Genomic DNA, 55,433 nt, shown 5'->3' on the forward strand with positions numbered 1-55,433 from the left:
CCCGCCCCCGGGAGGCTGGCGGGGGCGCCCACCGGGGGCGGGGCCCCGCCGGCCGCCCCGGGGCCGACTTTATATTGGGCGGGGCCCGCCGCGCCCTGGGCGGCCACCTCCTGCCGGCCAAGCGCCAGGAAAACGCGGCGTGGCGCAGCGGCCAGGGCCGTCACCGCGCTGCCAACGCTGTCGACCAGCGTCCAGCGGTCGCCTTCGGCAGGCTCCCAGCCCGGGCGCCTGAGCGCAACGATCGGCACGCCGGCCTCTCGCGCCGCTGCCGCGGCATTGGCCGAGATCTGCGCCGCATAGGTATGCGTGGCGTCGACCAGCAGCTCGATGCGGGTCTCGCGGAGGTAGGCAGCCAGCCCGTCGGCGCCGCCGAAACCGCCTACCCTCGTCGGCACGCCTTGCGCGACAGGATTTTCAGTGCGGCCGGCCAGCGACAATGTGATCGCAAGATCGGCACGCGCGGCCAGCTTTCCCGCCAGTTGCCGGGCTTCGGTGGTTCCGCCGAGGATCAGAATGCGCTTCATTGGCACCACGTCAGGCCACGCCGAGCTGCCCCTCACCCTTACCCTCTCCCCGTGGAGGACGGGGAGAGGGGGACGCCAGCGTTGCGGCCAGTTCCCTTCTCCCCGTCACTATACGGGGAGAAGGTGCCGGCAGGCGGATGAGGGGCGGCGCGGCATGGCAAACAATAAACAGCCAACACCAAAATGGCTCACAATCGTCGGCATCGGCGAGGACGGTGTAGCGGGTCTCGGTGACGAGGCCAAGCGGCTGATCGCCGAGGCCGAATTCGTCTTCGGCGGCACGCGCCACCTTGCGCTCGTCGTGTCGCTCGCCAAAGGCGAAGCCCGTGCCTGGCCGACCCCTTTCGATGCCGAGATGCGCGACGTGCTGGCGCTTTCCGGCAGGCGAGTCTGCGTGCTGGCGTCGGGCGATCCGTTCTTCCATGGCGTCGGCGTCACTCTTGCTCGCAAAATTCCTTCCCAGGAGATGCAGGTGATTCCTGCGCCTTCGGCCATGTCGCTGGCCGCCGCCCGCCTCGGCTGGGCGCTGCAGGATATCGAGACCATTTCGCTGCACGGCCGCTCGCTCGACCTGATCCGGCCGTTGCTGCATCCGGGCACCCGCATCCTTGCGCTGACCTCGGACGGCGATGCACCAGCAACGATTGCGCGCCTGCTGGCCGAACTCGGCTTCGGCGTCTCGCAGATGACGGCACTTGAGGCGCTGGGCGGCCCGAACGAAAGGCTGCGCTCGGTGCGCGCAGACGCCTTCGATCTGGAAAAGATCAATCCGCTCAACGTTCTGGCGGTCGAAGTTGACTCAACATCGGGAGCACGCATCCTGCCGCTGACATCGGGCCTTGCCGATCACTTGTTCGAGCATGACGGCCAGATCACCAAGCGCGAGGTGCGCGCCATCACCCTGTCGGCCCTCGCCCCCAGGCGCGGCGAGTTGCTGTGGGACATCGGCGCCGGCTCCGGCTCGATCGGCATCGAATGGATGCTCGCCCATCCGACGATGCGCGCTACTGCCATCGAGGCCGATCCAACCCGCGCCGCCCGCATCCGCCGCAACGGTTCCGCCTGCGGCGTGCCCGGACTTGCCGTGATAGAGGGTTCGGCGCCGCAGGCGCTCGCCGGATTGGAGACGCCGGACGCGATCTTCATCGGCGGTGGCGGCAGCGATACCGGCGTGCTGGAAACGGCCCTCGAGGCCCTGCGTGCTGGCGGCCGGCTGGTCGCCAATGCGGTGACGCTGGAGATGGAGGCGCTGCTGCTCGCCCGTCACGCGTCGCTCGGCGGCGATCTCACCCGCATCGCACTATCCCGCGCTTCGCCGGTTGGCTCGATGCAGGCCTGGCGGCCGGCCATGCCGGTCAGCCAATGGAGCTGGGTCAAGCCATGATGGTCGCGGGCATCGGCAGTCGCAAGGGCGTCAGCGCAAGGGATGTGCTTGCCGCCATAGAAACCGTTCTGGAAGCACATGGGCTGGCGATGACGGCGCTTTCGGCGCTCGCCACCGCTTCTCAGAAGCAGGACGAGCAGGCAATCTTCTCTGCGGGCCGCGAACTCGCTCTTCCAGTGATCGTTGTCGAGGACGCTGCGCTCGAGGCCGCGTCGCCGCGCGCAATCAGCCGTTCCGACCTGTCGCAGGCGCGTGCCGGCACGCCGTCGGTTTCCGAAGCCTCGGCGCTTGCTGCCGCGGGCAAAGGCGCAAAACTGCTCGGGCCGCGCACCGTGCTTGGCCCGGTCACCTGCGCCATCGCCATCAGCGGAGACGCCGCATGACCGTCCACTTCATCGGCGCCGGACCGGGCGCGGCCGACCTCATCACCTTGCGCGGCAGCCGGCTGCTGGCAAGCTGCCCGGTCTGCCTCTATGCCGGCTCGATCGTCGCCCCGGAACTGTTGCAGCACTGCGCGCCCGGCACGAAGCTGATCGACACCGCGCCGATGTCGCTCGACGAGATCGAAGCGGAGTACCTGGCGGCCCACCAGGCCGGCCACGATGTCTCCCGCCTGCATTCCGGCGACCTGTCGGTGTGGAGCGCTGTCGCCGAGCAGATCCGCCGGCTGGAGAAGCACGGCATCGCCTATACGCTGACGCCGGGCGTGCCCTCCTTCGCGGCTGCCGCGGCAGTGCTTCGCCGCGAGCTGACCATTCCCGAAGTCGCGCAAAGCCTGGTGCTGACCCGCATCTCCGGCCGCGCGTCCAAAATGCCGCCTGGCGAAACCCTGGCCGGCTTCGGCCGCACCGGCGCGACGCTCGCCATTCATCTTGCCATCCACGTCATCGACCGCATCGTCGCCGAGCTGACGCCGTTCTATGGCGCCGATTGCCCGGTAGCGGTCGTCTTCCGTGCCTCCTGGCCGGACGAGCGCGTGCTGACCGGCACGCTGGCGACGATCGAGGCGCAACTGGCCGCCGATCCGATGGAGCGCACGGCAATCATCTTTGTCGGCCGCTCGCTGGCAGCGGAAAACTTTGGCGAGAGTTCACTTTACGACGCCCACTACCAGCGGCGTTTTCGCGGACGGGACGGATTGTGAACGACGGCACCAGAAACAACAGAGGAAACACCACGATCGAACAGGCTTTGGCCCGGCTCAACTTCAAGCCGCGCCAGCTTGAGCCCGGCCATGTCTGGCTGGCCGGCGCCGGCCCTGGCGATCCCGGCTGCCTGACGCTGGAAGTGCTGGCCGCACTTGGGCAGTGCGATGCCCTCGTCTATGACGCACTGGTCTCTCCCGATATCGTGGCAGTGGCGTCGGGCGCCGTGCTTTTTTACGCCGGCAAGCGTGGCGGCCAACCGTCGATGAAGCAGGACGACATCACCGCTTTGCTGGTGCGGCTGGCGCGAGAAGGCCGCCGCGTCGTCAGGCTGAAAGGCGGCGACCCCTATATTTTCGGCCGCGGCGGCGAAGAGGCGCTGGCGCTGGCGCGCCAAAACATCCCGTTCCGCGTGCTGTCCGGCCTGACCTCGGGCCTCAGCGCGCTTGCCGGAGCCGGCATCCCGGCCACCATGCGCGGCATCAACAAGGCGGTGATCCTGGCCACCGGCCACGCCGCCGGCACCGACGACGACCTCGACTGGAAAGCAATCGCCCGCACCGGCCAGCCGGTCGTCGTCTATATGGGCATGGCCAATCTGCCGTTGATATCAGCCTCGCTGCTTGGCGGCGGCCTGCCGCCTTCGACGCCTGCTGCAGTGATCGTCGCCGCGACGACGCCGCAGGAGCGCATCGTCGTCGCCACCCTCGCCACCATTGCCGAGGAGGCGGCCGCCGCCGGGTTGACCGCGCCGGCGCTGATCGTCGTCGGCGGCATCGTCGCGATGCGCGCGGCATTGGCGGGCGAGCCATGACCCGCGCGATCATCATCGGCGCGCCGCGCTCAGGCTCGGGCAAGACCAGCGTCACCATCGGTATCTTGCGCGCGCTTTCCCGGCGCGGCCTCAAGGTGCGCGGCGCCAAATCCGGCCCCGATTATATCGACCCAGGTTTCCACACCGCCGCGACAGGCCTTTCCGGCGTCAATCTCGACAGCTGGGCGATGCCGCCTGCTTTGCTCAACGCGCTGGCCGGCGACGCAACTGAAGATGCCGATTTCATCTTCCTGGAAAGCGCCATGGGCCTGTTCGACGGGATTCCGGTTGCTCCGGGCCGCACCGGCTCGGCGGCCGATCTCGCACGGCTCTACGGCCTGCCGGTGCTGCTGGTGCTCGACGTTTCCGGACAGTCGACCACGGCGGCAGCCGTCGCCAAGGGGTTTGCCAGCTATGACCCCGATGTGCGCATGGCCGGCGTCGTGCTCAACCGGCTGGGCAGCGAGCGCCACCGACGTCTCTGCAGCGACGCGATCGAGGCGATCGGCCTGCCGGTGGTCGGCGCGATCCTGCGCGATCCCTCGATCGACCTGCCGGAGCGGCATCTCGGCCTCGTCCAGGCCGGCGAATACGAGAATCTGATGGCGCATCTCGACCGGCTGGCCGACATGGTCGAACGCTCGCTCGATCTCGACGCCATCATGGCGCTGGCGGCGCCCTTCGCACCCGCTACCGGCAGTTACGGCGACGCGCTGCCACCGCCCGGCCAGCGCATCGCACTGGCAGAGGATGCCGCCTTCACCTTCCTCTATCCGCATGTCGCCGCGCATTGGCGCAAGGCAGGGGCTGAAATCATCCGCTTCTCGCCGCTTGCCGACGAAGCGCCCGGCGAAAATTGCGATGTCTGCTGGCTGCCCGGCGGCTATCCCGAGCTTCACGCCGGCCGGCTTGCGGCGGCTGCGAATTTCAGGGCCGGCATCGAGGCGTTTGCGGCAACACGGCCGGTGCATGGCGAGTGCGGCGGCTTCATGGTGCTCGGCAAAGCGCTGGAGGACGCATCGGGCGAGACGCACGCCATGCTCGGCCTGCTCGGTCACTCGACCAGCTTTGCCAAGCGAAAGATGAACCTCGGCTACCGCGAGGCGCGGCTGCGCGCCGATTGTCCGCTGGGAGACCAAGGCGCGCTGATCCGCGGCCACGAATTCCACTATGCGCAGATGATTGCCACCGGCAGTGACGAACCCTTGGCCGACCTCGCTGATGGCCAAGGCAATCCGCTCGGCACCTCCGGCTACCGCCGCGGCCATGTCAGCGGCACGTTCTTCCATGCCATTGCGAGAGGCTAGAGCATGATCCCGAAAAGTGGGCCCGGTTTTCGGAATAGATCATGCTCAAACTCCAGAACATGACACTCTCCACTCGGCAAATCCTCGATGACATCGCGCTCTGCGTCGTCTTCTTCACCCGGCTGCCGCTGCCGGTCGTCGATTTTCGGGACCGCAGCCTTGCTGCCGCGATCTGGGCGGCGCCGGTCGCCGGCCTTGCCGTCGCGCTGATCGGCGGCTTGGTCTACGCGGTCGGGACCTGGCTCGGTCTTGCCGCCGGCCCGGCAGCAGCACTGACCTTGGCCGCAACCTTGCTCGCCACCGGCTGCATGCATGAGGACGGGCTTTCGGATGTCGCCGACGGCTTTGGCGGCGGCAGGACACGCGAGAAAAAACTGGAGATCATGCGCGACAGCCGCATCGGCGCCTATGGCGCCTGCGCGCTCGCCCTGTCGCTGCTTATCCGCTGGAGCGTGCTTTCGGAATTCGCCGGCCCGGCGTACGTGTTCTGGGCTCTGATTGCCGCGCATGCCGCCTCGCGCGGCTTGTTCGGCGCTTTCATGCATCTGTTGCCGGCGGCGCGCAGCGACGGCCTCTCGGCCGATGCAGGCCCCGTCTCGGCCGAAACCGCCATTGCCGGCGCCGTGCTCGGCGCCGTCGCGCTGCTGCTGCTAGGGTTCGGTGGCGCGGTCGCCGCATTCATCCTGCTCGGTCTTTTGTTTGCCGCCTTCCGCGAGCTGTGCCGCAACCAGATCGGCGGCCAGTCCGGCGACACGGTCGGCGCGCTGCAGCAGTCTGGCGAGATCGCAATCCTGCTCGTCGCTTCCGTTTGCCTTTCCTGACTCTGTTTCGGAGATTTTTCCCCCATGCCTTTCAAATCGCTTGATGAATTGCGCGCGGCCTGCCTCGATCTGCCTGCCGGCAGCGACGCCGCGGCAAATGCGGTCGCCCGCCGCCAGGACACGCTGACCAAGCCGCAAGGCAGCCTTGGCCGATTGGAATCCATAGCCGCATGGCTGGCCCGCTGGCAGGGCCGCGACATACCGCGGCTCGATCGCGTAAAAGTCCTGGTCTTTGCCGGCAACCACGGCGTCACCGCACAGGGCGTGTCGGCCTTCCCGTCGGAAGTCACCGTGCAGATGGTGGCGAATTTCGCCGGCGGCGGCGCCGCCATCAACCAGCTTGCCCGCATTGCCGGTGCCGAGCTCGATGTCATTCCGCTCAACCTCGATTATCCGACCGGCGATTTCACGCAAGTGCCGGCAATGGACGGCGAAGCCTTCCTCGCCGCCGTCTCGGCCGGCTACGGCGCGGTGACCAAAGACCTCGACCTCGTCTGTTTCGGCGAAATGGGTATCGGCAACACCACGCCGGCGGCAGCCATCTCGGCCGCCCTTTTTGGCGGCGGCGCGGAAAAATGGGCCGGGCGCGGCACCGGCGTCGACGATGCCGGCCTGGTGCGCAAGATCACTGCCATCGAAGCCGGCCTCAAGCGCCACGCCGAGGCCCTTGCCGACCCGCTGGGGATCGCGGCAGCCCTTGGCGGGCGCGAACTCGCCGCCATTTTCGGTGCGACGCTGGCCGCGCGCCATTCAGGCGTGCCGGTGCTGCTCGACGGCTTCGTCTGCACCGCCGCCGCCGCGCCCTTGGCAAGGTTGCACCCCGCCGGCCTCGCCCACACGCTTGCCGCCCATGTCTCGGCCGAATCCGGCCATCGCCGGCTGCTCGAGGCGCTCGGCCTGCCGCCGCTGCTCGACCTCGGCATGCGGCTCGGCGAAGGCTCCGGCGCCTGCCTCGCCGTCAACATCGTCCGCTCCGCGCTCGAATGCCATGCCCGCATGGCAAGCTTTGCCGAGGCCAGTGTTTCAGAGAAGTAATCTCGTCAACTTGGAATCAAGTCTTGCCCTGGGGAACCTGGCCGGCCCGAGCACGTTGTGGCCGGTCAGCCCGGGTTACGCATGCAACAGCTTCTCCAGGAATTCGGCCATCCGACATACGTCCCGTTTCCCGTTATTGCGGCGAGGCTTCTCTTGGCGTCGATCTTCGGTGCGGCGATCGGCTTCGAACGCGAATGGCGAAATCGGCCTGCCGGGCTTCGCACCCATATCCTGGTCTGCGTGGCGGCGGCTACCTTCGGTATTCTGACGATTGAAATTATTCACGCGCCGATGTTTCAGCAGGATTCCGTAAGGGTCGATCCGATTCGCGTTGTCGAAGCGGTCACCGCCGGCGTCGCGTTCCTTGCTGCCGGAACGATTTTGTTTTCGAAGGGCGAGGTTCACGGGCTGACGACCGGGGCTGGCATGTGGCTCTCCGGGGCAATCGGCGTGGCCTGCGGGCTCGGTCTGTGGCAAGTGGCGGCACTCGGCACGCTTTTGGTGCTGGTCGCGGCAGGCCTTCTCTATAGTTTTGCCCACAAGTCCGGTATTGGCGAGAACGCCGGACCAGAAAGGCCCATGTCGGAAGAAGACGTGTCCAAGCCGCCCAAAGGCTGAGGCTGCAACTGGAACCGAACGCGAATTGGAAACTAACCGTCAGATTTGGAACCGCTATGTTCGCGACACTCTTTCAGGCAGCGAGAAAGCGAGTAATATCAACGGATTAAATGGTGGGTGCGACAGGGATCGAACCTGTGACCCGCTGATTAAGAGTCAGCTGCTCTACCAACTGAGCTACGCACCCACTCGCCGGTAAAACCAGCGTCGGCGGGCATATAGCCGCCGCCATCCGCCATGTCCAGCCCTGCCGGATTCATTTCCCGACAAATCGGCTCGAGCCGATCGCGATCAGACGAACATCCGGCCTTCCGCCACCTTGACGGCATGGCCGCCGATGCGGGCGGCGGCCAGTTTGCCGCCTTCGACATTCAGTTCGAGGCGGATGCGCGAAGGCCGCCCCATCTCCAGCCCTTGTTCGATCCAACGCTGGGAAACACCCTCTCTCGGACCGTCGAAATGCATGATAGCGCCGGCGAAGGCGGCCGCCGCCGAACCGGTCGCCGGATCTTCATAGGATGGATTGCCCGGCACGATCATGCGGACATGAAAGGCGCTGTCGTGGTTCACCGTCTCGCGGCAATAGACATACGGGCTGGCGAGGGCCCAATCGCTCTTGCGGGGGGCCAGTTCCGACCACGCCTGGTTATCCAGCCTTATCCGGGCCGCCGCCTCCAGATCGGCGACCGGAATGGTCACGTAGGGCACGCCGGCCGACCAGAACGAGACGCGGTGGTTTTCGAAGCCGATTTCGTGCGGCCCCAGGCCAAGTGCCGCCCCGATCGCCTCCGGGTCGGCGGACAATTCCAGCTGCTCCGGCAGTTTGGCCAGGTCGAACTCGGCAAAGCTGGCGCCAGCGTGCTTGCTGACGGCGCAGCGCACCGGGCCGATGTTTTCTTCCAGGACGAAGATGCCGGCGGTGTCGCCATCGCCAGCCATTTCGGCAAGTGCAATCGCAGCGCCCACCGTCGGATGGCCGGCGAACGGCATCTCATGGTCGGGCGTGAAGATGCGGATGCGGGCGCGGTGCTTGGGATTGTCGGGCGGCAGCACGAAAACGGTTTCCGACAGGTTGAACTCGCCCGCGATAGCCTGCATCGCGGCTGTGTCCAGTCCCTTGCTGTCAAGCACGACGGCCAGCGGATTGCCGCCCAGCCGCTCGGTGGTGAACACGTCGTAAAGTAAGTAATTCCGGGTCAGCATTGTAGAAAGCCTTCTGCCTCAATCCCAACAGGGGCCCAAACATGGGCGAAATTTAATTTGATATTTGAACCATTCGGCCTGATCAGTGCACCGGTTGGGACATCACTGGTATTATAGGGGTCCGGCGTGGACCAGATTGTCAATCTGCCAAAGACGGAATCCACTTCCGACATAAAGACGGCACTCGGGCTCGACCGCCTGGGTCTGAAGAAGAAACGGCGTCGCGGCTGGCTTTATGGCCTGCTTGTGCTGGTCGTCGTCGCCGCAAGCCTGGCGGGGTACCAATGGTATGCCGCGTCTCCCGCCAAGATCGACTATACCACTGTGCCGGCCGCTGTCGCCGACCTCACGGTCGAAGTATCGGCGACCGGCACGCTGCAGCCGCTCACCCAAGTCGACATTTCGAGCGAACTGTCCGGCGTCGTCCGCTCGGTCGCGGTCAACGAGAACCAGCAGGTGAAGAAGGGCGATGTGCTGGCGGCGCTCGACACCACCAAGCTGGAGGTGCAGATCGAGCGCGCCGAGGCTTCCGCCAAGGCGGCGGCCGCCAATGTCGAGACCGCCACCGTAACCCTCACCGAAAACGAAAGGGCGGTTGCGCGCGCGGCGGCGCTCACCAAGCGCGGCATGGCGACTGACCAGTCGCTTGAAGCGGCGACAGCGACGCGCGACCGCTCAAAGGCAGCGCTCGACAGCGCCAAAGCCAATCTGGCCATCGCCAATGCCGATCTCAAGGCGCAGCAGACGGACTTCGCCAAAAGCACCATCTATGCGCCCATCGACGGCATCGTTCTCACGCGCTCGGTCGATCCCGGCCAGACGGTTGCCTCCTCGCTGCAAGCGCCGGTGCTGTTCGTCATCGCCGCCGACCTGAGGAACATGGAGTTGAAGGCAGCGGTCGACGAGGCCGACATCGGCGCGGTCAAGCCCGGCCAGCATGCCCGCTTCACCGTCGACGCCTTTCCCGAGCGGCCGTTCGATGCCGAGATCCGCGACATCTCTTATGCCTCGGTCACCACCGACGGCGTCGTCACCTACGACGCGCGGTTCGAGGTCGACAACAACGAGCTGCTGTTGCGGCCCGGGATGACTGCCACCGTTTCGGTCGTCACCAGGCAGGCCAAGGGCGTGCTCACCGTGCCGTCGACAGCTTTCCGTTACCGGCCGGCGGCATCCACTGCCCGAGCGTGGAGCCTGAGCGACCTGTTCACGGGCCGTATGGGCCGTCCACGCGGCAACCGCCAGCGCCAGGCGACGGCGCAGCCCACCGACGGCTCGCGCACGCTCTACGTGCTGGAGAATGGCCGGCCCCGGCCGGTCAACGTCAAAGTCGGCTCCACCGATGGCGAGCTGACCGAGATCACCTCCGGTCTCGCAGAAGGTGCGCAAGTCATCATCGCAGCGCAGCAGCGGAGCTGAAATCATGTCAGGCTCGCTGCTCATCACCTTCGACAAGGTCTGGAAGAGCTATGGCCAGGGCGAGGCCACGGTGCATGCGCTGGCTGGCGTCGATCTTGCCATCCGCAGCGGCGAATCCGTCGCCATCATGGGTCCGTCCGGCTCGGGCAAATCGACGGCGATGAACATCATCGGCTGCCTCGACACGCCGACGGCCGGAACCTACAGCTTCATGGGCATCGATGCTGGCCGCCTCGACCGCAACCGCCGCGCCATGCTGCGCAATCTCTATGTCGGCTTCGTCTTCCAGGGCTACAATCTCCTGCCGCGCACCACCGCGGTGGAGAATGTCGAACTGCCGCTGATCTATCGCGGCGTCGCCGCCCGCGAGCGTCACGACCTCGCGATGAAGGCGCTGGCCGAGGTCGGCCTTGTCGGCCGCGAGCACCACACGCCGGCCGAGCTCTCCGGCGGCCAGCAGCAGCGCGTGGCGATCGCGCGCGCCATCGTCACCAGGCCGACCCTGCTCGTCGCCGACGAACCGACCGGCAATCTCGACACCGCACGCACGCACGAGATCATGGAGCTGCTGACGCGGCTGAACACCGAGCTTGGCCTGACCATCGCCATGGTCACCCACGAGGCCGATGTCGCTGCTTATGCCGAGCGCACAATTCGCTTCCTCGACGGCCACGTCGCCTCCGATGCCATGAACCTTGAGGTGGTGTAACCATGATCTGGGAAACCGTCCGCCTCTCGCTGCTTTCAGTGCGCCGCAACGTGCTGCGCTCGTTTCTGACGCTGCTCGGCATCGTCATCGGCGTTGCGGCCGTCATCGCCATGCTCACCATCGGCTCGGGCACCACTGAAAAGGTAAAGGCCGACATTTCCAAGCTCGGCAGCAATTTGCTGGTTGTCCGCCCCGGCCGTCCGGCCGGACCCGGCGGACCGGGAGGGCTCGACCAGGCCACACGTCCGCTCGGCAGCAAGGAACTTGCCGCGCTCGTCACCCATCTGAGCGGCGCCCGCGCCATCTCGCCTGCCTCGCAAAAGCAGGTCCGTGTCATCTTCGGCACCGAAAGCCTTACGTCGGGTGTCACCGGCACCGACAGCGCCTATCTCGATGCGCGCGACTGGAAGCTGGTCTCGGGCCGACCGTTCAGCGATTCTGAAATCCGCTCGGGCACCGGCGTCTGCCTGATCGGCGAAACCGTGCGCCAGCAGTTCTTCGGCGCCGGCGACCCCGAAGGCGAGATCATTCGCGTCAACCGCACCTCGTGCAAGATCATCGGCCTGCTCGAGCCGAAGGGCTATACCGGCTTCGGCCAGGATCAGGACAATGTCGTGCTGATGCCGCTCGCCGCCTACCAGCGTCGGATCGCCGGCAACCGCGACATCGATTCGATCTACGTCGCCGCCGACGACAGGACGCCGACCACCGAGCTGCTGCCGCGCGTCGAGGACATCTTGCGCGATGCACGCCGCATCCCGCCGGACCGCGAAGACGACTTCTCGATACGCGACATGACCCAGATTGCCGACGCCATGGCGAGCGCCACCACTACGATGACCGGCATGCTGGGAGCGGTCGCCGGCGTCAGCCTGTTGGTCGGCGGCATCGGCATCATGAACATCATGCTGGTGTCGGTCACCGAGCGCACCCGCGAGATCGGCATAAGGCTGGCCATCGGCGCGCATGAAAAGCACATCCTCATCCAGTTCCTCGTCGAGGCGACCGTGCTGTCGCTGCTCGGCGGCATCATCGGCATCCTGATCGGCCTGGCGCTGGCCGGCGTCGCCTCGCTGACGCTGGCCATCCCGTTTGCGCCAAGCCCGGCGGTGATCCTGCTCGCCGTCGGCTTCTCGGCGCTGATCGGCATGGTATTCGGTTTCTTCCCGGCGCTGCGCGGCGCGCGGCTCGATCCGATCGACGCGCTGAGGCATGAATAGCGCGGCGCGGCGTGCGTCGCCTTCAGATGTCCCCAAAATATTGACGCGGCCGTCGCCCTGCCCCTGTCGCGGAACAGCCCGCGGTGCTAGCAATCGCCTTGGGGATAGGGGGATAGTGGGATGAGCAAGAAAGAGCGAGTGGCTTTGGTGACGGTGATCATCGAGGCCGCATTGGCGGGGCTTTGGTGGTACTTGGCCAGCTATGGCATGGCCAACCCCGATCATGTCACCGCCGACTTCCAGCAGGTTGTCGGTCAGACGATGGGAACGGCGATGGGTGCGGTGCTGGGTATCGGCGTCATGCTGTTTTTCGTCGCCGCCCGCTACGACCGCAAAACCATCGAAAACAAAATGCGTCATTAGAGCGACGTGCGTCCACTTGGACGCACAAGTACGCTCTAACACTTTGAATCTGCGCATCGTGCTTTCCGAAAATCGATTCCGATTTTCGGCCCGATGCGTTAGTCCTTGTCGGCAAAATGCCACTCGATCAGTGGCTTCATGTGCGGCATCAGCCCGTCCGGCAGGTCATCGGCACTGCGGATGATGACAGGCCCGTCGATCTCCGGCTCTGCCTCGGTGGCGACAAAGGCGCTGATGCGCTGCGCGATCTCGTCGGCGGATGCCGCTTCGCGATAGCGGCGAAAGATCACCGTGCCGGTTGCCGTCGACAGGGCATAGTAGCGCCTGCCGCGCGCCGCGCCGGCAAGGTCGAGGCCGGTTTCTTCCTGCACCTCGCGGATCATGTTGAAGTCGACATCGACAAGGCCGTCGCGGAAATCGGTTGGCTCGAACGAGCCGGCGGCGAAGTAGACGCGACCGGCATTGACGGTGTGCGACGCCATGCGGATCGCCACCAGCGCATTGTCGCCGGCGACCAGCATGGCATGGGCATAGGCGTGCTCGGCCCCCGCCACCTGGCGATTGCCGCGCCAAAGCATGAAGGTCGAGTAGCGCACCGCATGGCAGCGACCGACGAGGCTGTTGTCGCGATAGCGGAGCGCCGAAAGCAGCACCACTGTGCCGTCGAACAACGCCGGGTTGGCTCCGGTCTCGCGCCGCCAATTCTCGGCGATCGCTTGCGCATTATCGCGTTCGAACGGATGCGGGCCGGGGTCGAGCCTGACATCGACGGCGTCGACCGGAAGGATGATGTTGCGCGGCAGGTCGAAGCTCAACGAAAACGATCCTCAGGTCATTTCAAGGGTGATCGCCACAGGACAGTGGTCCGACGCCTTCGGCCGGTCCCAGCCGCAACGCGGAAACCGGTCCACCTCCTGGCCTGCCGGAAAGATCGTGCGCCAGGGCTGGCCGTTGCGGATGATGTCGGGAACGGCGGTCGCGTTCCTGGCTGCCAGTGCCTTCGACAACAGGATGTAGTCGAGCTGGCACAGATGCCGCTCTTGCGGCCCGCGCGTATGGTACAAGGTCCAACGGTCCATTTCCGGGCGCCGCTCGACCGCATTCTCGCAAAAGCCGCCGGCGGTGAGCACGTTGAGGCAGGACTGGCTCTCATCGATCACCTCGAAGCGGTAGCCGTCAAAGGCGTCGCCGGAGATCTTCACGCGCTGCCGATAGTCGTTCATGTCGCCGCAGATCGCCCAATATTTGTCGGCGGCGTGATCCCCACCGAAACGCTCCTCGATGATCCGGCGCACCGCTTGCGCCTCGGCGATGCGCAGCGGCATCGTCGCCTGGCGGCCGTCGAGGCCGTTGCGGGGCGTGCCCATCGACTTGAAATGCACCAGATAGAGCGTCAGCGGCACGCCACCGACGGTCAGGTCGATTTCCAGGCAGTCGCGCCTGAAGATGCGCTGGTTGGCCTGATGCCCGAACGCTGCCAGCTCCGGCGTGTGCAGGCCGAACTGCTCGAACGTGACATAGGCGTGGCTTGTCATGCGCACGAATTCGATCGGCTGGCCCTGCGCGGTCTCGTTGCGCATCATCACGGCGACGTCGATGCCGCGCGAATCATTGCCGGCGGTGGTGTATTTCTGGCGGTAGCCATGCCCGACCATCCTGAACAGATAGCCGTGTTCGAAAGCCTTCAGCGCCTCGATATTGTCGACCTCCTGCATGCAGATGATGTCGGCGCGGGTGGCGGCGATGGCCAATGCCGTCAGCTGCCGCGTATCGTCGGATTGCGCGATCGCCCGCGCCTGCTCCAGCATCTTGTATTCGGCCTCGCTCTGGATGTCGAAGAGCGCCAGCGTGCGATCCTCGTTGAGCTGGTTGCGGTATCCGGAAAAATCGAACCTGTTCATCAGGTTTTCGACATTGAAGGTGGCGAGGCGCAGCGACATGGCGGTGACCTTTGCCCACAAGCGCGGCCGAAAACAAGGCTGGGCGATGCCCATTCATGGTTGATGGAACGTTTCCGTTCATCTTCCGTTCAGACGCCAAGGTCCATGATTAAGGATTAGTCTGAGTGGGGCCTGAATCTTCGGAGAGTGAAATGAAACCGCTCTTTTTGACTACCATTCGATCGGGCATGTTGACCTTGGGTCTTGTTTCCGGCCTCTCGGCGCCTTCCATGGCCGGGCCCATTCAGCCTGACGTCCCGCTCCCAACTGCTGCCGCGGCACGCGAAATCGTGCCCGTGCGCGAGAGCTGGGCTGGCGGCAATAATAACGTCTGGATGCGTGGCCGTAATTTCTCCCGGAACTGGAACCGTGGCAATTGGAACCGTGGCAACTGGAACGGTGGGCGGCACTGGCGCCGCAACTGGAACGGTGGGCGGCACTGGCGCCATAATCGTGGCCGGTACTACGGTGGCGGCCATTACGGCCGGTACTACGGTGGCGGCTATTACGGCCGTTATTACGACGACGACGACAACGGCGCCGCCGCGCTTCTCGGTTTGGGCCTTGGGTTCGGCCTTGGCAGCCTGTACCAGGGCTACTACAACCAGGGTTACTACAACCGGGGCTACTACAACAACGGTTCGAGCGCCCATGTCCGCTGGTGCTACAATCGATACCGGTCGTATCGCACCTGGGACAACACGTTCCAACCCTATAACGGCCCGCGCCGGCAATGCTGGTCGCCCTATAGGTGATCGACTGATGCATTCCAGACGGCGCCGCCCCTCGCGGCGCCGTTTCCGCCTGGCGCAGCCTTCTTCTGAACTGTTCTTTGTCCGGCCAGGGCACCGCGAAATCGTTTCGCCACCGACGATAACGCTATGTTTATCAGGCGGGCCTAATTATCCTGCCGATCGCACCAGGGATTATGCGCGATGGCTGAAGACGAAAACAGGGACAAACGCAGGCAGCGCGTCTTCAAGGGCGCGACGATCCTGACCGGCATCACCAGGTCCGAGGTCACGTGCACGGTGCGCAACATGCATGACTCCGGCGCCGAATTGATGGTCTCGATCGACGCTCGCGTGCCCGACGAGTTCCTGCTCTATGTGCCGACTGACGGCATCGCCTACAAGGCAGTGGTCCGCTGGCGCCGCGAGGACCGCATCGGCGTGATGTTCACCGGCACCGAGCCAAAGCCCCACTGGCACTACGGCTAGATCCCCTGAACCGCATTCTCCAACCACCCAACCACACGGCCTTCATGTAAAAGCCGGCGGAGCGCTCCGCCGGCTTTTCCTGTGCAACGATAAAATTGCGGATTTCGGTCAGTTCTTGGCCTTGTCGACCAATTTGTTCTTCGAAATCTCCGCGCGCCCGCAGGGCGAAGCCCGAGGACGCGCAAGGAAACGAACGGGATTTCGGTCAGTTCTTGGCCTTGTCGACCAGCTTGTTCTTCGAAATCCACGGCATCATCGCGCGCAGCTTGGCGCCGACTTCCTCGATCTGATGGCTGTCGTTGTTGCGGCGGATGCCCTTGAAGCGCGACATGCCGGCGCGATACTCCTGCATCCATTCCGAGGTGAACTTGCCGGTCTGGATATCCTTCAGCACGCGCTTCATCTCGGCCTTGGTCTCGGCGGTGATGATGCGCGGGCCCGAAACATATTCGCCCCATTCGGCGGTGTTCGAGATCGAGTAGTTCATGTTGGCGATGCCGCCTTCATAGATCAGGTCGACGATCAGCTTGACCTCGTGCAGGCACTCGAAATAGGCCATTTCCGGTGCGTAGCCGGCTTCCACCAGCGTCTCGAAGCCAGCGCGGATCAGCTCGACCAGACCGCCGCACAGCACCACCTGCTCGCCAAACAGGTCGGTCTCGCATTCCTCGCGGAAATTGGTCTCGATGATGCCCGAACGGCCGCCGCCGACGCCGCAGGCATAGGACAGAGCGAGATCAAGCGCATTGCCCGAAGCATCCTGGTTGACCGCGACCAGGCACGGCACGCCGCCGCCCTTCTGGTATTCGCCGCGCACCGTGTGGCCGGGTCCCTTCGGCGCGATCATGACGACATCGACCGAGGCCTTCGGCTCGATCAGGCCAAAGTGCACGTTGAGGCCGTGGGCAAAGGCGATCGCCGCACCATCGCGGATGTTCGGCGCGATTTCGGACTTGTAGATGTCGGCCTGCAGCTCGTCCGGCGTCGCCATCATCATCAGGTCGGCCCATTTGGCGGCGTCCGCCACGCTCATCACCTTGAGCCCGTCGGCCTCGACTTTTTGGGCGGTCGCCGAGCCGGCCTTGAGGCCGATGGCGATTTCCCCAACGCCAGAATCCTTGAGATTGAGCGCATGCGCCCGGCCCTGGCTGCCATAGCCGATGATGGCGACCTTCTTGCCCTTGATCAGGTTGAGATCGGCGTCGCGATCGTAATAGACACGCATTTTTCTTCCTTCCCGTTTTTGAATTCAGAGCATAATGCCGAAAAGTGTGAAGCGGTTTTCGGACGACATCATGCTCTATCTCTTTGGTTTAGAGCCGGATTCAGATTTCAGGTCGACTTGACCTGAAATCATCCGGCTCTAGGGGCCTTGCGGCCCGGTTTTTGCTCCGTAAAGAGCGAGAAACTGCTGCGTCGCCCGGACGGCATCGCCGCCAATCGCCGCATCAGTCAATTTTAGCCGGTCGCCGAGCAGCAGGCGGATCTGCACGTCGCGGGCGACCAGCCCGAAAAAGGTGCGGAATGCCTCTTCGGCATCCGAGAACTCGAGAAGCCCGGCCTGCCGGCCGGCCTCCAGCACCGGCTTCAGGCGCCGGGCCATCGCGAAGCGCCCGTTCTCCAGCACGATGGCGCCAAGATCGTCGTTCCCCGACCCGGCACGGCCAATGGCGACGCGGTTCAGCGCGATCGATGTGTCGCTCGAAATCACCTTGAGCCAGTCCGAAGCGAAACGTGCGAGGCTCACCGTCAGCGAAGCAAGGTTAAGCCCCTTGCCGTCGACCGGCACCACCCGCACCTTGGAGGCCTGCCATTGAACAATTGCCGTCAACAGCCCGTCGCGATCGCCGAACCATTTGTAGAGCGTTTCCTTGGAACAGCTTGCCCGCCGCGCCACCGCGGTCATGGTCAACTGATCGCCCTCCTCGACCAGCAGGCGAAGTGCGGCGTCGAGCACGGCTTTCTGCCGCTCGGTCAGCGCTTCGCTGGTGTCGATGTCGACGCTTGCCTGCAACAAACTCTTTTCCTGCTCGATAACGGCGGCGGCCAGGACCGTACCGTACGTTACGGTTCGGCATCTCTATGACGTATTGTCGGACCCGGGGCAAGCCCTATCTCCGCTTTTTGACACTTCCAGGCCGGAACGGCCACCGCTCGAAACGGCGACCGCTCGTACGGCTTATCGCGGAGAGAAAAATGCTCGTCGGCCTGCTTGCATTGACTGTTGCCGCCGCTTTCGCGGGCGCCGCCATCTATATCAGCGTTGCCGAGCAACCGGCGCGGCTTCGCCTCGACGACCGTGCACTGCTGCAGGAATGGCAGCCTTCCTACAAGCGCGGCGCCGCTATGCAGGCGTCGATTGCCGTCGTCGCCTGTGTTCTTGGTGTCGTTGCCTGGTGGCAGACCGGCAGTCTCGCCTATCTCACGGGGGCGGTGCTGATCATCCTGCCATGGCCATGGACGCTGATCGTAATGATGCCGACAAACCGGTTGCTGGAGGCGATGGACGCGGCCGCCGTCAATCTGCAAGCGAGGGCGCTGATCGTCAAATGGGGCAATCGCCATCTGGGTCGCGTCATGCTTGGCGTGCTGGCGGCACTGGCATTCCTCCGGGGAAGTGTCTGACGTCGCTGCAAGCGACCTTCAGCGCCAGCCGGACCACATCACTCCGGCATCGCCGGATGACGCAGCCGCCCGAGCAGAGCCGACAAGGTTTCCAGGTCATCATTGGAGAGCCTGGCGCCGACCAGCTCGGCAATCGATCGCCCGTAGACGGCCCACATCCGGCGGCGCGTCTCGCGCCCCTTCCGCGTAATGCGGACAGTCTGTCCGCGACCGTCATCGGCAACCCTGAGCTTCTCGACCAGCCCGTCCGCTTCGAGCCGCGCCAGCAGCCGCGAGACGTTGTACTGCGCAAACAGCGTGCGCTCGATCAGCTGGAACGGCCGCAAGCCGCCCTCGCCGGCTTCGGCAAGCTCATGCAGCACGTCGTACCAGGCAAGCGGCGGCAAGCCGGCGTCCTTCAGCGCGTCTTCGGCTCTTTCCAGCAGCTGGCGCGAAACGCGCATCAGGCGCGCCCAGGCTTTGATGGCCGCCGGCGAAGGATTCTCCGTCATGATGCAGCATAGGCGATAGATGCAATTGCATCAAGCTTGCCAGTGGATGCAAATGCATCTATATAGATGCAACTGCATTTATATCGGAAGGCCCTGTCATGAAGCATGAAACTTCGGAGATCGCCGACATCCCGGAGACGGGCGGCCTGGTGACCGACAAGCTCGTTCTCGTCAGCCACCACCTTTGTCCCTATGTGCAGCGCGCGGCGATCTCGCTCGCCGAAAAGGACGTGCCGTTCGAACGCCTCACCATCGATCTCGCCAACAAACCGGCCTGGTTCAAGGCGATATCGCCGCTCGGCAAGGTACCGCTGCTGCGTGTGCCGCAGAATGGCGAGGAAGCCGTGATCTTCGAATCGGCGGTCATCCTCGAATTTCTCGAGGAAACGCTGGCCAACCCACTGCATCCTGCCGACCCGCTGGCCCGCGCCCGGCATCGCGCCTGGATCGAGTTCGGCTCGGCCATCCTCAACGCCATTGGTCGGTTCTATTCCGCTCCGACCGAGGCCGCCTTCCTTGCCGAAAGCGAAGCTCTGTCGGCAATGTTCGATCGTCTCGAAGCGGAACTGGCGGCTGGCCGGGCTGGGCCATGGTTTGCTGGCGAGCGCTTTTCACTGGTCGATGCAGTCTATGGGCCAGTCTTCCGCTATTTCGACGCCTTCGATCGGATCGGCGCGTTCGGCATCCTGAGCGGAAAGCCGCGTGTCGAGGCCTGGCGAAAGCGATTGCACGAACGCAAGTCGGTGATGGACGCCGTCACCCCGGACTATCCACAGCGCCTTCATGCATTTCTGCAAGCGAAGGGTTCGCACCTTTCGAAACTCATCCGCCGCAACCAGGCGGCCACCGCGCTTCCTTGATACCGATCCGCCTGAACGGATCGACCACGGTTCCAGCCACCATCGAGGCAAGGATGTTTGGCGCCGGCGGGATTTTTGCCACCGACGCCACCAGCCTGTCGCGGACGAACGGCATCACGGTCGAATCCGACTGGTAGAACGGCGTCAGCATCAGCGACAGCGCCTGAAACACCCGGACATGCCATCGCCGCGCCTGGACATAGACCTCCAGCGCAGTATCGACACGATCCGTTCCTATGAGCGCATAGTTGAGCGCTGCCGCGTCGAGCAGCGCCATGTTCGCCCCTTGCCCGAGCTGCGGGCTGGTCGAATGCGCCGCGTCGCCGATGATCGCCCATCGCCGTCCGGCCGGCACCTTGAGCGTGTGATGGCCGTAACGCGCCAGCGAAAGCTGATCGAAACTGTCGATCTGGCGCGTGAACGCGTCGCATTCGGGCCACAGCCGAACCAGCCTCGCCTTCCAGGTGTCGAGGCCTGTCGCCCTGACCTGCTCTGCATCCGCCGGCTTCAGGCTCCAGAAGAATGCCGCCATCTTCTCGACGCCCGGTTCCGGCCTGCCGATCGGCAGCACGCCGATCATCACGCTCGCTCTGTCGTAGCGCTGCAGCAGCGCGTGCTCGTCGAAACCGTCGCCGCGCCAGCCGAGTGACGCCCAGAACGCGCCATAGGCGAGCGGCCGCGGCTCCCCCGAATTCCCTACGCGCTGCCGCAATTTGGAGCGCGAACCGCTGGCATCGACGACCAGATCGAACGGCCCTATCCTTCGCCCGTTGCCGCAGATCAGCGTTGCCCGTTCGCCGGTTTCCAGCGTCTCGAGCTCGACGCCGGTTTCGATGCCGATCGCCTGGCGCCGGACGGCGCGGAAAAGCACGCCGAACAAGGCCGCCCGGTGCACCGCCAACCCGAAACGACTGCGGCGCTGCGCAGCATAGCGGACGTCGAGCACGGTGCGGCCGGTTTTCGCGTCGGCGCCATGCAGGCGGTCGATGCGGCTGCCCAGCGCCAGGATGTCGTCGAGCACACCAAGATCGGCAAGCACCGTCAGCCCGGTCGGCTGCAGGATCAGCCCGGACCCGACCGGCTTTGGCTCGTCGAAGCGCTCGAAGATGGTGACCCGATGCCCGGCACGTTTCAGATAGACCGCCGCGGCCAGTCCGGCCGGGCCGGCGCCGGCAATCGCGATGTCCAGAGAAATGCCCATTGCCGCCGAATCGTCTCGCCCAGGCCGGACCATCCTTCAGCGCTATCGGCAAATCAAGCCGTCGCTCTGGTATCTCCTGGTATCGATGCGTCAGGTCTCGGCAGCGTCGAAAGCGTTCCGCGCGGCGCGCACCGCGCCATGATTGAGCTCGGCCCATTGGAGCAGCTGATGCAGGGGCCCGAACATCGAGCGTCCGAGATCGGTCAGACTGTATTCGACGCTCGGCGGTTTGGTCGGGAAGACTTCGCGATGGACATAGCCGTCGCGCTGCAGATCGTGCAGCGTCTGGGTGAGCATGCGCTGTGAAATGTCGGGCACCAGCCGCCGCAATTCGCCGAACCGGTACGGCTTCTCGGCCAGCGCCATCATCAGCAGCGAACTCCATTTGTTGCTGATGCCCTGGATCACGTCGCGCACCGGACAGTCGGCAAGGTTGCCCCCGCCGCTGCACGCTTTGTAAATCTCGAGCTTCGACTTCAGACTGACGACCTTGCTGTCCATCGCTGGTTCCCTGCGCCTGCCTACCTCCCGCAAAACTGCCTTCTTTACGAGGGTCGGTCAATTCCTATTTTAGTGCTGGTCTCTTTTTGAGACTTATACAAGCACCCGCCGCTCCGGCGCAACGACAGGACTTCCCATGACCGATACCCTTCTCGTCACCGGCGCCTCCGGCCAGCTTGGCCGCGGCGTCGTCGATCATCTGCTGGACACGCTCAAGGTTCCGCCCGCACGCATCATCGCCGCCACCCGCAATCCGGAAAACCTCGCCGAGCTGACGGCGCGCGGCGTCATCATCAGGCAAGCCGATTTCGATGACACCGCGTCGCTTGTCGAAGCATTCAAGGGCGCCGGCAGGGTCCTGATCATCTCGACCGGCGAGCTCGATCTTCGGGGCAAGCGGCTCAAGCAGCATGAGAATGCCGTCGCAGCCGCGAGGCAGGCTGGCGTTTCGCATCTGCTCTACACCTCGATGCCCAATCCTGAGCCGGGATCGCCGGTGCTGTTTGCGGGCGATCACTACGGGACCGAGCAGGCGATCAAGGCGAGCGGCATCGCCTACACGATTTTCCGCAACGGCTGGTATCAGGAGAACCTGTTCATGTCGCTGCCGCACGCCATTGCCTCGGGACACTGGTATACATCCGCAGCCGACGGCCGCATCGCCCATGGCGCCCGCGACGACATGGCCGCGGCGATCGCTGCCGGCCTTGCCTCGGGCGCCACCGAAAGCACGACATACACGCTGACCGGTCCGCAGGCCCATACAGTCGCCGAGATCGCGGCCCTGGTGACCGACGTCACCGGCAAACCCATCGAGGTCGTCCAGCTTTCGGACGAGGCGTTGACCGAGGGCCTGAAGGCTGCCGGCGTTCCCGAGGGCTTTGCCCCAATCGTTACATCCTTCGACACCAACACGCGCTCCGGCCGCATCGGCATGGTGACCGACGCGATCGAGACACTGTCGGGCAGGAAGCCGCAATCGCTGAAGCAGTTTCTTGAAGCGAACAAGGCAGCGCTGGCCGGCTGAGCCAGAATAGAGTGCCGGACTTCCGAAGCCGGCGGGACAGCGCCCCCCTCTGTCCTGCCGGACATCTCCCCCACACGGGGGGAGATTGGCCGTCACCGAGGTTTTCGCCAATCTTCAGCGTCGCAGGAAGGCTGTAAGGCCGAAGCTGCCGATCTCCCCCCTTGTGGGGGAGATGTCCGGCAGGACAGAGGGGGGCGCGAAGGATCGCGACGAAGCGGCTCTAAATCGCCACCTGCGTTCCGATCTCGACCACACGTCCGGTCGGGATCTGGAAATACTCGGTCGCATCGGCTGCCGTGCGCGCCAAGCCGATGAACAGCTTGTCCTGCCACACCGGCATGCCGGAATTGGGTGACGCCTTGAGCGAGCGTCGCGACAGGAAGAAGGAGGTCGTCATGATGTCGAACTTCCAGCCCTGCTTGCGGCAGATCGCCAGCGCACGCGGAATGTTGGGCTGTTCCATGTAGCCGAAGGTCAGTGTCACCCGCATGAACAGATCGTTGATCGTTTCCATCTTGACCCGGTCACTGTCGGGCACGACAGGCTGCTGCGCCGTCACCACCGAGAGGATGACGTTCTGTTCGTGCAGCACCTTGTAGTGCTTCAGGCTGTGCATCAGCGCGGTCGGCGCGCTGACCGGATCGCTGGTCAGGAACACGGCCGTGCCGGACACCAGCTGCGGCTTCTTCTTCAACAAATTGGCGGCAAGGAAATCGAGCGGAATCTCGTTCCTGCGCGTCTTGTCGAACAGATAGCGGCTGCCGCGTATCCAGGTCCCCATGATCAGCCCCATGATACAGGCCACGGCGATTGAAACCCATCCGCCTTCCACGAATTTCACGATATTCGCCAGGAAGAAGCCGGTGTCGATCGTGCCAAACAGCAGCGCCAGCGCCGCAGCGAGCGCGGTCTGCCATTTCCATTGCCACCGCATCACCACGAACAGCAAGATCGTCGTCATCAGCATCTCGCCTGTCACCGAAATTCCATAGGCGGAAGCCAGCGAACTCGAACTGCCAAAGCCGACGACCAGCAGCATCACGCCGAGCGCGAGAATGAGGTTCACGCGTGGCATGTAAATCTGGCCAAGCTGCATCTCGGAAGTATGCTGAACTTCGATTCTGGGCAGAAGATTGAGCTGCACCGCTTGCCGGGTCAGCGAAAACGCTCCGGAGATAACGGCTTGACTGGCGATGACAGTCGCTGCTGTTGCGAGCCCGACCATCGGTATCAGTGCCCACTCCGGCAGCATCTGGAAGAACGGATTGTCGGGCACGCCCCCATGAGCAAGAACGAATGCGCCTTGCCCAAAATAGCTGAGCAGCAGGCAGGGAAAGACGATCCAGAACCAGGCCAGCACGATTGGGCGGCGACCAAAGTGGCCGAGATCGACGTAAAGCGCTTCGGCACCGGTAACCGCCAGAAAAACCGCACCGACGGTGAGAAACGCACCCGCTTTGGCTTCGGCAAGATAGGCGACTGCATAGTAGGGGTTGATTGCCAAAAGCACCGACGGATCATCGCTAATGTGCACCAATCCGGCAATGCCGATCGCCAGGAACCAAAGCGCCGTCACGGGCCCGAAAACCGAGGCCACTCTGCCGGTCCCGAAGCGCTGCACGGCGAACAAGACGGCAAGAATCACCAATGTAATGGGAACCACGTATGGATCGAACGCCGGGGTCACGACGCTCAGCCCTTCCACCGCTGAAAGCACCGAAATGGCCGGCGTTATGATCGCGTCGCCGAAAAACAGTGCGGCTCCGCACAGACCGATGACAAGAATGATGCCGGAACCAGCCGGATAGGCTTTCCGGGCCAGCGCCATAAGCGACAGGGTACCGCCTTCACCCTTGTTATCCGCCCGAAGCACGAAGGCGACATACTTTATGGTCACGATAATCGTCAGTGCCCAGACGATCAGCGACAGAATGCCCAGGACGGCACTGCGCGGATCGGTGCCGGACGAAGCATGCAATGCTTCGCGAAGCGCATAGATAGGGCTGGTGCCGATATCGCCATAGACCACGCCGAGGGCGCCCAGCATCAAGACCTTGGTGCTGTGCTTTTCGACCTCAGGATGGCTGGATTGTTCGACTGGTTCTGCCTCACTACCACTGTTGGTAAGGGCCATGGACGACACTCCGATAAGCGCGCGGTGCTCTACGCTTGCTGCGATGCAATATCAAGTGCCCCTACGTGATGGCTGCCATGTCCGCAAAGCGAGGCTTCCATCTCTACCACCCACAGGCCTTCAGAAATCTTTTGACCGTATTGGCCATGCCATACTCCAACGCATCGGCTGTCAACCCATGTCCGATCGACACTTCAGCCAATGCCGGGATGCGCTTTGCCAACGCCGGCAGGTTGCTCACCACCAAATCGTGGCCGGCATTGACCTGAAGCCCGGCGGCAAGTGCTGCATCCGCGGTTTTTCCCAATCTTTCCAGCTCATTCGCCGCTTTTGCCGAATCGGAATGAAAGCTGCCATACGGCCCCGTGTAGAGCTCGATCCGGTCGGCGCCGGTGTCGCGCGCGGCGTTCATGCCTGACGGATCCGGGTCGGAAAACAACGACACGCGAAAGCCTCCCTTTTTCAGCCGTTTGACGATCGGTGTCAGGAACGCCGCCTCGGCGGCAAAGTTCCAGCCATGGTCGGAGGTGGCCTGGGCAGGGTCGTCGGGCACCAGCGTCACCTGCTCCGGCTGGTGCTTTTCTACAAGCGCCAGGAAATCCTCGCTTGGATAGCCCTCGATGTTGAACTCTGCCTTGGGGAATTCGTCGTCGATCAGCGCCCTGATCTCCGGCAGGTCGGAATGCCTGGTGTGTCGCTCGTCGGGCCGCGGATGCACGGTCAGGCCATGCGCGCCCGCGGCCAGCGCCAGGCGCCCGAGCCCGATGAGGCTTGGCCACGGCAGGTCGCGCCGGTTGCGCAGCATGGCGATGGCATTGAGATTGACGGAGAGTTTTGCAGGCATGGCTTCTCGGGTCCGGATTAAATCGCGGCCATCTATACCGCCTTTGGCGGGAACAGACAGGGGGTTTGCGGTGTTCCAGAGGGACGGATAATATCCAGCAAGAGGAAGACCCGTGAATTATCTTGAAGACGTGCCGGCGGTTCGCCGCATCGACACCGACCGCGACGACCTGTTCGCCATCGACGTCGTCGGCCATGTCACGGCGGCCGACGCGGAAAACCTGTTCGGATTGCTGGAGGCCGCCTACGCGCTGCACCCGAAAATCGACGTGCTGGTGCGCCTGATCGACCATGAAGGCGTCGATTGGGCCGATGTGTCGGACCAAACGCTTGAACAGGGCACGGCCCATGCCGTGGAGCATGTCGGCCGCTGCGCTGCGCTCGGCGAGCCGAACTGGGTACCCAGCGCGCAGAGCTTGCTGCCTGCCTCCTCGCCTGTCGAGCTCAGGCATTTCGAGGCAAAGGACGAAGCATCCGCCTGGGAATGGCTCGACGCCAGACCGCTGGCCCCACGCTGACGCAGGTCGACCCCGTGCCAGTCCCAGATTCCTGGTCCATGGGAGCTGCTCGACCGGCCTATCTGACAATCGTTAGCCGTTCCGCCGCCCGCGTGATTGCCGTGTAGAGCCAGCGCTGGCGGGTTTCCTTGAACGCCCAACTTTCGTCGAAAAGCACGATCTCGTTCCACTGCGAGCCTTGCGCCTTGTGCACGGTCAGCGCGTAGCCATAGTCGAAATCGTCGAAGCGTTTTTTCTGCTGCCAGGGAATGTCGGCGTCCGGGTCCTCGAACGCCGCTTTGAGCAGCTTGATCTTGGCGACGCCGCGGTCCGGATCGTCCTCCTCCGGGGAGACCAGCAGATTGATGCCGGGTTTCACCGTCTCGCGCGACGAGGTCATCACCTTCCACAGCGAACCGTTGAGCAGTCCCTTGGCCGGGTCGTTGCGCAGGCAGACGAGCTTGTCGCCGGCCTGTGGATAGTCGGCATTGAACCCCTTCAGCTCGCGCAACCGCTGATTGTAGCGGCGCCGCGTCCTGTTGGTGCCGACCAGCACCTGGTCCGCCTTCAGCACCAGCTCCTGGGTGACGTCTTCCTTGCCGATCACCTGCGCCGCGCCATAGTCGCCGCGCATGAATTCGCGGCCCTCGCGCACGTCGAGCGCCAGCCGGATGATCGGGTTGTCGCGGGCCTGCCGGTGGATCTCGGTGAGCAGAATATCCGGTTCATGCTCGGTGAAGAAGCCGCCGCCCGAGATCGGCGGCAACTGGCCGGGATCGCCGAGAACCAGGATTGGCGTGCCGAAACTCAACAGGTCGCGGCCAAGCTGCTCGTCGACCATCGAGCATTCGTCGATGACGACGAGCTTGGCCCGCGAGATCGGGCTTTGCCGGTTGAGCGAAAAGGTCGGCGACATCGAAGTCTTGCCGGTCACCTCGTCCGCCACCGATTCCTCGCCCTTCGGCCGGTAGATCAGCGAATGGATGGTGCGGGCATTGACCGCGCCCTTGGAACGCAGCACCTGCGCCGCCTTGCCGGTGAAGGCGGCGAACTGCACCTGGCCGTCGACATGCTCGGCGAAATAGCGCGCCAGCGTCGTCTTGCCGGTGCCGGCATAGCCGAACAGCCGGAACAGCTGCGGCTTTCCGGTCTTGAGCCAGGTGGCGACCGCCTTCAGCGCATCGTCCTGTTGAGGAGAGAATTCCATCAGCGCGAGAGACCGGATTCGCGAGGGAAAAACAAGGCGCAACGATCATCGGCGGCGGGCCGCACCGCCTCCAACGAGGCAATTTATCAGGCAGAAGACGGAACCTAAAGAGAACGAAGTCGAGCCGCCACGACCTTGTGGTGAAAACCTGACGCTTAGTACCCGATACAGACTTCGGTTTTAGGTGGAAAGCGGAAGCTGGCCGACAGAGCGGCGAAAGTCTGCTTGGTGCTGCCACGAGCTGCCCTTAATCCGAAGGTAGCTCGTGACGTTTCATCATGCCCTCTCCGCGATTTTGGGGTAGATTGAAGACCTTAGCGTTCCGGTCGCCACGAACCCGGGAGAGGGCCATGGACATTGGCGCGTGGCTGCGCGATCTGGGGCTGGGACAGTACGAACAGGCGTTCCGCGAGAACGACATCGATGGCGACGTCCTAGCCGACCTCACCGCCGATGATCTGAGCGGACTTGGCGTCGTCTCGATCGGCCACCGCCGCAAGTTGCTCGCCGCCATCGCCGCCGTGCGCGCGGGCTCGCCTCCAGCCATGTCCCCATCCATCCAGCCACAGAGCACGATCTCCGGGACAGTGGCCCTGCCGTCCCCTGAGGCGGAGCGGCGCCAACTTAGTGTGATGTTCGTCGACCTCGTCGGCTCCACGGCGCTCGCCGCGCACCTGGACCCGGAGGACATGCGCGAGGTGATCGGGACCTACCACCGCCGCATTGCCGAGACGGTTGGTCGCTTCGGCGGCTTCGTCGCGAAGTACATGGGCGATGGAGTCCTGGTCTATTTCGGCTGGCCCCAGGCCGACGAGGCCGATGCCGAGCGCGCAGTACGCGCCGCCTTGGCCACGCTGGAAGCGGTTGGCCAGATTGCGCCCGCCGATGAGCGGTTGTCCGCACGCGTCGGCATCGCCAGTGGCCTCGCCGTCGTGGGCGACCTGCTGGGGGCCGGGGCCGCACAGGAGCAGGCTGTAATCGGCGAGACCCCGAACGTTGCCGCGCGGCTACAATCCCTTGCTGATCCTGGATGCGCAGTGATCGACGCAGAAACACGGCGGCGCATCGGCGGCCTGTTCGAGTGCCGCGAGCTTGGTTCGGTTCACCTCAAAGGGCTAACCGGCCCTGTCCGCACCTGGCAGGTGCTTGGCGAGGCCATGGTTCAGAGCCGCTTCGACGCGATGCATCCGGCCGCCCTCACGCCGCTGGTCGGGCGCGATGACGAGCTCGATCTGCTGCTGCGCCGCTGGCGGCAGGCGAAGGGCGGCGAAGGGCAGGTCGTGCTCATCGCCGGCGAGCCCGGCATCGGCAAGTCCCGCCTGATCGCTGCGCTTGAGGAGCACGTAGCTGGAAAGGTGCATCTCAAACTCAAGTACTTCTGCTCGCCCCATCACCGTGAGAGCGCCCTTCAACCGATCATCGCACGCTGGAAGAACGAGGTAGGCTTCGTGGACGGCGAGCCTGCGGAGGCTCGGCTCGTCAAGCTGGAAACCCTGCTACACCCACTCGCCGCCTCGCATGAGCTGGCGCTCATTGCCGAGATGCTCGGCGTGCCGGGTGGCGAGCGGTACCCGCCACTGGCTCTCAGCCCGGAGCGCAAGAAGGAGCAGACCTTCGGGGCACTGCTTCACATCCTCGATGAACGGGCCCGCCGATCCCCCGTGCTGATGCTGTTCGAGGACGTGCATTGGGCCGATCCAAGCTCGCTGGAGCTGTTGGACAGGTTGATCATGCGCTTGGCCTCGCTGCCAGTGCTGGTGGTCATCTCCTTCCGGCCGGAGTTTGAGGCGCCCTGGGTCGGTCTGGCGGGCGTGACCTTGATGGCGCTGAGCCGTCTCAGTCCGCGTCAAGCCGCGACGCTCGCCTCTCAGGTGGTCGTGGGCCAAGCATTACCGGCCGGAATGCTGGATCGGATCGTGGCGCAGACCGACGGTGTGCCCCTGTTCATCGAGGAATTGACCAAAGCCGTGCTGGAGAGTGCCAGCCAGCCCGATGCTGCTGTCTCGGCGCTTCCGATCCCGAGCACTTTGCAGGCTTCACTGACCGCTCGGCTGGATCGGCTGCCGGCCGCCAAGCAGGTGGCGCAGATCGGCGCGGCACTCGGCCGGGAGTTCAACCATGAGCTGCTGGCCGCCGTGGCGGGACTACCCGAGGCAGCGTTGGCGCAGGGACTGGACGAGCTCGTTAATTCTGGTCTCGCGTTCCGGCGCGGCACGCCGCCCGAGGCGACCTACACGTTCAAGCACGCGCTCGTGCAGGACACCGCCTACGTGAGCCTCCTGCGTGGCACACGCCAGAAGTTGCACGCCCGGATCGCCCAGGTACTGGAAGAGCGCTGGCCGGAGGTGGTCGAAACCCAACCTGAGCTGCTGGCCCATCACTTTACCCAGGCGGAACTGACCGAGCGGGCTGCGGACTACTGGCAGCGGGCCGGGGAACGCACCTTCCGGCGCTCGGCCGTTGCGGAAGCCATCGGCCATCTCACCCGGAGCATTGACCTCGTGCGGACCTTGCCCGAGAGCCGCGCCCGGGCAGAGCGCGAACTTCATCTTCAGACTATGCTTGGTCAGGCGTGCATTGCCCGGTACGGCCACGCAGCACCTGAGACCGCCTCCGCTTTCGCCCGGGCGCAGGAGCTGGTAGAGGCCGTAGGCGACGCATCACAACAGTTTCCTGTGCTGTATGGGTTCTGGGCTGTCCAATTCGTACGCATGGCGCTTCCCGAGCAGCAGAAGCTGGCCAGGCAAATTCTCGCCTTGGCCGAGCTGCACCCAGACCCGGAGCGGCTGTGCTTGGCGCACCGAATGTGCGGCGCGACAGATGAGGTGGGGGGCGAGCTGCTCGCCGCCCGCGAGCACCTCGAGTGTGCCGTTGCGCTGTACGACCCGGAACGGCATGGTTCGACGGCCTTTGTTTTTGGCCAGGACCTTGGCGTGTCCGCGCTCGCCCACCTGACCTGGGTGCTGTGGCTGCTGGGCTACCCGGATCAGGCATCCCGCCGACAAGCCGAGGGATTGGCCGTAGCCCACCGGGTCGGCCATAAGAACACCCTCGGGTTTGCCCTGATGTACAGCGCGCTGGTGGGGGCTTTCGGCCGCGACGACAGCGCGGCCGCGGGGCATGCGGCGGCGTTGCTGGAGCTGGCCCGGGAACACAAGTTGGATCTATGGGCCGCCAGCGCGACGGTGGTCCAGGGCTGGGCCATGGCTCGTCACGGTCAGGAGGCCGCCGGGATAGAAGCGATCCAGCGCGGGCTTGCGGATTGGGGGAAGAGCGGCGCGGCGTGGATGCGTCCGTTCTTCCTGGGCCTGCTGGCCGAGGCTTGTGCCCTCTCGGGGGACATGCAACGGGGGCTCGGTGCACTGGATGAGGCTCTGGCAGTGGTCGAGGGAACAGGGGAGCGTTGGCCGGAGGCCGAACTGTATTGCTTGCGCGGGCAGCTTCTGGCAGCCCTACCGGACGGAAGACCAGATGAGGCGAGCGCCGCATTTGAGCACGCGATCGAAATCGCCCGGCGTCAATCCGCGAAGTCCTGGGAGTTGCGTGCGGCCACCGGTCTTGCCCGGCTGTGGCGCGACCAAGGCAAACCTGCCGATGCCCACACCCTGCTCGTGCCCGTGAATGAGTGGTTCTCCGAGGGCTTCGAGACCCCCGACCTGAGAGAAGCCAAGGCGTTTCTCGGCACCCTGAGGTGACTCAAGTCAGCTCGATGTCACTAGGGGTGGAGGCAAACCGACTAAATGCCCGCATCGGGCTCAAACCTGTTATGAGGGGTCGAAACCGGAATTTCGGCTCCGGTGCCAAGCGTCAGATTTTCACCACGTGGATGGAATCTAACACTTGATGCCCACGTTTGACGGCGGCGATGATTTTGTCGGGGTCGGCGGTCCAAGTGAACGGTTTGGGTTGCTGATTGTGTTCTGCGAGGTAGCGGTTGATGGCAGCCCGGAGGTCGACGACAGAGTGGAAGACGCCGCGCTTGAGGCGCCGCTTCGACAGTTTAGCGAAGAAGCCCTCGACCGCGTTGAGCCACGAGCACGAGGTTGGCGTGAAGTGGAAGGTGAAACGCAGATGGCGGTCGAGCCAGGCACGCACCTTAGGATGCTTGTGGGCGGCGTAGTTGTCGATGACGACGTGGATGGCCTTGCTGGCCGGCACCTCGGCATCGATGGCGTTGAGGAAGCGGATGAACTCCTGGTGACGATGTCGCTGCATGTTCCTGCCGATGACGGTGCCGTCGAGCACGTTGAGGGCGGCAACAGAGTGGTTGTCGTGGGTCATGGTGCCGAGCCTTCCTTCTTCATGGGCAGGGCGGGCTGCGTACGGTAGAGTGCCTGGATCTGGCTCTTCTCGTCGACAGACAGCACGATGGCGTGGGCTGGCGGGTCGACATAGAGGCCGACGACGTCACGCAGCTTGTCGACGAACTGTGGATCGTTGGACAGCTTGAACTGCCGCCAGCGGTGCGGCTGAAGGCCGTGCGCCTTCCAGATGCGGCGTACCGCGCTGGCGCTGATGCCGGCGGCTTCGGCCATCATATCGGCGGTCCAGTGCGTGGTTCGCCAAGTGGGTCCTGCAACGTCAGCGCCGCCACGCGCTCCGCCACTTCGGGACTGAGAGGCGGAATGCGCGAGGGCCGCGTCTTGTCGCGCAACAGTCCTTCGAAGCCTGCCGCGGCGAAGCGCTCCTGCCAGCGCCACACGCAGGTCTTCGACTTGCCGGTCTGCCGCATGATCTCGACGGTACCGGCGCTGTCGGCACTCAGTAGCATGAACTCGGCGCGCCAGACGTGCTTCTGCGGCGCATTGCGGTCTTTGACGACAGCCATCAGTCGCTAGCGATCGGTCGGCGAAACGGTGAAGGATATTCCTGTGCGCATGCGCCAGACTCGCATGCGCTTTCGCCAAAGGGAATCCAAGCCGGACTCTTATGTTAGGCCGATACCACTAGCCGGTCGGGCCGCCACGACCTTCGGTCGGGCTGGGATCGTTCTCGAGCAGGATCGGCTTGCCATGCGGCGTCGCATGCGCTGCGCGTTCCCAGGCGGCAGCGAGCGCATCGACGTCGCCTTTGTCGGCAACCCCTTTGGCCGACGCCAGATTCTCCAGCGCCGCCAGCCAGTGCTCGTAATAATCGTGGCCATCGCTTGCGGCACCAGGCTGCTTGACCTCGGCGGACAAGGCGTCCGCCCATTCGCTCCAGGAGAACAGGCCGCTGTCGTGCAGCGCGACCGTCATGGCGAAGGCTTCCGCCTGCCACGGCTCGGCGAATACCGGCGCATCCGCCGGCAGCGTGGCGGTGGCTGACTTCGCCTCACGCCGGCTCAAGATAGCTCTCCCAGGCATCGATCGACACGGTCAGCGTCGGGTCGGCGCCCTCGCCCCAGATCTCGGCGCCGTCAAAAACCACCGTATAGACCCATTGCGGGTTTTCGCCTTGGCCATGTGCATTGGTGTCAGGGAAGACAAAACCAGCGCGCACCGCCTCGACGGCGCCTTGCTTGCCGCGTGCGTAGCGTGGCAACCTTGTGTGGCCGGTCGGATGGAAATTCTTCGTGCGCACCATATCGCCTGCCTTGAACCGGGCCGGCGCGGCGATCGGCCGGTCGCATGGGCCGCCCTTGGCCAACACTGCCGGCACGTTTTCGGCCTTCAGCACCCGCTTTGGCGTCGCGGCAGGGTCGACCGCCTTGCCCGCGGCCAGATCGCGGTCGCTGACAAAACCATGTCGCTTCAGCAAGGTTTCGAGCGCCTTGATCCAGATCTCGTAGTAGCTGGAGCCATAATAGTCGGCGGGATGCAGCAATTCCCGCGCATGCCGGCTCTCGTCGATGGTCCAGGCGCCCATGGCGCCCGCGCACAAGGTCACGCCAAGCGCCCGCCTTTCCCAGGCGGCATGGAAACAGGGCTCGTCCTTTTCGGGTGCGACCGGCCCGAACCCCATCTGCCCGCCGAGATCCTGCGGCCCGTTCATGCCGGCTCCCGCGCCAGTCCGGTGCCGATCATCGCGTCGCGCGTCACCAGATCCGCCAGCCGCTCCTCGCTCCAGCTGTCGGTGCCCTTCGGCCGCATCGGCACGACCAGGTAACGCAGCTCGGCGGTAGAATCCCACACCCGGATCTTTGTCGTTGCCGGCAAGGTCAGCCCGAATTCCCCGAGCACGCCGCGCGGATCGATGACCGCGCGCGAACGATAGGGCGGCGCCTTGTACCAGACCGGCGGCAGGCCGAGCACCGACCACGGGTAGCAGGAGCACAGCGTGCAGACGACGAGGTTATGCGTGTCCGCCGTGTTGAACACGGCCTGCATGTGCTCGCCCTGCCGGCCGGTGTAGCCGAGCGAGCCGATCGCCGCCGTCGCGTCGCGTTTCAGCAAAACGGCAAAGTCCGGCTCGACCCACGCCTTCGCCACCACCTTGGCGCCGTTGCGCGGACCGATCTTTGTCTCATAGGTGTCGACGATCACGTCGATCGCGGCCGGATCGATCAGCCCTTTCTGGGTGAGGATCGTCTCCAGTGCGCGCACCCGGGCGGCAAAAGGATCAAGCTCGTTGTCGTGATTATGATCGTGGGACATGGCCGTAAATTACGGCTGCAAGCGTTCCACCGCAAGCGCCGCGGTTTGGGCCAGCCCGTCGGCTTCTATTCGGCCGCCGCCTTGTGCGGCTCGCCCTGCAACGCTTCTCCGTTCTCGAACAGCAACGGCTGGTCGACGGCCTCGACAGATGGCTGCTCGTGCCGGCGCTTTGGCCACAGCCCGACAAGCCAGCCCGAAAAATGCTCAATGCAGACATAGATGACCGGCGTGACGAACAGCGTCAGCGCTTGGGAAGCGACGAGGCCGCCGACCACCGCCACGCCGAGCGGCTGGCGCAGTTCGGCGCTGGCGCCGGTGCCGAGCGCGATCGGGATCGTGCCCATCAGTGCCGCCAGCGTCGTCATCATGATCGGCCGGAAGCGCATCAGGCAGGCCTTGTGAATGGACTCGAGCGGCGACATCCCCTCGCGCCTGAGTTCGACCGCGACGTCGATCATCATGATGCCGTTCTTCTTGACGATGCCGATCAGCATCAGGATACCGATGACCGCGATCACCGACAGGTCCATCCCCGCAAGCCGCAGTGCAACAAGCGCGCCGAGCACCGCCGACGGCAGTCCAGTCAGGATGGTGAGCGGATGGATAAAACTCTCGTAGAGGATGCCGAGGACGATATAGATGGTCAGGATCGCGCCGGCGATCAGCAGGCCCTGGTTCGCAAGCGAATCCTGAAAAGTTTTCGCCGTGCCCGAAAAAGTGGCCGAGATCGTCGCTGGCATGCCGATCTTCTCCTTCAGCGCATCGATGCGGCTCACGCTGTCGCCGAGCGCGACGCCCTGCGGCAGGTTGTAGGAAATGGTCACCGCCGGAAGCTGGCCGAGCTGATTGACGGTCAAGGCGCCGGCGGTCCGATCGACGCGGGCAAAGGCGCCGAGCGGCACTAGGCTGCCGCTGGCCGTCCTTACCTTGATCGCCAGCATCCTTTCTGGCGACCACTCGATCCTCGGGTCGAGCTCCATGATCACCTCGTAGCTGTCGGCCGAACCGAAGATGGTCGAGACCTGCTCGGTGCCGAAACCGCCATAGAGGCTGGAGCGCAACGTATCGGTGTCGACGCCGAGCGTCGCCGCCTTGTCGCGGTCGACCACCAGCGACGCCTGCAGGGCGTTGTTCTGCAAGTCATTGGTAACGTCGGTGAAGGCGCTACGGTCGGCGGCCATCGCGTCGGTGAGCTTCTGCGCCCAGTTGTCCGCCGCGCCGATGTCGAGGCCCTGCACGACGAGTTGATAGGCGCTGGCCGAAGCGCGCGCGCCGAGCCGCAGGTTCTGCACCGGCTGCATGAAGGTCTCGATGCCGGGGACATTGGCCAGCTGCCGCCGCAGATCCGAGAGCACCTTGTCGATATCGGGGCGCTGGTCCTTGTCCTTCAATTGCACATAGAGCCGGCCCTGGTTGAGTGCGTTGTCGCCGCTGCCCACCGACGACCCGACATGCGAGACATAGGGTGAATGGGTAAAGACATCAGCCACTTGCCCCTGCAGCTTCACCATGGCGTCGAACGAGATGTCCTGGCGCGCGGTGGTCGTCACCGAAATCTGGCCGATATCCTCCTGCGGAAAGAAGCCCTTCGGCGAGGTCTGGATCAGCCAGGCCGACAGTGCGGCCGTCCCAATGAAGACGAGAAGCACCAGGAACCTGTGCCGCAGGCAAACTGTCAGCAGCCAGTCATAACCCCGCATGAAGAAATTGTGCCTGTGACCTTCGCCCTGCGCTGCTTCGCGCTCAGCCCTCGAAACCGACAAGAGCCGCGAGCACAGCATCGGCGTCAGCGTCAGCGACACGAACATCGAGGCCAGGATGGCGACCGTCACCACCACCGCGAATTCGTTGAAGATGCGCCCGATCACGCCGCCCATCAAAAGCACGGGGATGAACACAGCGACCAGCGAGATCGAGATCGAAATAATGGTGAAGCCGATTTCGCGCGCACCCTTGAGTGCCGCGTCGAAGGCCGAGAGTCCCTCCTCCTCCATGTGGCGAAAAATGTTCTCCAGCATGACGATCGCGTCGTCGACGACAAGGCCGACCGCCAGCGTCAGCCCCATCAGCGAGATGTTGTCGATGGAAAAGCCGAACAGGAACATGGCGCCGAGCGTGGCGATCAGCGAGATCGGCACCGCCACCGCCGGGATGATCGTCGCCGTTACCCGGCGCAGGAACAGGAAGATCATCATCACCACCAGCGCGATGGTGAGCAGCAGCGTGAACTGCACGTCGTCGACCGCCTCGCGGATCGACGTTGAGCAACCGGATGCTGGCCGCCGCCGGCATCTGATCCTGGAAGGACGGCAGCATCGAACGGCCCCTTCTGGCTTGGCTGGACCGCAACCGTGGGAACCGAGGTCATTTGCGGCATGATGCCGGCATCGAGCACGACATTGACATACTGGCCCGGCCACAGCGAAAGATCGGGGTTGGGCACGCTGGCCCGCGCTGCAATCGTGCCGGAGGCGGTGTCGATGCTGGAATCGACGAAATCGAGGGTCCCCTTGCCGAACGGTGTCGGGTCGCCGTCCCTGGTCAGCGTGACTGCGCCTTGCCCTGGCGCCGCCAGCGCCTTGTGCAAAAGGGCAAGATCGCTTTCCGGAAGATTGAAGTTCACCCGCAGCGGGTCCATCTGGGTGATGGTCACCAGCGGGGTCGACGTGCTGCTGCCGCTGTTGGTGGTGACGAGATCGCCGATCGCGACGCTGACCGCACCCAGCCTGCCGGAAATCGGCGCCGTGATCGTGGCAAAGTCGAGTTGGACCTCGTCCGCTTCGATCGTTGCTCTGTCGGCATCGACCGTGGCCGCAGCGGACTTCTGCGCGGCGATCGCCTGGTCATAGGTCTGCTGCGTGCCGGCCTGCCTGGCGACAAGAGCCTTGGCACGCTCAAGATCGGCCGTCGCACTGGCAAGCAGCGCCTGGTCCTTGGCGAGCGTCGCCTGGTCACGGGCCAGTTGCGCCTTCAGCGCGCGGTCGTCCAGCGAGAACAGAAGGTCGCCGGCCTTCACCATCTGCCCGTCCTTGACGGCGATCGATGTGATCTGGCTCGAGATCCGCGCATTCACGCTGACCACGGCGGGCGAGGATACAAAGCCGATAGCGTAGCGCCGGATCGGGAAATCGGCCGTCGAAGCGGTGGCGGCAACCACCGCGGTCGCACGTGCGGCATTCGCGGCGGCCGCCGGTTTGTCAGGCGCCTGACCCGCTGACAGCATCTGCCGGGCCTTGTCCGTTGCCGCGGGCGAAAGATAGAGCTGCCCAGCCGTGACAAGGCAGGCGACCGCAAGCATCGCAAGCACGATCTTTCCACGCATCGTCAAAGACCTTCCCTCCGACACGCCGTGGTTCGGTGGTCATGTCTGGGTATAACTGGCAGCCTCGTGCCGCGGTTTGACCAAATAGATAGAGGGTGCCGAGGGCAAAAAAGGGCCAAAACCCGGGATTTCGAAGATTTAATGTGCATTGCACAGTAAAACGGCAGCTACCGCAGCATCGGCCACAACGTCGCTGCCAGCAGCACGCCCATTGCGATGTTGAACCATTTCAGCCGCACCGGGTCCGACAGAAAACCGCGCAGCGCCGTGCCGAAACCTGCCCACACCGAAACGCTCGGCAGGTTGACGACGGTGAAGGCTATCGAAACCAGCGCCACCGACAGAAACGGATGCTCCGGAACGGCATAGACGGCCATGGCGGTGATCGCCATCACCCACGCCTTGGGATTGACCCACTGGAACGCTGCCGCATCGATGAAGCGCATCGGTCGCGCCTTGGTCTCGCCCTTGCTGCTGAGCGAACGCGACATGGCGATCTTCCAGGCGAGATAGAGCAGATAAACGCCGCCAGCGATCTTCAATGCGGTGTGGAGAACCGGAAACGCAGTCAGCACCGCGCCAAGACCAAAGCCGACGGCAAGCAACAGCACGAGGAAGCCGATGCTGATGCCCAGCATGTGCGGAATGGTTTTGGCAAAACCGAAATTCACGCCGGAAGCCAGAAGCATGAAGTTGTTCGGACCCGGTGTGATCGAAGTCACGAAGGCATAGACCAGCAGGGCAAGGAACGCATCGAGGGTCATTGGCTTCTCCCAAGCAGGTCAGCAATATTGTCCTTTTACCTCAGACGCACAAAGGCCAGCTTACGGCGGCAACCGGGCCAGAAGGTCAGGATCAAGCCGACAGAACAAATACAGGCGGTGCCAGAGCACTGGACCCAAAGCGCCGGATGATCACATCCCTTGCGGGCCGCGATTCATCGCCGCCACGCCGGTGCGGCAGATCTCGACCAGGCCGAGCGGCTTCATGATGGCGATGAACTGGTCGATCTTGGAGCCCTTGCCGGTGATCTCGAAAATGAAATGCTCGGTGTTGGCGTCGATGACGCTGGCGCGGAAGGCATCGGCCAGCCTCAGCGCCTCGACGCGGCCCTCGCCGGTGCCGGCCACTTTCACCAGCGCGAGTTCCCGCTCCAGCGGCCGTTCCTGGCCGAGCTCGTGCGAGCGCACCGTGAGGTCGACGACACGGTGCACCGGCACGATGCGCTCGAGTTGGTGCTTGATCTGCTCCAGCACATGCGGCGTGCCGCGCGTCACGATGGTGATGCGTGACAGATGCTTCTCGTGCTCGGTTTCGGAAACGGTCAGGCTCTCGATATTGTAGCCGCGTCCGGAAAACAGGCCGATGACCCGGGCAAGCACGCCCGGCTCATTGTCGACCAGCACGGAAAGCGTGTGGATCTCCGGTCTTTCCGTCTCCTTGGCGATGAAGTAGGCGGAACCGGTGGGTTGAAGGTGCTGTGCGTTCATGACATAAATCTCGTTTTCAAACTTTGAGCTGTTTTTCTGTTTCCGCACGGCTTCTTCCGACAGCCCTGCCTCGGCTCGGGCGTTAGGGGTTACACCAGTTCCCTGCCCTTGGCGTCGATGGCGTTGGCCACCGCCTCGTCGGTCGCCTCGTCCGGCAGCAGCATCTCGTTATGCGCCTTGCCCGACGGGATCATCGGGAAGCAGTTGGCAAGCGTGGCGACCCGGCAGTCGAAGATCACCGGCTTCTTCACCGAGATCATCTCCTTGATGGCGTCGTCCAGTTCGTCCGGCTTCTCGCAGCGGATGCCATGGCCGCCATAGGCTTCGGCGAGCTTGACGAAATCCGGCATCGCTTCGGTGTAGGAATGCGACAGCCGGTTGCCGTGCAGAAGCTGCTGCCACTGCCGCACCATGCCCATATACTGATTGTTGAGGATGAAGATCTTGATCGGCGCCTCGTGCTGCACCGCGGCGCTCATCTCCTGCATCGTCATCTGCACCGAGGCGTCGCCGGCAATGTCGATGACCAGCGCATCCGGGTGCGCAATCTGCACGCCGAGCGCCGCGGGCAGGCCGTAGCCCATCGTGCCGAGCCCGCCGGAGGTCATCCAGCGGTTCGGCTTCTCGAAATGATAGTGCTGCGCCGCCCACATCTGGTGCTGGCCGACCTCGGTGGTGATGTAGGTGTCCATGTCCTTGGTCAGCGCATAGAGCCGTTGGACGGCATATTGCGGCATGATGACGTCGTGGTTCATCTTGTAGGCAAGCGAATCCCGCGCCCGCCATTTCGCGATCTGCTCCCACCACGGGTGCAGCGCCTTCTTGTCGGCCCTGGCGGTGGCCCGCCACAGCCGCACCAGATCCTCCAGAACCCGGCCGACATCGCCGATAATGGGCACATCGGTGTGGACGTTCTTGTTGATCGACGACGGATCGATGTCGATATGGATTTTTTTCGAATTCGGCGAGAACGCGGTGAGCCGGCCGGTGATGCGGTCGTCGAAGCGCGCGCCGATGCAGACCATGACGTCGCAATCATGCATCGCCATGTTTGCTTCATAGGTGCCGTGCATGCCGAGCATGCCCATCCAGTTCTTGCCCGAAGCCGGATAGGCGCCAAGGCCCATCAGCGTCGAGGTGATCGGGAAGCCGGTCAGGTCGACCAGTTCGCGCAGCAAATGGCTGGCTTCCGGGCCGGAATTGATGACACCGCCGCCGGTATAGAGGATCGGCCTTTTCGCGTTGGCCATCAGCTCGACCGCCGCCTTGATCTTGTCCAGGTCGCCCTGGACCTTGGGCTGATAGCTGGTGCGCGGCGCCGTCTGCGGCGGCACATAGATGCCCTTGGCGAACTGCACGTCCTTCGGGATATCGACGACGACCGGACCGGGGCGTCCTGTCGTCGCGACGTGAAAGGCCTCATGGATGATCGCCGCGAGATCGTTGACGTCCTTCACCAGCCAATTGTGCTTGGTGCAGGGCCGCGTGATGCCAATCGTGTCGCACTCCTGGAACGCATCCGAGCCGATCAGCGAGGTCGGCACCTGACCGGTCAGGCAGACCAGCGGGATCGAATCCATCAGCGCATCCTGCAGCGGCGTGACCGCGTTGGTGGCGCCCGGCCCCGATGTCACCAGCATGACGCCGGCCTTGCCGGTCGACCGCGCATAGCCCTCCGCCGCATGACCGGCACCCTGCTCGTGACGGACGAGGATGTGCTCGACCTCGTCCTGTTGGAAGATTTCATCATAGATCGGGAGAACTGCGCCGCCCGGATAGCCGAAGACATGCTTGACGCCGTTGTCCTTCAGCGCCTGCACCACCATTTCGGCTCCGGTCATTTCGCGCCGTTCGTTCTGTCCACTGCTCATCGGTCTGGTCCCGTATTGTCCGCCATCGGGCGATTGCTGGTCGTTTAGTCGTGTTTCGGGCAATAAAAAAGGCCCCCGAGGGAGCCTGTATCTGCGCATGGGGGGTTTTCGCCCGGCGGTTACACCGCCTTGCCCACACGCTTTCCTACTACGAGAATGAGTGCCGTTTTCATGGTGGCGGACAATAGAATTGGTTTTGCGCCGCTGTCAACGGCGAATATGAAAGACGCCAGACGGTTCGGGCCAGGCAGCCCGGTTGCACCCATCGCCTCGAACCACCGTTCCGCATGATCGCCGGCAGGATCAGTGTCCGCGATGATCCAGATAAGCCATTGAAACCGCGCCAAACTATTTGACGACGTGACGCGGCACGCCGTTTGCCGCGATACTCCGGTCGACCGGCCTGGGACGGCCGGCAAGCCGCGATGACGACCAGCACTTCACGGGAGGAAGTTTGATGCTCGACAAGGCCCCAGCCAAGAAACTATCCGACGTGCTCGACCAATTCAGCGCAGCGCTCGCCGCCGGCGACATCGACCGATCGGTCGGGTGCTTTCAGGAAGACTGCTACTGGCGCGACCTGGTGACCTTCACCTGGAACATCAAGACCATGGAAGGTCGCGACCAGGTCCGCGATATGCTGATGAGCCAGTTGGCGACGATAAAGCCATCGAACTGGGCGCTTGCGAAAAGCGAAGACGCCACGGAGAGCGATGGGCTGCTCGAAGGCTGGATCAGTTTCGAAACGGAGGTTGCGCGCGGCTTCGGCCATATCAGGCTGAGGAACGGCAAGATCTGGACGCTGCTCACCACCATGGTCGAGCTGAAGGACCATGAGGAACCCGCCGGCTTCGCCCGGCCGATGGGTGCCAAGCACGGTCACGGCAAAAACCGGCCAACCTGGAAGGAGGAGCGCGAGAAGGAAGCCGCCGAACTCGGCTTTGTCAATCAGCCCAACACGCTGATCATCGGCGGCGGCCAGGGCGGCATCGCGCTCGGTGCCCGGCTGAGGCAGCTCGGCGTGCCGACCATTATCGTCGAGAAGAACGAGCGTGCCGGCGATTCATGGCGCAAGCGTTACAAGTCGCTCTGCCTGCACGATCCGGTCTGGTATGACCATCTGCCCTATATCGACTTTCCTCGGAACTGGCCGGTCTTCTCGCCCAAGGACAAGATCGGCGACTGGCTGGAAATGTACACCAAGGTCATGGAGCTGAACTATTGGTCCTCCACGCAGGCCAAGAGCGCCACCTATGACGATCAGAAGAAGGAATGGACGGTCGTCGTCCGTCGCGACGGCAAGGACATCACGCTGAAGCCGAAGCAGCTGGTGCTGGCCACCGGCATGTCGGGCCGGCCCAACATCCCGCAGTTCAAAGGCATGGAGAATTTCAAGGGCGATCAGCACCATTCCTCGAAACATCCCGGTCCAGACAGCTACGCTGGCAAGAAAGTCGTCGTCATCGGGTCGAACAATTCCGCGCATGATATCTGCGCCGCACTCTGGGAAGCCGGCGTCGACGTCACCATGGTGCAGCGATCGACCACGCACATCGTCAGATCCGACACGCTGATGGATATCGGGCTCGGAGCCCTCTATTCGGAGCAGGCCGTGCAAAACGGCATGACCACGGCCAAGGCCGATCTCCTCTTCGCCTCGCTGCCCTACAAGATCCTGCACGAATTCCAGATCCCGCTCTACGAGAAGATGAAGGAGCGTGATGCCGCCTTCTACGAGGGCCTGGAAAGAGCTGGCTTCATGCTCGACTGGGGCGACGACGGTTCGGGCCTGTTCATGAAATATCTCAGGCGCGGTTCCGGCTACTATATCGATATCGGCGCCTCCCAGCTGATCATCGACGGCGCCATCAAGCTGAAGAGCGGCGTCGACGTGACCGAGATCAAGGAACATTCGGTCCTGCTCAGCGACGGCACCGAGCTGCCGGCCGATGTCGTCGTCTATGCCACCGGCTACGGTTCGATGAACGGCTGGGCGGCAGAGCTGATCTCGAAAGAGGTCGCCGACAAAGTCGGGAAATGCTGGGGGCTCGGCTCGAACACCACCAAGGATCCCGGTCCCTGGGAGGGCGAGCAGCGCAACATGTGGAAGCCGACGCAACAGGAAGCGCTCTGGTTCCACGGCGGCAATCTGCACCAGTCACGCCACTATTCGCAGTTCCTGTCGCTGCAGTTGAAAGCGCGGCACGAGGGCATCGCGACGCCGGTCTACGGGCTGCAGCAGGTCCATCACACAGGATAGAGGTTCGAGGCTGTCGCCGGGACTCGCCGCCGGTCGGTTCAATTTTCGCGACCGGCTTAATCGTCCCTACACCATCCGACCTCACCCCCCCTTAACCGCGTCGGCGTAAGGTCGATCGCCTTGGGGAAAATGGAAAAGGGAAATGGGGAACAGCCTGTCCATGTTCGTCGACCGCGACGCCTCCGTTGGAGAGCCGACATTGCAGGAGCGCCGCAAGGCGGAGCAGAGCGACAAGCGCGTTCTGGGCAATGTCGTCCAGTGCGACGGCGCGCGCGCCACCATCAGCGCCCATGCCGCCGATATCCTAGGCACGGTCACCGGCCATTGGAGCGTCGGCAAGATGGTCTCCATCAACCTTGGCAACACGCGAACCGTCGGGCTGGTCTACGCGGTCGGCAAGTCGGATCGCGCCTGGCACGATGAGGGCCAGAACCCGATCGAGGTCAGTATCGAGCTGATCGGCGAGGTGCGCGACGGCGCCGAGCCCGGCGCCAAACCGGTTTTCGACCGCGGTATCACCACCTATCCACATATCGGCGCCATTGCCCACCGCATCCGCAGCCGCGACCTGCAGGCGGTCTATGACCTGGCCGGGCGTCACTCGATCACCATCGGCACGCTGTCACAGGATGAGGAGATCGACGCCAACATCGCTATCGACGACACGCTGGCGCGCCATTTCGCCATTGTCGGCACCACCGGCGTCGGCAAATCCACCGCCGTCTCGCTGCTTTTGCGCAAGTCGATCGCCGCTCGACCCGACCTGCGCGTTCTCATCCTCGATCCGCACAACGAGTTCGCCGCGTCCTTGCCAGAGCACTGCGTCAGGGTCGATTCGGCGACGCTGGACCTGCCCTTCTGGATGTTCAGGCTCGAGGAGTTTGCCGAAGTGCTGTTTCGCGGTCGAGAGATCGTGCCGGAAGAGGTGGACGCCTTGCGCGATCTTATTCCCGCGGCCAAAAACCTTTATCGCAACCCGAATTCGGGCACGTATCTCAGGCGCGGCAGCGATGCGCTGACCGCGGACACGCCGGTGCCCTATCGCATTGTCGATCTCATCAAGCAGATCGACGAGCGCATGGGACTGCTGGAAAGCAAGAACGACCGCCCCACCCTCAAATCGCTGAAGACGCGCATCGAATCGGCAGCCTCCGATCCGCGCTACCGCTTCATGTTCAACTCGCGGCTGATCGAGGACACCATCCACGAGACGATCGGCAACATCTTCCGCGTGCCGCATCACGGCCGCCCGGTGACCTGCTTCGAGATGGCAGGCATGCCTTCGGAAGTGGTCAATTCCGTCTGCTCGGTGCTGGCGCGTCTGGCCTTCGACCTGGCGCTGTGGAGCGAAGGCCGGCTGCGGCTGCTTTTGCTGTGCGAGGAAGCGCACCGCTACATGCCGGCCGATCCGCGCCTTGGTTTCGCGCCGACCCGGCACGCGCTGTCGCGCATCGCCAAGGAAGGCCGCAAATATGGTTGTTATCTCGGCATCGTCACACAGCGCCCGGGCGAACTCGACCCCACCATCCTGTCGCAGTGCTCGACCTTTTTTGCGATGCGGCTCGCCAACGAGCAGGACCAGGCGATCATCCGCTCGGCGATCGCCGATTCCTCGGCCTCGACACTGGCGTTCCTGTCTTCGATGGGCCAGCGCGAAGCCATCGCCTTTGGTGAAGGCGTGGCGACGACCATGCGAATGAAATTCGAAAAACTGTCCGATGGCCTGATCCCGGGCACAGCCAAGCGCGAGGAAGCCTTGCCGTCCGAGCTTGGCCATGATGTCGATCTGGTGGCGATCGTCGAAAGGCTTCGCAACGTTCCAAAACCGCAGCAGGCGATGGTCTTCGCCGAAGTCGTGGATTCGAGCCGGCAGGCCGGCGATCCCGACTATCGCAAGCCGCCCGCCCCGACTGTCGCACGCGCCCAGCCGGACGACGATTTCGACATGCGTTATGGCCTGAAACCCGCAACCTTCGGCCTGCGCTCGCAGAACGATTGAGCCGGACGGCTTTAGCCTGTGAGGCTAAGGCGCTTCCAAAGTTAAAACTATGTCACCCTGGGAAACCAGGGCCAAATCCCGGAAGGGAATTCATCAGGCCGGATCGAATGAGGTGGCTTTCGAGAACCCGGCGCGGAGTGGACATTTGAGTTCATGAGCACCGGAAGTCGAGAAAGCTGCGTCAGTCGGCCGGCCTCATGAATTCTTCTCCGGGATTTCAGGCGCAGACGCGGTTGCGGCCTTGCCTCTTGGCTTCGTAGAGCTGGCGGTCGGCGCGGCGATAGAACTCTTCGGCGGTTTCCTTGCGGTCCCAGATGGCAAGGCCGACGCTGGTGGTGATCTTCAGCCGGACATTGCCCGATAGTATCGACATGTTGGCGATCGCCTTGCGGATGCGCTCGGCGAACCTGGACAGCAGTTCGGCATCCATGTTGGGCGTGACCACCGCGAACTCCTCACCACCCAGGCGCGCCACCACGTCGTGATAGCGTGTCATGTCCTTGAGACAACTGGCGACCGCCCGCAACACCTGGTCACCGACATCATGGCCGTGGGTGTCGTTGACCTGCTTGAAATGGTCGAGATCAAGGATCATCAGCCCGACCGGCTTGTCGATGCGACGGAATTCCTCGAGATATTCCTTCAGTGCATCGTCGAAATAACGCCGGTTCTGCATGCCGGTCAGGCCGTCGGTCAGCGCCGCATGCTCCAGCGTTTCCGAACGGGCGCTGAGCGAAACCGTCATGGCGCGCAGCTTGCCTTCTTCCGTCGCCTGCTTGCGGATCAGCGGGTAGATGAAGAAAATCCCGAAGAACAGGGCAGTCGCCAAAAGGACGCCGGTCCCAAACAACAGCTTGTTGAGATAAGTGGTCTTCTCAATCGCGGCAGGCGTAGTGATCTCCGCCGCGAGCGCCTGCAGAAGCCCATAGGCGTGAAGCGTCACCAGGCCGGCGGCCAGGATTACGAAGATGAAGACGAAAAAGGCTGATTCCGCCTTGTGAAAACGCATCTGCTCCCCGTTGCAAAACCCTAAAGACGTTATGGCATCGACGGCCTTACGGAGGGTTAATTAGGACAACTTCAACGGGAGGTCTTCCCTTAAAGTCAACTTTTCAGGTTGCACTCGAAAAGGTATCCAAGATCGTGGATTCCACACGATCACCAGGGCGCAATCTCAGCCATTCCGGACCCAACTGATGCCTGAACCAGGTCGCCTGGCGCTTGGCATACTGTCGCGTCGCGATCTTCGCGCGCTCGATCGCTTCGGGAAAACTCAGCTCGCCGGCCATTGCGGCCTGGAGTTCGCGAACGCCGATGGCTTTCATCGCAGGCAAGTCGGGATCGAGGCCAAGATCGGTGATCTGCGTGACCTCGTCGAGGGCGCCCTTCTCCAGCATGCGGTCGAACCGCGCCTCGATCCGCTCCACCAGCTCCGCTCGGTCCGGCTCGATCACAAGGAAGCGCGTGCTGGCTCTGTCGATCAGTGGACGGCCGCGCGCCGCCTGCCATTCCAGGATGGAACGGCCCGATGCGTCGAGCACCTCCAGCGCCCGCACGATGCGCTGGCCGTCGGTCGGCTTCAGCATCATGCCGGCTGCAGAATCCCTGCGCAGCAGGATACGGTGCAGCTTGGCTGCGCCCTGCTCCTGGAGTTCGTAGCGCCAGCGATCACGGATCGACTGCGGAATGTCGGGCATTTCCGAAATGCCCTCCGCAAGCGCCCGGAAATAAAGCCCGGTGCCGCCGACGAAAATCACCGGCCGTTCGAAGAACGTGCCGACCGGACGTTCGACGAACGCGCCGTCGTCGATGAGATTCATCACGTCGCGCAGCCAGGCGCCAGTGGAATAGACGGTGGAGGGATGGACATGTCCGTAGAGGAAATGCGGGACGCGAGCGAGTTCGGCAGCAGTCGGCCGCGCCGTCAGCACGTCGAGCACCGAATAGACCTGCATCGAATCGGTGTTGACGATGACGCCGCCGTTGCGCTCGGCGAGGGCGAGCGCAAGGGCGGACTTGCCGCTGGCGGTCGGCCCGGCTATCAGGATCGCGTTCTTAACGCGGCCCTCGCCCGCCTGCCCGCCGGAATTTTTTATGCCGCTGATCGCCACGCTTGTATCCCATCCCGCCGGTCGCGCATTGTCGCCGGCGCTTGCGAATATGGCGTCGCGGTCGGTCGGCGCAAGCACTGTTCGCTGGCTGGCCGAAGGCATCGCCTGTGAAATCGCCCTGCCCGAGACGGCCGAAGCCGCTGAAACGACCGCCAGCCTGCGCGCCGTGCTTGCACCCGAACCGGTTGACGTGATCGTTCAGCGGCCCGAGGGCAGGCGAAAGAAAATCCTTATCGCCGATATGGATTCGACTGTCATCGACCAGGAGTGCATCGACGAACTCGCCGACGAGATCGGCGTCAAGGATTACGTCGCCGCCATCACGGCGCGATCGATGAATGGCGAGATCGCTTTCGAGCCGGCCTTGCGCGAGCGGGTGGCGCTGCTGAAAGGCCTCGACACTGCCGTGGTCGACCGCATCATCGCCAATCGCCTGACGCTGGCTTCCGGTGGCCGCGCGCTTGTCCAGACCATGCGGGCCAACGGCGCTTGGACTGCACTCGTGTCGGGTGGCTTCAACGTCTTCACCTCACGCATCGGCGGCATGCTCGGCTTTCAGGAGAATCGCGCCAACCGCCTGATCGAGCAGGATGGCCGCTTCACCGGGCTGGTCGCCGAGCCGATCCTGGGGCGCGCCGCCAAGGCCGATGCGCTGCTCGAGATTTCGGCGCGCCTCGGGCTGACGACCGCCGACGCCATTGCTGTCGGCGATGGCGCCAACGACCTCGACATGATCCGCCTTGCCGGCACCGGTGTGGCGCTTCATGCCAAGCAGGTCGTGGCGGCGGAGGCAAAATTCCGCATCGACCATGGCGACCTGACCGCGCTTCTCTATCTGCAGGGCTACCGGCGGGAGGCGTTTGTGGAGTGACGCCAATCCGCACCGAGCGCCTGATCCTGCGCAACTGGGAGGATCGCGACCGCGACCTCTTCTACCGCATCAACTCCGACGAGCGCGTCATGGAGTTCTTTCCGTTTCGCCGCGACCGCGCGCAGGCCGACGCCAAGATGGACGAGTTCCGCGCCTGGATTGCCGAGGATGGCTACGGTTTCGCTGCCGCCGAGATAGTTGAAACGCGCCAATGCATCGGCTTCGTCGGCCTCCTCGACACCGATCATTTGCCGTTCCTGCCGGCCGGCACCGTCGAGATCGGCTGGCGGCTGGCGCCCGAATTCTGGGGCCATGGCTATGTCACCGAGGCAGCCGAAGCCTGGCTCGCCTATGGCTTCGAAACGCTTGGCCTCGAGGAAATCGTTTCTTTCGCCGTCAGGGATAACAGCCGGTCCACCGCCGTCATGGAACGCCTGGGCATGACCGCCGACCCGGCCAGGGATTTCGACCACCCCGGCATTCCGGACAGCCACGCCAGGCTCAAGCGGCATGTGTTCTACAGGCTGACAGCCACGGATTGGCAGAAAAATCGGCGCTGATCAGCGCCGGCCCTGATCAGCGCTTTTCAAACGGAAGCTCGTCGCCGGGCTGCGGCGGTTTGACGCCGACCCGATCGAGCACTTTCGCGAAATCGTCGCCCGATGCATTACCAGCCCGTCGGCGCAGGAAATCGGCCGCTGTCTTCATGGCTCCAACCTTTTGCGACACCGCCGACGCGATCCACTGGTTCAGCGACACACCATCAGCACGTGCCTCCGGGACTCAGTCCATCCGGATCGTCACAAACCGCAATTCGCCGCTCTTCGACGCCAGCATCAGCAGCGCATTCTTGCGTCCCTGCTCCTTCAACGCAGCAATCCGGTCCATGACATCCTTGGGCGTGGCGACCGATTCCTGCGCGATCTCGGTGATCACCTCGCCGGCCTGAATGCCGCGTTCGGCAGCGGCCGAATCCTTGGCGACTTCAGTGATGACCACGCCGGAGACTTCGGCGGCAATGCCGAATTTCGTCCGCGTCTCGTCGTTGAGGTCGCCAACGGTCATGCCGAGCACGGACGCCGTCGAAACGGCAGGCGCCTCGTCGCCAGTGTCCTTGTCGGTATTGCCGTTCTCGCCGCTGGCAAGCTTTTCGCCATCTTCGAGCCGGCCAAGCGTCACCTTCACGGTCTGCTCGACGCCCTTGCGCACGATGACCACGTCGACAGCCTTGCCGACCGTGCTCTCCGCGACGACGCGTGGCAGGTCGCGCATTTCATTGACGTCCCTGCCGTCGAACTTGATGATGACGTCGCCCGCCAGGATGGTGCCGTTGTCGACAGGCCCGCCCTTGATGACGCCGGCGACCAGCGCGCCCTTGGCGGTCGCCATGCCGAGGCTCTCGGCAATGTCGTCCGTCACCGGCTGGATGCGCACACCGAGCCAGCCGCGCCGCGTCTCGCCGAACTGACGGAGCTGGTCGACGACTCCCAACGCCAGCTGCGAGGGGATGGAAAAGCCGATGCCGATCGAGCCGCCGGACGGCGATATGATCGCCGTGTTGATGCCGATCACCTCGCCGGCGCTGTTGAACAGCGGCCCGCCGGAATTGCCGCGGTTGATCGCGGCATCGGTCTGGATGAAATCGTCATAGGGGCCGGAATTGATGTCGCGGTTGCGGGCCGAGACGATGCCGACCGTCACGGTGCCGCCGAGGCCGAACGGATTGCCGATCGCCATCACCCAGTCACCGACGCGCATCTTGCTGGAATCGCCGAATTTCACCGCCGTCAGCTTGTGCCCTTTCGGATCGACCTTCAGCACCGCCACGTCGGTCTTGGTGTCGGTGCCGACCAGCGTCGCCTTCAGCGTCACGCCGTCGGAGAAATTCACCTCGATGTCGTCGGCATCGGCGATTACGTGGTTATTCGTCACCACGATGCCCTGCTCGGCGTCGACCACGAAGCCTGAGCCCAGCGACTGCACCTTTTGCGAGGGGTTGCCCTGTTCGCCGGGACGGTTCTTGAAGAAATCGTCGAAGAAGTCCTGGAAGGGCGAGCCCTCTGGAAGCTGCGGCATCGGCACCGCGCCGGGGCCTTCCGTGCCCTTGACCCTCTGCGAGGTCGATATATTGACCACGGCGCCGAGCAGGCCCTGCGCCAGATCGGCGACCGAAGCCGGGCCGTCGTCGGCGGCCGCGGGCGCCACCAGCGACGGGACGGTAGCGACGCCGATAAGAAGTGCTGCAGCACCCGCGGTGAATGTCCGCCTCGCCGCGCGCAAAAAGCTGTTGGATGTCATCGAGAAGTCTCCCGGTGTCTCTGAGAAGAAAAGCGCTCGCCGAAAACGCTGCGTCGAGCCATGTTGGCAAGAAATACGGCACGTTTGCGGCTATGGCTATCGGCGGAGGATAAATCCTCCGTTATCCCGAAATCATCGTCATCCACCACGCACCAGCCAGACGAGCCCGACACCAACGGCGATTGCAATCAGCCCGGCGACCCGCAGCGTATTTTCCGGCATCGACAGAACCTCGCCGGCAAGTTTCTTGGCGAGACCGGGAAAGCCGCCATAGACCAGGCCCTCGACACTACAGCGCCGCGCGTCCTTTGGACGCGCAAAGGACGCTGTAGCACTTTGATTTGGCGCATGATCCTTTCCGAAAATCGATTCCGATTTTCGGGGTCATGCGCGAGAACCAGGCCTATTGCCGCCAGAAAGTCCTGCACCGGCCGTTACTGACCGGTGCCTGGCTGCGCTGTCGGTGCAGCGGGTGCACGGGGCACAGCTGCTGGCCCAGGCGCTGCCGGTGCAGCCGGCGCTGCCGGCGTGTCCGCGCCGGCGGGATTGCGGAAGAAACGGAAGAAGTCCGAATTCGGCGACAGCACCATCGTCGTCCCGGTACTGTTCAGCGCCGTGCCGTAGGCATTCATCGACCGGTAAAAGTCGAAGAAGGCTGGATCGCGCTGGTAGGCGTTCGCGAAGGTGGCGCTGCGTTGAGCTTCACCTTCACCGCGCAGGATTTCAGACTCTCTCCGTGCCTCGGCGACGATCTCCACCACTTCGCGGTCGGCGCGCGCCCTGATGCGCTGCGCCGCCTCGTTGCCGCGCGCCCGCAGCCGCTCGGCTTCGGCCAGACGCTCAGCCTTCATGCGGTCATATGTCTGTTGCGAGACTTCCGCCGTCAAATCGGTCCGGCGAATGCGGACATCCTCGATCTGCAGGCCGAGCGACGTGGCGTCGGGCCTCAGCTGATCGCGCACTTCGCGCATCATCACGGCTCGCTCTTCCGAGAGCGCCGCCTCGAAGTCGCGCAGACCGTAGACACGGCGCAAGGCGGCGTCGAGACGCGTCCTCAAGCGTGCCTCGGCCAGCTCGATCTGGCCGGACACCGCGGAGCGAAACACGCGCGGATCCGAGATCCGATAGGCGATGAAGGCGTCGACCTCATAAAACTTGCCGCCCGAAACCTGGACGCGGATGTTGTCGAGGTCGAAGCGCAGCACCCTGTTTTCGATCAACTGCACGCTGTCGGCATCGAAGAAGGCGAACGGCGCCTTGAAATAGATGCCCGGCTGGCTCTTGACGTCGACGATCTCGCCGAACCTGAGCACCAGTGCCTGCTGGCGCGCATTGACAACGAAGACCGACGAATAGAGCAGGAACAGGACGACCGCGGCGATGACGGCGATGATGGGAAGACGGTTGGCCATCACTGGTTTCCTCCCAGCACCGGCGCCGGCGCCGGCGCCTTCTGCTGCAATGCCGGCAGCGGCAGATAGGGAACGACCCCTGGTCCGCTGCCTTGCTCGATAATGACCTTGCTGGAATCCTTCAGAACCCTCTCCATCGTTTCCAGATAAAGCCGCTGGCGCGTCACATCCGGCGCCTTGGCGTATTCGTCATAGACCGAGATGAAGCGCTGCGCCTCGCCTTCGGCCTCCTGCACGACCCGGTTCTTGTAGCCGGCCGCCTCCTCGCGGATCTGTGCGGCCTCGCCGCGCGCCTGGCCGAGCTTCTGGTTGGAATACTGGTTGGCCTGCTCGACGAACTTGTCCTCGTCCTGTTCGGCGCGCTGCACCTCGTCAAAGGCGTCGGCCACTTCGCGCGGCGGTGCGGCATCCTCGATCGAAATCGCGTTGACGTTCAGGCCGGCCTTGTAGCCGTCCAGCGTCGTCTGGATGATTTCGCGCACGGACGCTGCAATGCCCTCGCGATCGTCGCGGAAGATGTCCTGCGCCGGCCGCCGACCGACCGCTTCGCGCATGGCGCTTTCGGCGACCTGGCGCAGCATGCCGTCGGGATCGGACACGTCGAACAGATAGGCCCTCGGATCGGAGACCTGATAGGCCACCGAGAACTGGACGTTGACGATGTTCTGGTCGCCCGAAAGCATCAGCCCTGAACCGTTGCCGGAGGCCGTGCCGCCGCCGATGTTGACGAGTTGTTCGGCAATCACGGCCGTCTCGACCGTCTCGATGGGCCACCAATGGAAATGCAGGCCGGGCTGGGAGAACTCTGCCTTTGGCACGCCGAATCTGAGTTCGACCGCAACCTCGTCGGGCTGCACGGTATAGACCGCCTTGAACGCCCACAGCGCTATAAGCGCTGCCGCGATCAATCCGAACACGGCTGGGCTGGCGCCAGTGCCACCCGGCAAAGCACGCCGCAACCTGTCCTGGCCGCGCCGGATGATGTCTTCGAGATCGGGAGGCGAGCCCTGCGGACCGCTAGGCCCCTTTGGTCCCTGCCCCCAGGGTCCTGGATTGTTGCCGCCGCCCCATGGGCCGCCGCCTCCGCCGCTTTTGTCATTCCAGGGCATAAATGTCCTTTCGCTCCCTCATGCGCCGGCCTGACGACGCAAAATCCGGTGTTGTTCTTCTATAGGGATGCGACGGCGCGCTTTCAACGCGATCGGTCGTCGTCACCGTCCGTTTTGGACCGTCGCGACCCTTTACCGTCTCTCAATGCACGTCGCGGCGTCGCTCGTAAACCGAATAGCGTGTCGCATGACTATCCTTTTCACCGGCCGGAACGTCCTGCGAGCGGCCGATGCGCCACAAATCCGGGTCGATCGGCGGGAAATGCGCGTCGCCGTCGACTGCGGCAAGGACATGGGTGACATGCAAGCGGTCGGCCAGCGGCAGCGCCTGGGCATAGATCTCGCCGCCGCCGATGACGCAGATTTCGTCGGCGCCGGCCATGCAGCGCCCGCGCACCTTCGCCAGGCGGATCGCCTCGTCGAGCGAATGCACGACTTCGACGCCCTCGGCGCGCCAGGCCTTGTCGCGGGTCACCACGATATTGAGCCTGCCCGGCAGAGGCCGGCCGATGCCTTCATAGGTCTTGCGACCCATGATGACAGGTTTGCCCATCGTGTCGGCCTTGAACCGCTTGAGATCGCTGGAAAGCCGCCACGGCAAACCGCCATCGCGCCCGATCACACCGTTTTCGGCGATGGCGACATAGATCGCGACGTCCATCAGCCGCCGCTCCCGCCCGAAGGTACCAGCAGCATTATGTCGATGTCGTGCTCAGGGTAGAAATTCTCTGCCGTCATCTCGAAACGCGTCGGCCCGACTTTCCTGACGTTTTCGCCACAGAACGAGACCAGGTTCTTCGGATCGCCCTTGTCGACGGTCAGCTTGAACTTGCCGATCGAGCCAGTCGCCCAGTTGCCGCCAGTGGTCAGGACATAGGCGATGCGGTTTTCGAAATATCTCGGCGTGCCGTCGGGAGTGCCCTTCGCCGCCTTGCGAATCGCATTCTCGAACGTGCCGTCCATGCAGTAACGGGTCTTGTAGGCGGCGTATTGGCCCTGGAACTGGCCGTCATAGAAGAAGCTGACCGAGGAGGTGCCGCCGACGCTGGGCTTGTAGCGATGGGCGACGCGGACTGCCTTGTTGGCTGGAAAGGTCGAGCGCCACCAATAAGTCGAGCGCAATTGCCAGAACGGCACATAGACGGTTTTCATGCCAGACCCGTCGTCGGCGGTGTCCTCGATGATGAGGCCGCGGTCGACCCAGTCGTCGGCAACCGCTTGCGGCAGCTTCGCCAATGCCGCCCTGGCCGCATCGCCGAACGGGTAGAACGGCACGTTCTGCGACTCGAGATCGGCACTGATGTCGATGCCGAGCGCAAATGCCTTCTGCTCGAGCTGCGGCTTTGCCGCCACGCCGTCTATGGTCACCTCGAAGCCGAGGAAATTATCGCTCTGGCCGTCGGGAATTGCCGGCATCTCGTTCGGATCGCCTTCGATGTCAGGCATCGGAAAGGCGACGATCGCATCGACATCCTTGTCGGTGTTGTTGCGGAAGACATAGTCGACCGTCACCTTTTCCGGCGAGATGTAGAGGTCCTCGCTTTCCATGGCGACCGCGTCGCTGCGCGACAGGATCAGGCCGCCCGTCCCCAATTCGGCGATCGAATCATTGGCGAACACGGGCGTGGCCGAAAGCGCCAGCGCGGCGGTCAGGACATAACGGAACATGGAAGCTCCCTGGGCGAGATGCCGATGACTCTATCGCATCGGCCCGAAAATCGGAATCGATTTCGGAAAGCACGATGCGACGATTCAAGGTGCTAGAGCGTACTTTGTGCGTCCAGGTGGACGCACGTCCCTCTATCGCATCGGCCCGAAAATCGGAATCGATTTTCGGAAAGCACGATGCGACGATTCAAGGTGCTAGAGCGTACTTTGTGCGTCCAAGTGGACGCACGTCGCTCTAGCCGTTTCAATGTTGGGTTTCAAAGCCCTTCCGCGCTTGCGCACATGCCATGCCCACCCGCCGGGCCAGTCTGGACAGCGACGTTCCGATGGGGCAGGAGATCGCCCATGCGCAAGCTTCTCGTCATCGGCATCGGCGCCGGCAATCCCGACCACATGACCGTGCAGGCGGTCGACGGCTTGAACCGCGCCGACGTGCTGTTCATCCCCGACAAGGGCGCCAGGAAGAACGATCTCGCAGAACTGCGCCGCCAGATCTGCGACCGATTCGTCACCAATCCAAACTCGCGCCGGGTCGAATTCGACGTGCCGGTGCGGGCCGAGCCAGCGCCCTCCTATCGCTCGACCGTCGATGACTGGCACGAGGCGATCGCCGCGATCTATGAAAGCCTGATCCGCGACGAGCTTTCGCAAGATGGCTGCGGTGCGTTCCTGATCTGGGGCGATCCCTCGCTCTACGACAGCGCGCTACGCATCCTGGAGCGGGTGCGCATGAGAGGCAATGTCGCGTTCGAGCTCGAAGTGATCCCCGGCATCACTGCCGTCCAGGCGCTCGCCGCAAGCCATAAGATGGCGCTGAACCGCATCGGCGATGCGGTTCAGATCACCACCGGCCGCCGGCTCACCGAGGAAGGCTTGCCCGACAATGCCGGCAGCACCGTCGTCATGCTGGACGGCAAGTGCGCCTTCAACACGCTGGACGACAACGACCTCCTTATCCACTGGGGCGCTTATCTCGGCACGCCCGACGAGATCCTCATTTCCGGCCGCCTTGGCGACGTCGGCGACGAGATCGTCAGGACCCGCGACGAGGCGCGCCGGAAAAAAGGCTGGATCATGGACACTTATCTGCTGCGCAAGCCCGGCGAGCCGGAGGAGTAGGCTCCGCCAATACAGGTTCCACCGACCTCACCCGGCATCGATCTCCGCCTGTAAAGCTTCCAGATGCGCCGCCGCCGCGGAAGCCGCTGCCCGTTCGATGGCGCGAAAGCGGCTGACCACCGCAAGCCCCGCCGGAGTCAACTGGGCGCCGCCGCCCTTTTTGCCACCGGTCTGCGCCGCGACCAGCGGCTTGCCGAACACCCGGTTCATGTCCTCGACC

54 protein-coding genes, 1 tRNA gene and 1 pseudogene (1 of these 56 running past the window's edge) are annotated in these 55,433 nt (G+C 63.9%); 24 read left to right on the forward strand and 32 right to left on the reverse strand.

The window, feature by feature from the left end; translation table 11 throughout:
- On the reverse strand, nt 1–524 hold a 524-nt coding region (locus AC0L3D_RS20485; protein WP_473645687.1), incomplete at its 3' end, for a precorrin-6A/cobalt-precorrin-6A reductase.
- A 154-nt stretch (nt 525–678) separates the two neighbouring features.
- Here AC0L3D_RS20485 and cbiE point away from each other — a divergent pair.
- The 8 genes from cbiE (at nt 679) to AC0L3D_RS20525 (ending at nt 7,648) form a co-directional block, all read left to right on the forward strand.
- Nucleotides 679–1,908: a precorrin-6y C5,15-methyltransferase (decarboxylating) subunit CbiE gene (gene cbiE, locus AC0L3D_RS20490; RefSeq protein ID WP_473645650.1), complete on the forward strand. Its 1,230-nt coding sequence runs from the start codon at nt 679–681 to the stop codon at nt 1,906–1,908.
- A complete protein-coding gene (locus AC0L3D_RS20495) occupies nt 1,905–2,291 on the forward strand; it encodes a cobalamin biosynthesis protein (RefSeq protein WP_023798839.1) in 387 nt (128 codons plus the stop codon). The genes cbiE and AC0L3D_RS20495 overlap by 4 nt, the downstream gene beginning before the upstream one ends.
- The gene (gene cobM / locus AC0L3D_RS20500) at nt 2,288–3,052 is read left to right on the forward strand and encodes a precorrin-4 C(11)-methyltransferase (RefSeq protein WP_473630280.1); all 765 of its coding nucleotides are present in this window, start codon (nt 2,288–2,290) and stop codon (nt 3,050–3,052) included. The genes AC0L3D_RS20495 and cobM overlap by 4 nt, the downstream gene beginning before the upstream one ends.
- Nucleotides 3,049–3,867: a uroporphyrinogen-III C-methyltransferase gene (gene cobA / locus AC0L3D_RS20505; RefSeq protein ID WP_473645652.1), complete on the forward strand. Its 819-nt coding sequence runs from the start codon at nt 3,049–3,051 to the stop codon at nt 3,865–3,867. The genes cobM and cobA overlap by 4 nt, the downstream gene beginning before the upstream one ends.
- Complete coding sequence (locus tag AC0L3D_RS20510) at nt 3,864–5,174, forward strand: cobyrinate a,c-diamide synthase (RefSeq protein WP_473645653.1); 1,311 nt, start codon at nt 3,864–3,866, stop codon at nt 5,172–5,174. The genes cobA and AC0L3D_RS20510 overlap by 4 nt, the downstream gene beginning before the upstream one ends.
- Nucleotides 5,175–5,215: 41 nt before the next feature.
- On the forward strand, nt 5,216–5,995 hold the full coding sequence (locus AC0L3D_RS20515; RefSeq protein WP_473630283.1) for an adenosylcobinamide-GDP ribazoletransferase: 780 nt from the start codon (nt 5,216–5,218) through the stop codon (nt 5,993–5,995).
- A 24-nt stretch (nt 5,996–6,019) separates the two neighbouring features.
- Nucleotides 6,020–7,030 (forward strand): nicotinate-nucleotide--dimethylbenzimidazole phosphoribosyltransferase, encoded by a 1,011-nt coding sequence (gene cobT / locus AC0L3D_RS20520; RefSeq protein WP_473630284.1) that lies wholly within the window; start codon nt 6,020–6,022, stop codon nt 7,028–7,030.
- An 81-nt stretch (nt 7,031–7,111) separates the two neighbouring features.
- A complete protein-coding gene (locus tag AC0L3D_RS20525) occupies nt 7,112–7,648 on the forward strand; it encodes an MgtC/SapB family protein (RefSeq protein WP_473645655.1) in 537 nt (178 codons plus the stop codon).
- 111 nt (nt 7,649–7,759) lie between these two features.
- Here AC0L3D_RS20525 and AC0L3D_RS20530 read toward each other — a convergent pair.
- Both AC0L3D_RS20530 and AC0L3D_RS20535 read right to left on the reverse strand, forming a co-directional pair.
- Nucleotides 7,760–7,835, reverse strand: a tRNA-Lys gene (locus AC0L3D_RS20530).
- 104 nt (nt 7,836–7,939) lie between these two features.
- Entirely contained in the window at nt 7,940–8,851 is a 912-nt protein-coding gene (locus tag AC0L3D_RS20535) for a PhzF family phenazine biosynthesis protein (protein ID WP_287327690.1), read from the reverse strand.
- Between the two features lie 126 nt (nt 8,852–8,977).
- Between AC0L3D_RS20535 and AC0L3D_RS20540 the strand changes: the two genes are divergently transcribed.
- From AC0L3D_RS20540 to AC0L3D_RS20555, 4 genes are all read left to right on the forward strand, one after another.
- Nucleotides 8,978–10,270 (forward strand): efflux RND transporter periplasmic adaptor subunit, encoded by a 1,293-nt coding sequence (locus AC0L3D_RS20540; protein ID WP_473630286.1) that lies wholly within the window; start codon nt 8,978–8,980, stop codon nt 10,268–10,270.
- Nucleotides 10,271–10,274: 4 nt separating this feature from the next.
- Nucleotides 10,275–10,979, forward strand: coding sequence for an ABC transporter ATP-binding protein (locus AC0L3D_RS20545; RefSeq protein ID WP_031254763.1), 705 nt, complete (start codon nt 10,275–10,277; stop codon nt 10,977–10,979).
- A 2-nt stretch (nt 10,980–10,981) separates the two neighbouring features.
- Entirely contained in the window at nt 10,982–12,199 is a 1,218-nt protein-coding gene (locus tag AC0L3D_RS20550; protein WP_473630287.1) for an ABC transporter permease, read from the forward strand.
- Nucleotides 12,200–12,319: 120 nt separating this feature from the next.
- Complete coding sequence (locus tag AC0L3D_RS20555) at nt 12,320–12,562, forward strand: hypothetical protein (protein ID WP_023798829.1); 243 nt, start codon at nt 12,320–12,322, stop codon at nt 12,560–12,562.
- Between the two features lie 98 nt (nt 12,563–12,660).
- Here the strand turns inward: AC0L3D_RS20555 and AC0L3D_RS20560 are convergent, their stop codons facing one another.
- Nucleotides 12,661–13,377, reverse strand: coding sequence for a hypothetical protein (locus AC0L3D_RS20560; protein ID WP_473630288.1), 717 nt, complete (start codon nt 13,375–13,377; stop codon nt 12,661–12,663).
- A 12-nt stretch (nt 13,378–13,389) separates the two neighbouring features.
- A complete protein-coding gene (locus AC0L3D_RS20565; protein ID WP_287323899.1) occupies nt 13,390–14,502 on the reverse strand; it encodes an endonuclease/exonuclease/phosphatase family protein in 1,113 nt (370 codons plus the stop codon).
- A 152-nt stretch (nt 14,503–14,654) separates the two neighbouring features.
- On the opposite strand from AC0L3D_RS20565, the gene AC0L3D_RS20570 reads away from it, so the two are divergent.
- Both AC0L3D_RS20570 and AC0L3D_RS20575 read left to right on the forward strand, forming a co-directional pair.
- Nucleotides 14,655–15,257 (forward strand): BA14K family protein, encoded by a 603-nt coding sequence (locus AC0L3D_RS20570; protein WP_287259827.1) that lies wholly within the window; start codon nt 14,655–14,657, stop codon nt 15,255–15,257.
- A 180-nt stretch (nt 15,258–15,437) separates the two neighbouring features.
- A complete protein-coding gene (locus AC0L3D_RS20575; protein ID WP_287317112.1) occupies nt 15,438–15,722 on the forward strand; it encodes a PilZ domain-containing protein in 285 nt (94 codons plus the stop codon).
- 205 nt (nt 15,723–15,927) lie between these two features.
- On the opposite strand, the gene ilvC is transcribed toward AC0L3D_RS20575, so the two are convergent.
- Entirely contained in the window at nt 15,928–16,947 is a 1,020-nt protein-coding gene (gene ilvC, locus AC0L3D_RS20580) for a ketol-acid reductoisomerase (RefSeq protein WP_023798824.1), read from the reverse strand.
- 138 nt (nt 16,948–17,085) lie between these two features.
- Nucleotides 17,086–17,739: a TetR/AcrR family transcriptional regulator gene (locus AC0L3D_RS20585; protein ID WP_473645657.1), complete on the reverse strand. Its 654-nt coding sequence runs from the start codon at nt 17,737–17,739 to the stop codon at nt 17,086–17,088.
- Between the two features lie 179 nt (nt 17,740–17,918).
- Here AC0L3D_RS20585 and AC0L3D_RS20590 point away from each other — a divergent pair, with 179 nt between their 5' ends.
- Nucleotides 17,919–18,347: an anthrone oxygenase family protein gene (locus AC0L3D_RS20590; protein WP_473645659.1), complete on the forward strand. Its 429-nt coding sequence runs from the start codon at nt 17,919–17,921 to the stop codon at nt 18,345–18,347.
- Between the two features lie 38 nt (nt 18,348–18,385).
- Here AC0L3D_RS20590 and AC0L3D_RS20595 read toward each other — a convergent pair whose 3' ends face one another.
- Nucleotides 18,386–18,838 carry a MarR family winged helix-turn-helix transcriptional regulator gene (locus AC0L3D_RS20595; RefSeq protein WP_023798820.1) on the reverse strand — a complete coding sequence of 151 codons (453 nt, stop codon included), beginning with the start codon at nt 18,836–18,838 and terminating at the stop codon, nt 18,386–18,388.
- A 98-nt stretch (nt 18,839–18,936) separates the two neighbouring features.
- On the opposite strand from AC0L3D_RS20595, the gene AC0L3D_RS20600 reads away from it, so the two are divergent.
- A complete protein-coding gene (locus tag AC0L3D_RS20600; protein WP_084833688.1) occupies nt 18,937–19,698 on the forward strand; it encodes a glutathione S-transferase family protein in 762 nt (253 codons plus the stop codon).
- On the opposite strand, the gene AC0L3D_RS20605 is transcribed toward AC0L3D_RS20600, so the two are convergent.
- Both AC0L3D_RS20605 and AC0L3D_RS20610 read right to left on the reverse strand, forming a co-directional pair.
- Nucleotides 19,661–20,932: an FAD-dependent oxidoreductase gene (locus tag AC0L3D_RS20605; protein WP_473645661.1), complete on the reverse strand. Its 1,272-nt coding sequence runs from the start codon at nt 20,930–20,932 to the stop codon at nt 19,661–19,663. The two genes, AC0L3D_RS20600 and AC0L3D_RS20605, sit on opposite strands and share 38 nt — an antisense overlap.
- Nucleotides 20,933–20,989: 57 nt before the next feature.
- Entirely contained in the window at nt 20,990–21,400 is a 411-nt protein-coding gene (locus AC0L3D_RS20610; protein WP_023798817.1) for a winged helix-turn-helix transcriptional regulator, read from the reverse strand.
- Between the two features lie 136 nt (nt 21,401–21,536).
- Between AC0L3D_RS20610 and AC0L3D_RS20615 the strand changes: the two genes are divergently transcribed.
- Nucleotides 21,537–22,427 carry an SDR family oxidoreductase gene (locus AC0L3D_RS20615; protein ID WP_473645663.1) on the forward strand — a complete coding sequence of 297 codons (891 nt, stop codon included), beginning with the start codon at nt 21,537–21,539 and terminating at the stop codon, nt 22,425–22,427.
- Between the two features lie 220 nt (nt 22,428–22,647).
- Here the strand turns inward: AC0L3D_RS20615 and AC0L3D_RS20620 are convergent, their stop codons facing one another.
- Nucleotides 22,648–24,561 (reverse strand): potassium transporter Kup, encoded by a 1,914-nt coding sequence (locus tag AC0L3D_RS20620; RefSeq protein WP_027154982.1) that lies wholly within the window; start codon nt 24,559–24,561, stop codon nt 22,648–22,650.
- A 103-nt stretch (nt 24,562–24,664) separates the two neighbouring features.
- A complete protein-coding gene (locus tag AC0L3D_RS20625; protein ID WP_473509036.1) occupies nt 24,665–25,405 on the reverse strand; it encodes a pyridoxine 5'-phosphate synthase in 741 nt (246 codons plus the stop codon).
- A gap of 112 nt (nt 25,406–25,517) precedes the next feature.
- On the opposite strand from AC0L3D_RS20625, the gene AC0L3D_RS20630 reads away from it, so the two are divergent.
- Nucleotides 25,518–25,922 carry a SpoIIAA family protein gene (locus AC0L3D_RS20630; RefSeq protein ID WP_473509037.1) on the forward strand — a complete coding sequence of 135 codons (405 nt, stop codon included), beginning with the start codon at nt 25,518–25,520 and terminating at the stop codon, nt 25,920–25,922.
- Nucleotides 25,923–25,980: 58 nt separating this feature from the next.
- On the opposite strand, the gene AC0L3D_RS20635 is transcribed toward AC0L3D_RS20630, so the two are convergent.
- The gene (locus AC0L3D_RS20635) at nt 25,981–27,108 is read right to left on the reverse strand and encodes an ATP-dependent DNA helicase (protein ID WP_128246456.1); all 1,128 of its coding nucleotides are present in this window, start codon (nt 27,106–27,108) and stop codon (nt 25,981–25,983) included.
- 350 nt (nt 27,109–27,458) lie between these two features.
- On the opposite strand from AC0L3D_RS20635, the gene AC0L3D_RS20640 reads away from it, so the two are divergent.
- Nucleotides 27,459–30,803: an AAA family ATPase gene (locus AC0L3D_RS20640; RefSeq protein WP_287219132.1), complete on the forward strand. Its 3,345-nt coding sequence runs from the start codon at nt 27,459–27,461 to the stop codon at nt 30,801–30,803.
- Nucleotides 30,804–30,915: 112 nt separating this feature from the next.
- On the opposite strand, the pseudogene AC0L3D_RS20645 reads toward AC0L3D_RS20640, so the two are convergent.
- The 9 genes and pseudogenes from AC0L3D_RS20645 to AC0L3D_RS20685 all read right to left on the reverse strand — a co-directional run bounded on the left by AC0L3D_RS20645 (nt 30,916) and on the right by AC0L3D_RS20685 (nt 40,366).
- A pseudogene (locus AC0L3D_RS20645) lies at nt 30,916–31,936 on the reverse strand (IS630 family transposase).
- A 118-nt stretch (nt 31,937–32,054) separates the two neighbouring features.
- Nucleotides 32,055–32,435 (reverse strand): nitrile hydratase accessory protein, encoded by a 381-nt coding sequence (locus tag AC0L3D_RS20650; protein ID WP_287219131.1) that lies wholly within the window; start codon nt 32,433–32,435, stop codon nt 32,055–32,057.
- A complete protein-coding gene (gene nthB, locus AC0L3D_RS20655) occupies nt 32,422–33,081 on the reverse strand; it encodes a nitrile hydratase subunit beta (protein WP_023798808.1) in 660 nt (219 codons plus the stop codon). Before nthB ends, AC0L3D_RS20650 begins: the two co-directional genes overlap by 14 nt.
- Complete coding sequence (gene nthA / locus AC0L3D_RS20660; RefSeq protein ID WP_023798807.1) at nt 33,078–33,683, reverse strand: nitrile hydratase subunit alpha; 606 nt, start codon at nt 33,681–33,683, stop codon at nt 33,078–33,080. Before nthA ends, nthB begins: the two co-directional genes overlap by 4 nt.
- Nucleotides 33,684–33,748: 65 nt before the next feature.
- Nucleotides 33,749–35,917, reverse strand: coding sequence for an efflux RND transporter permease subunit (locus AC0L3D_RS20665; RefSeq protein ID WP_473645664.1), 2,169 nt, complete (start codon nt 35,915–35,917; stop codon nt 33,749–33,751).
- The gene (locus AC0L3D_RS20670) at nt 35,878–37,005 is read right to left on the reverse strand and encodes an efflux RND transporter periplasmic adaptor subunit (RefSeq protein ID WP_473645666.1); all 1,128 of its coding nucleotides are present in this window, start codon (nt 37,003–37,005) and stop codon (nt 35,878–35,880) included. Before AC0L3D_RS20670 ends, AC0L3D_RS20665 begins: the two co-directional genes overlap by 40 nt.
- Before the next feature lie 167 nt (nt 37,006–37,172).
- Nucleotides 37,173–37,769 carry a LysE family translocator gene (locus AC0L3D_RS20675; protein ID WP_287219128.1) on the reverse strand — a complete coding sequence of 199 codons (597 nt, stop codon included), beginning with the start codon at nt 37,767–37,769 and terminating at the stop codon, nt 37,173–37,175.
- Nucleotides 37,770–37,919: 150 nt separating this feature from the next.
- The gene (gene ilvN, locus AC0L3D_RS20680; RefSeq protein ID WP_091594244.1) at nt 37,920–38,495 is read right to left on the reverse strand and encodes an acetolactate synthase small subunit; all 576 of its coding nucleotides are present in this window, start codon (nt 38,493–38,495) and stop codon (nt 37,920–37,922) included.
- Nucleotides 38,496–38,584: 89 nt separating this feature from the next.
- On the reverse strand, nt 38,585–40,366 hold the full coding sequence (locus tag AC0L3D_RS20685) for an acetolactate synthase 3 large subunit (protein ID WP_473645667.1): 1,782 nt from the start codon (nt 40,364–40,366) through the stop codon (nt 38,585–38,587).
- 457 nt (nt 40,367–40,823) lie between these two features.
- Here AC0L3D_RS20685 and AC0L3D_RS20690 point away from each other — a divergent pair, with 457 nt between their 5' ends.
- Entirely contained in the window at nt 40,824–42,626 is a 1,803-nt protein-coding gene (locus AC0L3D_RS20690) for an NAD(P)/FAD-dependent oxidoreductase (protein ID WP_128167081.1), read from the forward strand.
- Between the two features lie 160 nt (nt 42,627–42,786).
- Nucleotides 42,787–44,625, forward strand: a complete 1,839-nt coding sequence (locus AC0L3D_RS20695) for an ATP-binding protein (protein WP_473645689.1) — start codon at nt 42,787–42,789, stop codon at nt 44,623–44,625.
- A 217-nt stretch (nt 44,626–44,842) separates the two neighbouring features.
- Here the strand turns inward: AC0L3D_RS20695 and AC0L3D_RS20700 are convergent, their stop codons facing one another.
- Together AC0L3D_RS20700 and miaA are read right to left on the reverse strand one after the other, a co-directional pair.
- Complete coding sequence (locus AC0L3D_RS20700) at nt 44,843–45,634, reverse strand: GGDEF domain-containing protein (RefSeq protein ID WP_023798799.1); 792 nt, start codon at nt 45,632–45,634, stop codon at nt 44,843–44,845.
- 103 nt (nt 45,635–45,737) lie between these two features.
- Entirely contained in the window at nt 45,738–46,730 is a 993-nt protein-coding gene (gene miaA, locus AC0L3D_RS20705) for a tRNA (adenosine(37)-N6)-dimethylallyltransferase MiaA (RefSeq protein WP_023798798.1), read from the reverse strand.
- Here miaA and serB point away from each other — a divergent pair.
- Nucleotides 46,720–47,607, forward strand: a complete 888-nt coding sequence (serB, locus tag AC0L3D_RS20710) for a phosphoserine phosphatase SerB (protein WP_473645669.1) — start codon at nt 46,720–46,722, stop codon at nt 47,605–47,607. The two genes, miaA and serB, sit on opposite strands and share 11 nt — an antisense overlap.
- Nucleotides 47,604–48,167, forward strand: a complete 564-nt coding sequence (locus tag AC0L3D_RS20715; RefSeq protein ID WP_473645670.1) for a GNAT family N-acetyltransferase — start codon at nt 47,604–47,606, stop codon at nt 48,165–48,167. Before serB ends, AC0L3D_RS20715 begins: the two co-directional genes overlap by 4 nt.
- A gap of 16 nt (nt 48,168–48,183) precedes the next feature.
- On the opposite strand, the gene AC0L3D_RS20720 is transcribed toward AC0L3D_RS20715, so the two are convergent.
- The 7 genes from AC0L3D_RS20720 to AC0L3D_RS20750 all read right to left on the reverse strand — a co-directional run bounded on the left by AC0L3D_RS20720 (nt 48,184) and on the right by AC0L3D_RS20750 (nt 54,094).
- The gene (locus AC0L3D_RS20720) at nt 48,184–48,315 is read right to left on the reverse strand and encodes a hypothetical protein (RefSeq protein ID WP_287180751.1); all 132 of its coding nucleotides are present in this window, start codon (nt 48,313–48,315) and stop codon (nt 48,184–48,186) included.
- 75 nt (nt 48,316–48,390) lie between these two features.
- Entirely contained in the window at nt 48,391–49,905 is a 1,515-nt protein-coding gene (locus tag AC0L3D_RS20725; protein ID WP_023798795.1) for a DegQ family serine endoprotease, read from the reverse strand.
- Between the two features lie 138 nt (nt 49,906–50,043).
- Nucleotides 50,044–50,184 carry a DUF2065 domain-containing protein gene (locus AC0L3D_RS20730; RefSeq protein ID WP_236473681.1) on the reverse strand — a complete coding sequence of 47 codons (141 nt, stop codon included), beginning with the start codon at nt 50,182–50,184 and terminating at the stop codon, nt 50,044–50,046.
- Between the two features lie 155 nt (nt 50,185–50,339).
- Nucleotides 50,340–51,317 (reverse strand): protease modulator HflC, encoded by a 978-nt coding sequence (gene hflC / locus AC0L3D_RS20735; RefSeq protein ID WP_023798793.1) that lies wholly within the window; start codon nt 51,315–51,317, stop codon nt 50,340–50,342.
- The gene (hflK, locus tag AC0L3D_RS20740; RefSeq protein WP_027154960.1) at nt 51,317–52,426 is read right to left on the reverse strand and encodes an FtsH protease activity modulator HflK; all 1,110 of its coding nucleotides are present in this window, start codon (nt 52,424–52,426) and stop codon (nt 51,317–51,319) included. The genes hflC and hflK overlap by 1 nt, the downstream gene beginning before the upstream one ends.
- A 142-nt stretch (nt 52,427–52,568) precedes the next feature.
- Complete coding sequence (locus AC0L3D_RS20745) at nt 52,569–53,087, reverse strand: dihydrofolate reductase (protein WP_023798791.1); 519 nt, start codon at nt 53,085–53,087, stop codon at nt 52,569–52,571.
- Nucleotides 53,087–54,094 carry a DUF4424 domain-containing protein gene (locus AC0L3D_RS20750; RefSeq protein WP_128177747.1) on the reverse strand — a complete coding sequence of 336 codons (1,008 nt, stop codon included), beginning with the start codon at nt 54,092–54,094 and terminating at the stop codon, nt 53,087–53,089. Before AC0L3D_RS20750 ends, AC0L3D_RS20745 begins: the two co-directional genes overlap by 1 nt.
- Nucleotides 54,095–54,439: 345 nt before the next feature.
- Between AC0L3D_RS20750 and cobF the strand changes: the two genes are divergently transcribed.
- Complete coding sequence (gene cobF / locus AC0L3D_RS20755) at nt 54,440–55,213, forward strand: precorrin-6A synthase (deacetylating) (RefSeq protein WP_128174126.1); 774 nt, start codon at nt 54,440–54,442, stop codon at nt 55,211–55,213.
- Nucleotides 55,214–55,240: 27 nt separating this feature from the next.
- On the opposite strand, the gene AC0L3D_RS20760 is transcribed toward cobF, so the two are convergent.
- Nucleotides 55,241–55,433, reverse strand: partial view of a winged helix-turn-helix domain-containing protein gene (locus AC0L3D_RS20760; protein WP_023798788.1) — the 3' portion only. 149 nt of this gene lie beyond the right edge of the window; the window shows 193 of its 342 coding nt (coding positions 150–342); the start codon falls outside the window, past its right edge; its stop codon occupies nt 55,241–55,243.

Source organism: Mesorhizobium sp. WSM4837, from assembly GCF_055811435.1.

What these genes read in the sequence shown, in the direction of transcription:
- AC0L3D_RS20515 (WP_473630283.1), top strand. Translation starts at nt 5,216, where the DNA reads ATGCTCAAACTCCAGAACATGACACTCTCCACTCGGCAAATCCTCGAT.
- nthA (WP_023798807.1), bottom strand. Translation starts at nt 33,683, where the DNA reads ATGTCCCACGATCATAATCACGACAACGAGCTTGATCCTTTTGCCGCC.
- hflK (WP_027154960.1), bottom strand. Translation starts at nt 52,426, where the DNA reads ATGCCCTGGAATGACAAAAGCGGCGGAGGCGGCGGCCCATGGGGCGGC.
- AC0L3D_RS20750 (WP_128177747.1), bottom strand. Translation starts at nt 54,094, where the DNA reads ATGTTCCGTTATGTCCTGACCGCCGCGCTGGCGCTTTCGGCCACGCCC.
- cobT (WP_473630284.1), top strand. Translation starts at nt 6,020, where the DNA reads ATGCCTTTCAAATCGCTTGATGAATTGCGCGCGGCCTGCCTCGATCTG.
- AC0L3D_RS20555 (WP_023798829.1), top strand. Translation starts at nt 12,320, where the DNA reads ATGAGCAAGAAAGAGCGAGTGGCTTTGGTGACGGTGATCATCGAGGCC.
- AC0L3D_RS20685 (WP_473645667.1), bottom strand. Translation starts at nt 40,366, where the DNA reads ATGAGCAGTGGACAGAACGAACGGCGCGAAATGACCGGAGCCGAAATG.
- AC0L3D_RS20695 (WP_473645689.1), top strand. Translation starts at nt 42,787, where the DNA reads ATGTTCGTCGACCGCGACGCCTCCGTTGGAGAGCCGACATTGCAGGAG.
- AC0L3D_RS20495 (WP_023798839.1), top strand. Translation starts at nt 1,905, where the DNA reads ATGATGGTCGCGGGCATCGGCAGTCGCAAGGGCGTCAGCGCAAGGGAT.
- AC0L3D_RS20625 (WP_473509036.1), bottom strand. Translation starts at nt 25,405, where the DNA reads ATGCCTGCAAAACTCTCCGTCAATCTCAATGCCATCGCCATGCTGCGC.
- AC0L3D_RS20535 (WP_287327690.1), bottom strand. Translation starts at nt 8,851, where the DNA reads ATGCTGACCCGGAATTACTTACTTTACGACGTGTTCACCACCGAGCGG.
- AC0L3D_RS20675 (WP_287219128.1), bottom strand. Translation starts at nt 37,769, where the DNA reads ATGACCCTCGATGCGTTCCTTGCCCTGCTGGTCTATGCCTTCGTGACT.
- AC0L3D_RS20720 (WP_287180751.1), bottom strand. Translation starts at nt 48,315, where the DNA reads ATGAAGACAGCGGCCGATTTCCTGCGCCGACGGGCTGGTAATGCATCG.
- AC0L3D_RS20595 (WP_023798820.1), bottom strand. Translation starts at nt 18,838, where the DNA reads ATGACGGAGAATCCTTCGCCGGCGGCCATCAAAGCCTGGGCGCGCCTG.
- AC0L3D_RS20565 (WP_287323899.1), bottom strand. Translation starts at nt 14,502, where the DNA reads ATGTCGCTGCGCCTCGCCACCTTCAATGTCGAAAACCTGATGAACAGG.
- AC0L3D_RS20700 (WP_023798799.1), bottom strand. Translation starts at nt 45,634, where the DNA reads ATGCGTTTTCACAAGGCGGAATCAGCCTTTTTCGTCTTCATCTTCGTA.
- cobF (WP_128174126.1), top strand. Translation starts at nt 54,440, where the DNA reads ATGCGCAAGCTTCTCGTCATCGGCATCGGCGCCGGCAATCCCGACCAC.
- AC0L3D_RS20550 (WP_473630287.1), top strand. Translation starts at nt 10,982, where the DNA reads ATGATCTGGGAAACCGTCCGCCTCTCGCTGCTTTCAGTGCGCCGCAAC.
- ilvC (WP_023798824.1), bottom strand. Translation starts at nt 16,947, where the DNA reads ATGCGTGTCTATTACGATCGCGACGCCGATCTCAACCTGATCAAGGGC.
- AC0L3D_RS20670 (WP_473645666.1), bottom strand. Translation starts at nt 37,005, where the DNA reads ATGCGTGGAAAGATCGTGCTTGCGATGCTTGCGGTCGCCTGCCTTGTC.
- AC0L3D_RS20510 (WP_473645653.1), top strand. Translation starts at nt 3,864, where the DNA reads ATGACCCGCGCGATCATCATCGGCGCGCCGCGCTCAGGCTCGGGCAAG.
- AC0L3D_RS20725 (WP_023798795.1), bottom strand. Translation starts at nt 49,905, where the DNA reads ATGACATCCAACAGCTTTTTGCGCGCGGCGAGGCGGACATTCACCGCG.
- AC0L3D_RS20605 (WP_473645661.1), bottom strand. Translation starts at nt 20,932, where the DNA reads ATGGTCCGGCCTGGGCGAGACGATTCGGCGGCAATGGGCATTTCTCTG.
- cbiE (WP_473645650.1), top strand. Translation starts at nt 679, where the DNA reads ATGGCAAACAATAAACAGCCAACACCAAAATGGCTCACAATCGTCGGC.
- cobM (WP_473630280.1), top strand. Translation starts at nt 2,288, where the DNA reads ATGACCGTCCACTTCATCGGCGCCGGACCGGGCGCGGCCGACCTCATC.
- AC0L3D_RS20525 (WP_473645655.1), top strand. Translation starts at nt 7,112, where the DNA reads ATGCAACAGCTTCTCCAGGAATTCGGCCATCCGACATACGTCCCGTTT.
- hflC (WP_023798793.1), bottom strand. Translation starts at nt 51,317, where the DNA reads ATGGCCAACCGTCTTCCCATCATCGCCGTCATCGCCGCGGTCGTCCTG.
- AC0L3D_RS20690 (WP_128167081.1), top strand. Translation starts at nt 40,824, where the DNA reads ATGCTCGACAAGGCCCCAGCCAAGAAACTATCCGACGTGCTCGACCAA.
- AC0L3D_RS20575 (WP_287317112.1), top strand. Translation starts at nt 15,438, where the DNA reads ATGGCTGAAGACGAAAACAGGGACAAACGCAGGCAGCGCGTCTTCAAG.
- AC0L3D_RS20745 (WP_023798791.1), bottom strand. Translation starts at nt 53,087, where the DNA reads ATGGACGTCGCGATCTATGTCGCCATCGCCGAAAACGGTGTGATCGGG.
- AC0L3D_RS20635 (WP_128246456.1), bottom strand. Translation starts at nt 27,108, where the DNA reads ATGGAATTCTCTCCTCAACAGGACGATGCGCTGAAGGCGGTCGCCACC.
- AC0L3D_RS20570 (WP_287259827.1), top strand. Translation starts at nt 14,655, where the DNA reads ATGAAACCGCTCTTTTTGACTACCATTCGATCGGGCATGTTGACCTTG.
- serB (WP_473645669.1), top strand. Translation starts at nt 46,720, where the DNA reads ATGCCGCTGATCGCCACGCTTGTATCCCATCCCGCCGGTCGCGCATTG.
- AC0L3D_RS20640 (WP_287219132.1), top strand. Translation starts at nt 27,459, where the DNA reads ATGGACATTGGCGCGTGGCTGCGCGATCTGGGGCTGGGACAGTACGAA.
- ilvN (WP_091594244.1), bottom strand. Translation starts at nt 38,495, where the DNA reads ATGAACGCACAGCACCTTCAACCCACCGGTTCCGCCTACTTCATCGCC.
- AC0L3D_RS20545 (WP_031254763.1), top strand. Translation starts at nt 10,275, where the DNA reads ATGTCAGGCTCGCTGCTCATCACCTTCGACAAGGTCTGGAAGAGCTAT.
- AC0L3D_RS20620 (WP_027154982.1), bottom strand. Translation starts at nt 24,561, where the DNA reads ATGGCCCTTACCAACAGTGGTAGTGAGGCAGAACCAGTCGAACAATCC.
- AC0L3D_RS20600 (WP_084833688.1), top strand. Translation starts at nt 18,937, where the DNA reads ATGAAGCATGAAACTTCGGAGATCGCCGACATCCCGGAGACGGGCGGC.
- AC0L3D_RS20610 (WP_023798817.1), bottom strand. Translation starts at nt 21,400, where the DNA reads ATGGACAGCAAGGTCGTCAGTCTGAAGTCGAAGCTCGAGATTTACAAA.
- nthB (WP_023798808.1), bottom strand. Translation starts at nt 33,081, where the DNA reads ATGAACGGGCCGCAGGATCTCGGCGGGCAGATGGGGTTCGGGCCGGTC.
- AC0L3D_RS20590 (WP_473645659.1), top strand. Translation starts at nt 17,919, where the DNA reads ATGCTCGTCGGCCTGCTTGCATTGACTGTTGCCGCCGCTTTCGCGGGC.
- AC0L3D_RS20615 (WP_473645663.1), top strand. Translation starts at nt 21,537, where the DNA reads ATGACCGATACCCTTCTCGTCACCGGCGCCTCCGGCCAGCTTGGCCGC.